Annotated in this window: 66 protein-coding genes and 1 pseudogene (1 of these 67 only partly in view); 16 read left to right on the forward strand and 51 right to left on the reverse strand. The window is 66.2% G+C overall.

The window, feature by feature from the left end; translation table 11 throughout:
• On the forward strand, positions 1-728 hold a 728-nt coding region (locus G4G93_RS30765), incomplete at its 5' end, for an IS3 family transposase (RefSeq protein ID WP_165090657.1).
• Here the strand turns inward: G4G93_RS30765 and G4G93_RS30770 are convergent.
• The 9 genes from G4G93_RS30770 to G4G93_RS30810 form a co-directional block, all read right to left on the reverse strand.
• Positions 668-3,280: a glycoside hydrolase TIM-barrel-like domain-containing protein gene (locus G4G93_RS30770; RefSeq protein ID WP_165090660.1), complete on the reverse strand. Its 2,613-nt coding sequence runs from the start codon at positions 3,278-3,280 to the stop codon at positions 668-670. The two genes, G4G93_RS30765 and G4G93_RS30770, sit on opposite strands and share 61 nt — an antisense overlap.
• A complete protein-coding gene (locus G4G93_RS30775; RefSeq protein ID WP_165090663.1) occupies positions 3,277-3,765 on the reverse strand; it encodes an NlpC/P60 family protein in 489 nt (162 codons plus the stop codon). The genes G4G93_RS30770 and G4G93_RS30775 overlap by 4 nt, the downstream gene beginning before the upstream one ends.
• Positions 3,743-4,630 carry a DUF2163 domain-containing protein gene (locus tag G4G93_RS30780; protein WP_165090665.1) on the reverse strand — a complete coding sequence of 296 codons (888 nt, stop codon included), beginning with the start codon at positions 4,628-4,630 and terminating at the stop codon, positions 3,743-3,745. Before G4G93_RS30780 ends, G4G93_RS30775 begins: the two co-directional genes overlap by 23 nt.
• Positions 4,631-4,634: 4 nt before the next feature.
• Positions 4,635-5,270, reverse strand: coding sequence for a DUF2460 domain-containing protein (locus G4G93_RS30785; RefSeq protein ID WP_165090667.1), 636 nt, complete (start codon positions 5,268-5,270; stop codon positions 4,635-4,637).
• Between the two features lie 294 nt (positions 5,271-5,564).
• The gene (locus G4G93_RS30790) at positions 5,565-6,551 is read right to left on the reverse strand and encodes a hypothetical protein (protein WP_165090669.1); all 987 of its coding nucleotides are present in this window, start codon (positions 6,549-6,551) and stop codon (positions 5,565-5,567) included.
• A gap of 231 nt (positions 6,552-6,782) precedes the next feature.
• Entirely contained in the window at positions 6,783-9,179 is a 2,397-nt protein-coding gene (locus tag G4G93_RS30795; protein ID WP_165090670.1) for a hypothetical protein, read from the reverse strand.
• Complete coding sequence (locus G4G93_RS30800) at positions 9,176-9,355, reverse strand: hypothetical protein (protein WP_165090672.1); 180 nt, start codon at positions 9,353-9,355, stop codon at positions 9,176-9,178. The genes G4G93_RS30795 and G4G93_RS30800 overlap by 4 nt, the downstream gene beginning before the upstream one ends.
• Positions 9,352-9,744 carry a gene transfer agent family protein gene (locus tag G4G93_RS30805; RefSeq protein ID WP_246737133.1) on the reverse strand — a complete coding sequence of 131 codons (393 nt, stop codon included), beginning with the start codon at positions 9,742-9,744 and terminating at the stop codon, positions 9,352-9,354. Before G4G93_RS30805 ends, G4G93_RS30800 begins: the two co-directional genes overlap by 4 nt.
• Positions 9,744-10,190, reverse strand: coding sequence for a phage tail tube protein (locus G4G93_RS30810; RefSeq protein WP_165090674.1), 447 nt, complete (start codon positions 10,188-10,190; stop codon positions 9,744-9,746). The genes G4G93_RS30805 and G4G93_RS30810 overlap by 1 nt, the downstream gene beginning before the upstream one ends.
• 114 nt (positions 10,191-10,304) lie before the next feature.
• Here G4G93_RS30810 and G4G93_RS30815 point away from each other — a divergent pair, with 114 nt between their 5' ends.
• Positions 10,305-10,907 carry a DUF433 domain-containing protein gene (locus G4G93_RS30815; RefSeq protein ID WP_165090677.1) on the forward strand — a complete coding sequence of 201 codons (603 nt, stop codon included), beginning with the start codon at positions 10,305-10,307 and terminating at the stop codon, positions 10,905-10,907.
• On the forward strand, positions 10,908-11,360 hold the full coding sequence (locus G4G93_RS30820; protein ID WP_165090679.1) for a PIN domain-containing protein: 453 nt from the start codon (positions 10,908-10,910) through the stop codon (positions 11,358-11,360).
• A gap of 32 nt (positions 11,361-11,392) precedes the next feature.
• Here G4G93_RS30820 and G4G93_RS30825 read toward each other — a convergent pair whose 3' ends face one another.
• The 7 genes from G4G93_RS30825 to G4G93_RS30855 all read right to left on the reverse strand — a co-directional run bounded on the left by G4G93_RS30825 (position 11,393) and on the right by G4G93_RS30855 (position 14,205).
• Entirely contained in the window at positions 11,393-11,794 is a 402-nt protein-coding gene (locus tag G4G93_RS30825; protein ID WP_165090682.1) for a DUF3168 domain-containing protein, read from the reverse strand.
• A complete protein-coding gene (locus G4G93_RS30830) occupies positions 11,791-12,351 on the reverse strand; it encodes a hypothetical protein (protein WP_165090685.1) in 561 nt (186 codons plus the stop codon). Before G4G93_RS30830 ends, G4G93_RS30825 begins: the two co-directional genes overlap by 4 nt.
• Entirely contained in the window at positions 12,348-12,677 is a 330-nt protein-coding gene (locus G4G93_RS30835) for a BrnA antitoxin family protein (protein WP_165090687.1), read from the reverse strand. The genes G4G93_RS30830 and G4G93_RS30835 overlap by 4 nt, the downstream gene beginning before the upstream one ends.
• Positions 12,640-12,909: a BrnT family toxin gene (locus G4G93_RS30840; RefSeq protein ID WP_165090690.1), complete on the reverse strand. Its 270-nt coding sequence runs from the start codon at positions 12,907-12,909 to the stop codon at positions 12,640-12,642. The genes G4G93_RS30835 and G4G93_RS30840 overlap by 38 nt, the downstream gene beginning before the upstream one ends.
• A gap of 86 nt (positions 12,910-12,995) precedes the next feature.
• The gene (locus G4G93_RS30845; protein WP_165090693.1) at positions 12,996-13,331 is read right to left on the reverse strand and encodes a head-tail adaptor protein; all 336 of its coding nucleotides are present in this window, start codon (positions 13,329-13,331) and stop codon (positions 12,996-12,998) included.
• A gap of 2 nt (positions 13,332-13,333) precedes the next feature.
• Positions 13,334-13,930 carry a head-tail connector protein gene (locus G4G93_RS30850; RefSeq protein ID WP_165090695.1) on the reverse strand — a complete coding sequence of 199 codons (597 nt, stop codon included), beginning with the start codon at positions 13,928-13,930 and terminating at the stop codon, positions 13,334-13,336.
• The gene (locus G4G93_RS30855; protein WP_165090698.1) at positions 13,930-14,205 is read right to left on the reverse strand and encodes a hypothetical protein; all 276 of its coding nucleotides are present in this window, start codon (positions 14,203-14,205) and stop codon (positions 13,930-13,932) included. Before G4G93_RS30855 ends, G4G93_RS30850 begins: the two co-directional genes overlap by 1 nt.
• Before the next feature lie 429 nt (positions 14,206-14,634).
• Here G4G93_RS30855 and G4G93_RS30860 point away from each other — a divergent pair, with 429 nt between their 5' ends.
• Positions 14,635-14,841 carry a hypothetical protein gene (locus tag G4G93_RS30860; protein WP_165090701.1) on the forward strand — a complete coding sequence of 69 codons (207 nt, stop codon included), beginning with the start codon at positions 14,635-14,637 and terminating at the stop codon, positions 14,839-14,841.
• 12 nt (positions 14,842-14,853) lie between these two features.
• On the opposite strand, the gene G4G93_RS30865 is transcribed toward G4G93_RS30860, so the two are convergent.
• The 7 genes from G4G93_RS30865 to G4G93_RS30895 form a co-directional block, all read right to left on the reverse strand.
• A complete protein-coding gene (locus G4G93_RS30865; RefSeq protein WP_165090703.1) occupies positions 14,854-16,107 on the reverse strand; it encodes a phage major capsid protein in 1,254 nt (417 codons plus the stop codon).
• A gap of 70 nt (positions 16,108-16,177) precedes the next feature.
• On the reverse strand, positions 16,178-16,888 hold the full coding sequence (locus tag G4G93_RS30870) for a head maturation protease, ClpP-related (RefSeq protein ID WP_165090706.1): 711 nt from the start codon (positions 16,886-16,888) through the stop codon (positions 16,178-16,180).
• Positions 16,860-18,140, reverse strand: coding sequence for a phage portal protein (locus G4G93_RS30875; RefSeq protein ID WP_165090708.1), 1,281 nt, complete (start codon positions 18,138-18,140; stop codon positions 16,860-16,862). The genes G4G93_RS30870 and G4G93_RS30875 overlap by 29 nt, the downstream gene beginning before the upstream one ends.
• Before the next feature lie 476 nt (positions 18,141-18,616).
• Positions 18,617-18,796 carry a hypothetical protein gene (locus tag G4G93_RS30880; RefSeq protein ID WP_165090710.1) on the reverse strand — a complete coding sequence of 60 codons (180 nt, stop codon included), beginning with the start codon at positions 18,794-18,796 and terminating at the stop codon, positions 18,617-18,619.
• Between the two features lie 242 nt (positions 18,797-19,038).
• Positions 19,039-20,784 carry a terminase large subunit gene (locus G4G93_RS30885; RefSeq protein ID WP_165090713.1) on the reverse strand — a complete coding sequence of 582 codons (1,746 nt, stop codon included), beginning with the start codon at positions 20,782-20,784 and terminating at the stop codon, positions 19,039-19,041.
• 6 nt (positions 20,785-20,790) lie between these two features.
• The gene (locus tag G4G93_RS30890) at positions 20,791-21,249 is read right to left on the reverse strand and encodes a phage terminase small subunit P27 family (RefSeq protein WP_165090716.1); all 459 of its coding nucleotides are present in this window, start codon (positions 21,247-21,249) and stop codon (positions 20,791-20,793) included.
• Positions 21,250-21,357: 108 nt separating this feature from the next.
• Positions 21,358-21,705 (reverse strand): HNH endonuclease, encoded by a 348-nt coding sequence (locus G4G93_RS30895; RefSeq protein WP_165090718.1) that lies wholly within the window; start codon positions 21,703-21,705, stop codon positions 21,358-21,360.
• A gap of 113 nt (positions 21,706-21,818) precedes the next feature.
• Between G4G93_RS30895 and G4G93_RS30900 the strand changes: the two genes are divergently transcribed.
• Together G4G93_RS30900 and G4G93_RS30905 are read left to right on the forward strand one after the other, a co-directional pair.
• Entirely contained in the window at positions 21,819-22,115 is a 297-nt protein-coding gene (locus G4G93_RS30900) for a type II toxin-antitoxin system RelE/ParE family toxin (RefSeq protein ID WP_165090721.1), read from the forward strand.
• A gap of 3 nt (positions 22,116-22,118) precedes the next feature.
• A complete protein-coding gene (locus G4G93_RS30905) occupies positions 22,119-22,406 on the forward strand; it encodes an addiction module antidote protein (protein ID WP_165090723.1) in 288 nt (95 codons plus the stop codon).
• 4 nt (positions 22,407-22,410) lie between these two features.
• Here G4G93_RS30905 and G4G93_RS30910 read toward each other — a convergent pair whose 3' ends face one another.
• The 14 genes from G4G93_RS30910 to G4G93_RS36525 form a co-directional block, all read right to left on the reverse strand.
• Positions 22,411-22,593, reverse strand: coding sequence for a hypothetical protein (locus G4G93_RS30910; RefSeq protein ID WP_165090725.1), 183 nt, complete (start codon positions 22,591-22,593; stop codon positions 22,411-22,413).
• Complete coding sequence (locus G4G93_RS30915) at positions 22,586-22,843, reverse strand: hypothetical protein (protein WP_165090727.1); 258 nt, start codon at positions 22,841-22,843, stop codon at positions 22,586-22,588. Before G4G93_RS30915 ends, G4G93_RS30910 begins: the two co-directional genes overlap by 8 nt.
• Complete coding sequence (locus tag G4G93_RS30920; protein ID WP_165090729.1) at positions 22,821-23,702, reverse strand: recombinase family protein; 882 nt, start codon at positions 23,700-23,702, stop codon at positions 22,821-22,823. Before G4G93_RS30920 ends, G4G93_RS30915 begins: the two co-directional genes overlap by 23 nt.
• Positions 23,703-23,781: 79 nt before the next feature.
• Positions 23,782-24,072, reverse strand: a complete 291-nt coding sequence (locus G4G93_RS30925; protein WP_165090731.1) for a hypothetical protein — start codon at positions 24,070-24,072, stop codon at positions 23,782-23,784.
• Between the two features lie 129 nt (positions 24,073-24,201).
• Positions 24,202-24,600, reverse strand: a complete 399-nt coding sequence (locus G4G93_RS30930) for a cupin domain-containing protein (protein WP_165090733.1) — start codon at positions 24,598-24,600, stop codon at positions 24,202-24,204.
• A gap of 34 nt (positions 24,601-24,634) precedes the next feature.
• Entirely contained in the window at positions 24,635-25,390 is a 756-nt protein-coding gene (locus G4G93_RS30935; protein ID WP_165090735.1) for a glucose 1-dehydrogenase, read from the reverse strand.
• A gap of 136 nt (positions 25,391-25,526) precedes the next feature.
• Positions 25,527-26,441 (reverse strand): LysR family transcriptional regulator, encoded by a 915-nt coding sequence (locus tag G4G93_RS30940; protein WP_165090737.1) that lies wholly within the window; start codon positions 26,439-26,441, stop codon positions 25,527-25,529.
• Positions 26,442-26,550: 109 nt separating this feature from the next.
• Entirely contained in the window at positions 26,551-27,390 is an 840-nt protein-coding gene (locus tag G4G93_RS30945; protein WP_165090739.1) for a hypothetical protein, read from the reverse strand.
• An 87-nt stretch (positions 27,391-27,477) separates the two neighbouring features.
• The gene (locus G4G93_RS30950) at positions 27,478-27,888 is read right to left on the reverse strand and encodes a hypothetical protein (RefSeq protein WP_165090742.1); all 411 of its coding nucleotides are present in this window, start codon (positions 27,886-27,888) and stop codon (positions 27,478-27,480) included.
• Between the two features lie 513 nt (positions 27,889-28,401).
• The gene (locus G4G93_RS30955; protein ID WP_165090744.1) at positions 28,402-29,850 is read right to left on the reverse strand and encodes an ATP-binding protein; all 1,449 of its coding nucleotides are present in this window, start codon (positions 29,848-29,850) and stop codon (positions 28,402-28,404) included.
• Positions 29,851-30,201: 351 nt separating this feature from the next.
• Positions 30,202-31,164 carry a helix-turn-helix domain-containing protein gene (locus G4G93_RS30960; protein WP_165090746.1) on the reverse strand — a complete coding sequence of 321 codons (963 nt, stop codon included), beginning with the start codon at positions 31,162-31,164 and terminating at the stop codon, positions 30,202-30,204.
• Positions 31,165-31,548: 384 nt separating this feature from the next.
• Positions 31,549-31,743 carry a hypothetical protein gene (locus G4G93_RS30965; RefSeq protein ID WP_165090749.1) on the reverse strand — a complete coding sequence of 65 codons (195 nt, stop codon included), beginning with the start codon at positions 31,741-31,743 and terminating at the stop codon, positions 31,549-31,551.
• Positions 31,743-31,886 (reverse strand): hypothetical protein, encoded by a 144-nt coding sequence (locus G4G93_RS30970; RefSeq protein ID WP_165090752.1) that lies wholly within the window; start codon positions 31,884-31,886, stop codon positions 31,743-31,745. Before G4G93_RS30970 ends, G4G93_RS30965 begins: the two co-directional genes overlap by 1 nt.
• Positions 31,883-32,551: a hypothetical protein gene (locus G4G93_RS36525; RefSeq protein WP_165090755.1), complete on the reverse strand. Its 669-nt coding sequence runs from the start codon at positions 32,549-32,551 to the stop codon at positions 31,883-31,885. The genes G4G93_RS30970 and G4G93_RS36525 overlap by 4 nt, the downstream gene beginning before the upstream one ends.
• A 362-nt stretch (positions 32,552-32,913) precedes the next feature.
• Between G4G93_RS36525 and G4G93_RS30980 the strand changes: the two genes are divergently transcribed.
• From G4G93_RS30980 to G4G93_RS31000, 5 genes are all read left to right on the forward strand, one after another.
• Entirely contained in the window at positions 32,914-33,486 is a 573-nt protein-coding gene (locus G4G93_RS30980; protein ID WP_165090758.1) for a helix-turn-helix domain-containing protein, read from the forward strand.
• Positions 33,487-33,684: 198 nt separating this feature from the next.
• Entirely contained in the window at positions 33,685-34,014 is a 330-nt protein-coding gene (locus G4G93_RS30985) for a hypothetical protein (RefSeq protein WP_165090760.1), read from the forward strand.
• The gene (locus tag G4G93_RS30990) at positions 34,011-34,241 is read left to right on the forward strand and encodes a hypothetical protein (RefSeq protein WP_165090763.1); all 231 of its coding nucleotides are present in this window, start codon (positions 34,011-34,013) and stop codon (positions 34,239-34,241) included. Before G4G93_RS30985 ends, G4G93_RS30990 begins: the two co-directional genes overlap by 4 nt.
• Positions 34,238-34,633 carry a helix-turn-helix transcriptional regulator gene (locus G4G93_RS30995; RefSeq protein WP_312892302.1) on the forward strand — a complete coding sequence of 132 codons (396 nt, stop codon included), beginning with the start codon at positions 34,238-34,240 and terminating at the stop codon, positions 34,631-34,633. Before G4G93_RS30990 ends, G4G93_RS30995 begins: the two co-directional genes overlap by 4 nt.
• Positions 34,634-34,651: 18 nt before the next feature.
• The gene (locus G4G93_RS31000) at positions 34,652-34,912 is read left to right on the forward strand and encodes a hypothetical protein (RefSeq protein WP_165090765.1); all 261 of its coding nucleotides are present in this window, start codon (positions 34,652-34,654) and stop codon (positions 34,910-34,912) included.
• Here G4G93_RS31000 and G4G93_RS31005 read toward each other — a convergent pair.
• From G4G93_RS31005 to G4G93_RS31035, 8 genes and pseudogenes are all read right to left on the reverse strand, one after another.
• Positions 34,876-36,186, reverse strand: coding sequence for an integrase (locus G4G93_RS31005; RefSeq protein WP_165090767.1), 1,311 nt, complete (start codon positions 36,184-36,186; stop codon positions 34,876-34,878). The genes G4G93_RS31000 and G4G93_RS31005 overlap by 37 nt on opposite strands.
• Positions 36,187-36,516: 330 nt before the next feature.
• Complete coding sequence (locus G4G93_RS31010; RefSeq protein WP_246737142.1) at positions 36,517-37,821, reverse strand: hypothetical protein; 1,305 nt, start codon at positions 37,819-37,821, stop codon at positions 36,517-36,519.
• Between the two features lie 168 nt (positions 37,822-37,989).
• Positions 37,990-38,355, reverse strand: a pseudogene (locus G4G93_RS36265) (hypothetical protein); the annotation flags it as partial.
• Positions 38,352-39,437 carry an ATP-binding protein gene (locus G4G93_RS31015; protein ID WP_165090770.1) on the reverse strand — a complete coding sequence of 362 codons (1,086 nt, stop codon included), beginning with the start codon at positions 39,435-39,437 and terminating at the stop codon, positions 38,352-38,354. The gene G4G93_RS31015 and the pseudogene G4G93_RS36265, both read right to left, overlap by 4 nt.
• Positions 39,430-41,718, reverse strand: a complete 2,289-nt coding sequence (locus tag G4G93_RS31020) for a Mu transposase C-terminal domain-containing protein (protein WP_165090773.1) — start codon at positions 41,716-41,718, stop codon at positions 39,430-39,432. Before G4G93_RS31020 ends, G4G93_RS31015 begins: the two co-directional genes overlap by 8 nt.
• Positions 41,715-42,410, reverse strand: coding sequence for a hypothetical protein (locus G4G93_RS31025; protein ID WP_165090776.1), 696 nt, complete (start codon positions 42,408-42,410; stop codon positions 41,715-41,717). The genes G4G93_RS31020 and G4G93_RS31025 overlap by 4 nt, the downstream gene beginning before the upstream one ends.
• Positions 42,411-42,704: 294 nt before the next feature.
• Positions 42,705-43,070: a hypothetical protein gene (locus G4G93_RS31030; RefSeq protein WP_165090778.1), complete on the reverse strand. Its 366-nt coding sequence runs from the start codon at positions 43,068-43,070 to the stop codon at positions 42,705-42,707.
• A gap of 809 nt (positions 43,071-43,879) precedes the next feature.
• A complete protein-coding gene (locus G4G93_RS31035) occupies positions 43,880-44,770 on the reverse strand; it encodes a 3'-5' exonuclease (RefSeq protein WP_165090781.1) in 891 nt (296 codons plus the stop codon).
• Positions 44,771-44,882: 112 nt separating this feature from the next.
• Here G4G93_RS31035 and G4G93_RS31040 point away from each other — a divergent pair, with 112 nt between their 5' ends.
• From G4G93_RS31040 to G4G93_RS31050, 3 genes are all read left to right on the forward strand, one after another.
• Complete coding sequence (locus G4G93_RS31040) at positions 44,883-45,119, forward strand: helix-turn-helix transcriptional regulator (RefSeq protein WP_165090783.1); 237 nt, start codon at positions 44,883-44,885, stop codon at positions 45,117-45,119.
• A gap of 328 nt (positions 45,120-45,447) precedes the next feature.
• Positions 45,448-46,128 (forward strand): GAF domain-containing protein, encoded by a 681-nt coding sequence (locus tag G4G93_RS31045; RefSeq protein WP_165090786.1) that lies wholly within the window; start codon positions 45,448-45,450, stop codon positions 46,126-46,128.
• A 34-nt stretch (positions 46,129-46,162) separates the two neighbouring features.
• A complete protein-coding gene (locus G4G93_RS31050; protein ID WP_165090789.1) occupies positions 46,163-46,999 on the forward strand; it encodes a hypothetical protein in 837 nt (278 codons plus the stop codon).
• Positions 47,000-47,137: 138 nt separating this feature from the next.
• Here G4G93_RS31050 and G4G93_RS31055 read toward each other — a convergent pair whose 3' ends face one another.
• From G4G93_RS31055 to G4G93_RS31080, 6 genes are all read right to left on the reverse strand, one after another.
• On the reverse strand, positions 47,138-48,457 hold the full coding sequence (locus G4G93_RS31055) for an argonaute/piwi family protein (protein WP_165090791.1): 1,320 nt from the start codon (positions 48,455-48,457) through the stop codon (positions 47,138-47,140).
• A gap of 158 nt (positions 48,458-48,615) precedes the next feature.
• On the reverse strand, positions 48,616-49,923 hold the full coding sequence (locus tag G4G93_RS31060) for a DUF4365 domain-containing protein (RefSeq protein ID WP_165090794.1): 1,308 nt from the start codon (positions 49,921-49,923) through the stop codon (positions 48,616-48,618).
• Between the two features lie 271 nt (positions 49,924-50,194).
• On the reverse strand, positions 50,195-50,398 hold the full coding sequence (locus tag G4G93_RS31065; RefSeq protein WP_165090797.1) for a CsbD family protein: 204 nt from the start codon (positions 50,396-50,398) through the stop codon (positions 50,195-50,197).
• A 37-nt stretch (positions 50,399-50,435) separates the two neighbouring features.
• The gene (locus G4G93_RS31070) at positions 50,436-50,612 is read right to left on the reverse strand and encodes a DUF1328 domain-containing protein (protein ID WP_165090800.1); all 177 of its coding nucleotides are present in this window, start codon (positions 50,610-50,612) and stop codon (positions 50,436-50,438) included.
• 34 nt (positions 50,613-50,646) lie between these two features.
• Complete coding sequence (locus G4G93_RS31075; RefSeq protein ID WP_165090802.1) at positions 50,647-50,889, reverse strand: hypothetical protein; 243 nt, start codon at positions 50,887-50,889, stop codon at positions 50,647-50,649.
• A 193-nt stretch (positions 50,890-51,082) separates the two neighbouring features.
• The gene (locus G4G93_RS31080) at positions 51,083-51,664 is read right to left on the reverse strand and encodes a tyrosine-type recombinase/integrase (protein WP_165090805.1); all 582 of its coding nucleotides are present in this window, start codon (positions 51,662-51,664) and stop codon (positions 51,083-51,085) included.
• Positions 51,665-52,097: 433 nt separating this feature from the next.
• Here G4G93_RS31080 and G4G93_RS31085 point away from each other — a divergent pair, with 433 nt between their 5' ends.
• Entirely contained in the window at positions 52,098-52,700 is a 603-nt protein-coding gene (locus G4G93_RS31085; protein WP_165090807.1) for a hypothetical protein, read from the forward strand.
• Positions 52,701-53,140: 440 nt separating this feature from the next.
• Positions 53,141-53,865 carry the 5' portion of a hypothetical protein gene (locus G4G93_RS31090; RefSeq protein ID WP_165090809.1) on the forward strand. The gene runs 397 nt beyond the window's last position, so only the first 725 of its 1,122 coding nucleotides appear in the window; the start codon lies at positions 53,141-53,143; its stop codon lies off the right edge, out of view.

Genomic DNA, 53,865 nt, shown 5'->3' on the forward strand with positions numbered 1-53,865 from the left:
GCTCGCGCCAGACCTACGGCTCGCCGCGGGTCCAGGCGGAGTTGCGCGACCAAGGCGAGGCCCACAGCCGCAAGCGCATTGCCCGGCTGATGCGACAGGCGGGTCTCGTCGGGGCGTGCCATCGCCGCGGTGGGCCCGTAACGACACGGCGCAACCAAGAGGCCCGGCCGGCCCCGGACCTCGTCGACCGCAGCTTTGCGGCTGATGAGCCCAACCGGCTGTGGGTCGCGGACATCACTTACATCCCGACGCGTGCCGGGTTCCTCTACCTGGTGATCGTGCTCGACGCGTTCAGCCGTCGGGTCGTCGGCTGGTCGATGGCCGATCATCTTCGAACTGAACTAGTACTGGACGCGCTCGAGATCGCGGTTGGCCAGAGAAAACCGCGAGACGTGATCCACCACTCGGATCAGGGCTCGCAATATACGTCGCTAGCCTTCGGCAGCCGCTGCCGCGAGGCGGGTGTGCGACCCTCGATGGGCTCGGTCGGGGATGCTTACGACAACGCCATGGCCGAGAGCTTCTTCTCGACCCTGGAATGCGAACTCCTCGCCCGCCGGCGCTTCCAGTCCCGGCCTGAGGCCCGCACGGCCCTCTTCAGCGACCTCGAGGGCTTCTACAACCCGGTGCGGCGACACTCCGCCCTGGGTTACCGCTCACCCCTCGTCTACGAACAGGAGCATCGCCCAAAACCCGCAACCGAGACCCTGCTCAGCCAAGCCCCATAGCCGTCCACAGAAACGGGGCAATCCCAGTCGGCGGTGAGGGACGCCGCCGGCGCTCGCGCCAGCGGCGCGAAGACCAGGCGCCCGGCCGACTCCGCCGCGTCGAAGAAGAAGCACGTGCGCAGCGGTTCGAGGCTGGCGCGCGGCGTCTGGACTTCGGTGACGGCGTAGCCCTCCACCAGGCCATGGAGTTGGCCGACATCGATCGGCACGCCGAGGCCGCCGCATAGCTCGGCCACCACGTCGGCGATCGGCGCCAGGCCGAGGCGCCCGTTGATCCAATGGCCGAGGCGGTAGTTGGGCCCGTCGCTCCAGACGGCCGCCTGGCGCGGGAAGTCCGGATAGGGCCGGGCATCCCAGGTCCAGACGAACAGCCGCTCCGGATCGACCATCCGGCCGCCATAGACCGACGAGACCGGGTTGCCGGTGTCCCCCTGCCAGTAGGCCAAGGTGGCTTCCAGGTAGGCCCGTTGCGCCGCCGGATCGCGCCGTCCGTTCGAGTAGTAGGGCAGGAAGCTTTCCGAGGACTTCGGGTCCACGAAGACGTTCGGTTGGTTCATGCCCTTGTCGATCGCGGCGCAGCCGATTTCGATGAAGCGGACCGGTTTGCTCTGCGGCACCCACCCCGTCGCGGAAGCCTGGCGCACCCCGCCCGGCCGGTGGCGATGCGGGTTCGACCACCAGGCGCGCAGGTCCTTGAGGCGGAACACCCAGTGCTCGCCATAGGCCGTATCGGCGATCGGGACCCGGTTCTGTGCGTCGCGATCGGCAGGCGTCGGATAGTACCAGTCGAACAGCTCGCCGGCGGCCACGTTGCCGGCGAGGTATCCCGGATCGTAGGGCGAGGGCGCGCCGGAGGTGAACGTGCTGCCCTTGGCGTCGAGATGGTCGAACCCGTCGCGCCAATCGGCGAGCGGCATGTAATTGTCGATCCCGACGAAGTCGATAATCGGGCTCGACCACAGCGGATCCAGGTGGAAATACACGTCGTTCGAGCCGTCGGCCGGACGATGGTTGGCGTATTCCGTCCAGTCGGCTGAGTAGCCGAGCTTCGTGCCGCTCCCCAGGATCGCGCGCGCGTCGGCCGCAAGAGCCACGAGTTGCGCCACTGCCGGGTAGGTCGAGGCGTCCGACCGCACGGTGGTGAGCCCGATCATCTCGGAGCCGATCAGGAAGGTATCGACCCCGCCCGCGGCTTGCGCGAGCCGCGCGCAATGCAGGATGAACCGGCGGAACGAGAATTCCGCCTTGGCGCTGGTGACCGTCTTGCCGTTCCACGCCAGGTCCGCAGGCGCCACGGTGCCGAAGAACGCCGCGACCTGATCCGCCGCGGCCGAGGTCTTGTCGGGGCTGCCCGGCCGGCCGGGGGCCGGGTGGCAGGTCATGCGCCCGCGCCAGGGGAACGCCGCCTGCTCCGCCGCCCCGTAGGGATCGGGCAGGCCGTTGCCGGCCGGGATGTCCATCATCACGAACGGGTAGAGCGTGACGCTGTAGCCCCGCTCCTTCAGCGCCCCGATGAGCTGCACCACCGACAGGTCGGACGGCGCGCCGCCGAGGAGCGGCGTCCCGGCGGCGCCGCCGCTGACGATGGCAGCCGCCGCCCGGTCGACCCCGCCGGCGAGCCATTCCGGCTTGGTGGTCTTGGCTGCCGTCTCGGCCTTCGGGACGATGCGGCAGGCCGACAGCCGCAGGTCGGTGCCGTGCCAGGCGACCACCAGCGAGACGTGCCGGCAGGACGGCGCCTCGACCGCGAGCTGATCCAGGGCTTTCAGCGCATCGACCCCGCCCGACACCGTGTTCTGCCCGGCGATCCCGCCGAAGGTCGAGGCGTTGACCGGCACCGTGGCATAGGTGAACTCGCCCATGCTCGGGATCATCGTGACCGCCGTCACCAGCTCCTCGAGGCGCGGCCGGCCGGAGGCGTTGGGCGGGCGCCGGATCACCTCGGCGGTGATGACCGGGACCCGGTTGCCGAAGCCGGCCAGCGGCAGATCCTCGAACACGATGTAAGCGAGGCCGCGATAGGCCGGGGCGCTGTCGGCGCCCTCGACCGCGGCAATCTTCGGGTCGGGCCCCTGCGCCTCGTCGCCGAGATAGACCCGGGCACCGTAGGCCGCGAGGTTGATCGGCTTGCCGTCCGCATAGACCTGCCCCACGGCGACGATCGGACCTTCGCACAGGGCAATCGCCACGCTGACGCTGTAGGCATAGGTGACGTTGAAGGCCTTTTGTCCGCCGCCGCCCTTGCCGCCGGAGGACTTCACCTTCTCGACTTTCTGCACCTCCTTGAGCTTGGTCGCCCAGATGATCTGTCCGCCGATGCGGACGCAGCCGAAGACGCGCGCGATGGTGGCGCCTTCGGTCGAGGCGGTGACGTGGAGGTCCGACAGGCGCGGGCCGAGATTGACCTGTGTCTTCGGCTTGGACCCGAACATGGCGCGGTCGAGGGCGCTGCCGCTCGCGGCGCCGACGATCTGGCCGATCGCGCCGCCGATCGGGCCGCCGAGGGCCGTGCCGACCGCCTGGCCGACATAGGACAGGACGAGCGTGCTCATCGCGGGGACTCCGGCAAGGGCTCGGGCAGGGACTCGGGCAAGGGTTCGGGAAAGCGGAAGGCGTAGGCGATGCGCCGGGTCCAGCCCGGCGGGATCCAGGTTTCGACCACCGCATGGCCGTCATAGGCGTGGATCATCACGGACGGGGCGACCAGGATCCCGCAATGCTTGGCCGGGAGACGGTCGCGCCAGCGGAACAGCAGCACGTCGCCGGACTCGGCCGCGCCCGGTTCGAGCGGCACCAGGTGCCGGGCGGCGGCATCCCGCAACGTCTCGGCACCCCGGTCCTCGGCCCAGCTCGGGGTGTAGGGCGGCGGCACCTCCGGCTCGGCGCCGTACAGCTCGGCATAGACGCCGCGCAGCAGGCCGAGGCAGTCGCAGCCCACACCGCGCAGGCTCGCCTGGTGGTGGTAGGGCGTACCGAGCCAGGTTCTCGCCAGCGCGACGATGCGCGCGCGGGTGTCAGCCGAGGCGGCCTCCGTCATTATCGGCTCCCTGGACGGCGTAGGCCACGGCGTAGTCGTTGCCCGGCAAGTCCGGGAAGCCGCGGAAGTTGACGACGTTGGCGAACTTGTCCCGGCAGCTCGCCAAGGACTTGTCGCAGCCGGCGACGACCTGGAACGCGTCGCCGGCGACGATCGGCGCCGGCATCGGCTCCCACAGGTCGAGGCTAGCAAGCCCGCCGGCGAGGCCGTGCGCCCGCACCTCGACCGCGGCGCCCGCGTTGGCCCCGGAGGTCCAGACCAGCCGGCCGGCCTCGAACCAGCGGCTCGCATAGGCGGAAAGGCCGGAGGCGATCAGGCTGCGGGCGCTCCTCACCGTCGCGACCGTGCCGGCGCCGCGGATCGCGGCGGCCCCGGCGTCGATCCCGCAGCGGGCATCGCCGAGGAGCGCGTCGCAGGAGCGTTGGTAGACCCGACCACGGGGCTGGTTGAGCCGATCGGCGAGGCCGCGCACCTCCGCCGTGAAGGCGGTGGGCCCGCGCGAGACCTCGCCGATCGTGCCGGAGAGGATCAGCACCCGATCGGCCGGGCTCGCCCAATCGACCCGCCAGACCGCGACCGCGGCGCCGTCGAACAGGCCCCGCGCCAGCTCGCTTTCGGCCAAGCGCCCGCTCGTGAGGGCGCCGACGATCTCGAGGCTGTCGGCCGACAGGCCGGTGCCCTGCTCGACGGCGGTGCCGGTGGCGCCGCTCTCGGCCGAGCAGGTCACGCCGTCGACGGTCAGGTCCTCGTCATGGTCGGTGAAGCCGAGGCGCAGGCCGTCGGAGCGGGTGACGATCCAGCACTGGCACAGGGTGGTGACCCCGCTCGCGAGGCGAGCAGTGAGGGAGGGAGAGAGGATCTTCATGGCGCTACCGGCGGATCTCGATGACCGGGATGTCGGCGACGAGGCCGGCGCGCAGGGCCTGATGGTCGATCTCGATGCGATCGGTGGCGAAGCGCACCGGCACGTCGAACAGGAAGCCCGCAGTGACGACCGCGCCCGCGGCGGGCGCCGCCGTCAGGGTGACGCGGCCGGTGGCGGCGTCGAGGGTGAAGGCGCTGCCCGCGAGCGCGACGCCGCCGACCGCGATCGTGACCGACCCGGCGACCGGCTTGGTGATCGGGCGGGCGTAAGGCGCGAAGGCGGCGCCGTAGGTCTTGGTGAGCGGGAACACCCGGGTGGTGCCGTCGCCGGTGCCGAGGCGCTGGTCGGTGGGCGCGGGGGTCTGACCGGGAGCCGCGGAGCTGTGGTCGAAGGTGTCGCGCCAGCGAAAGCCGTAGAGCGGCCCGCGACGCTCCTCGAAGAAGGCGAGGAGCGTCGCGACGTCCTCGGCCGAGCGCAGGGCGGGCCCGGCATTGTAGCGGCGACGGGAGTGGCGCCAGAGGCTGTTTCTCTCCTCGTCGCCGGAGCCCAGCGTGACGATCTCGGTGCGCCGCTCCGGGCCGCCGCGGGAACCGTAGGACAGGGCGAGGGGAAAGCGCACCTCGTGGAAGGGGGACGTCATGATAAGGATGCTCCCCTGCTAGCTCGACGGTGTGAGGGGCGGCTTTCGACCCGTTGCAGACCCTCGGAAGGTCCGCTTCCCGATAGGTTGGTGGACTGTGATCCGTTGCTGGGTTGGTCGGGAATGCGATGATTGGCTTTCAAATGGGAGTCGGCAGAAGCAGATACCGCCGTTGCGCCCACTCACGATCTTAGACCGACCTGGGGCGAGGCCGCTTCATAGTTTTTTAGTGAACGAAGACCCTCAAACTAAGAAAGTATAAAGCGGCCGCTCGCGCAACGCGCCATTCTAATATCAATTGCAACTCATCTGATCTTGGGTGCGTGGTTTTCTAATAAGGTGAAGGCCGTCCGAGGCCATCAGGATTGATTCTCCGCGAACTGGTATCGGAGAGCTAACATAATTTCTTAGTTTTTCTTTCTGCAATCGTGTCGATGACGGTGGAATATCAAAGGGCTTATCTTTCGGTCTGGTCCTCATAGCCCCGGAAGCGATAGGCTCTATTATCTTCCCATCATACCCCCTTGAAATTTTGATTTCAAATGCGTTCCAGTAGCTTTGGACAAGTACAGTGTCGCCAGATGGTCCTACGGCAGCGTTTGTGAGAAAATCCCATTTCTCCAAAGTAGCCAACAGAGTAGAGTGTCCGTCGTCAGTGCGAATGTAAATACGTCCATTATTACCGATTAAAACAGCTTTCAATTCAGCTAGATCCGCAATACCGCCGACATTTATCAAGTCAGGCATGTTGTCCAAGCGAAGTTGTGAAGCTCTCAGGTCGTTATCTATCAAATACAAACCGCTCGGATCCAATAACATAAAGCCAGACATTCTGGGAATGAAATTGGCAGGACCCGGAGATTTCAGATTAAAGTCGCCTTTTCGAATAAGTATCTTGAATTCAACCTCACCGGGCTCGATAACGAACACACCTTTTAAGCCAACGCCGATGATCCGTCCGGTATTAGGATCGCGTTCAAAGCTGTCATGAATGTAATTCGACGGAAATTCACCGGGGAAAGGCACGAACGAGTCATGATCGTCGATGGTCCATGCGCCATTTCTGAGCCACGAATAAATGACTGGTCTGCGAATACCGGGAAGCATTACAAAACCGGAAATCATTCGAAAAGACTGGCCGTGATCTTGTTCTGTCGGATGACCATTGCGCACTGGCACCGTACAAGGGCCTGCTTTCTCCGGAACGCCAGCGTTCGCGCCCTGCACAATGCAAAGCGCGAGAAAGAGAGCATAGGTCCAACGTTGTTCTGAGTGCAACATCAAAGCCACGCTCCTCGCTTACACTATGGGTTTTCCAGCCAAGCCGATATCAACATATCGTTATCATTTTGCATTTCGACACCCTGATTTCGATCAGATGGCCAGTTTTCGAGACCTTCGCAGGGTCTGCGTTCGCTTGAAGGCGGAATGTCCGCTTCCCAACGAATAGTCAGAGTCCGCTCCCCACCCAAAGCAGACCACGACGCGATCAAGCCAGGCGCTTCTGCCTCGTCAAAGACCACGCGTACCCCGCTGCACCGCCCGCGCCAGGGCCGCCGTGAGCTGCGCCTCGGCCCGCAGGAAGCTCGGCGCGTCCGGGCTCTGCACCGTGAAAGTGACCTGAACCGGCCGCGCGGGCGGGCTCCGGCCGGAGCCGCTCCCCGCATCCTCGGCCCTGGCCGCGCCGCCCGCCCCCGGTCCCGTCGCGCCACCCGGGAGTACCCGCTCGCCGATCGCCGCGAGGCTGCGCCCGGCCCAGCCGCCCTGGGCGAGGCGGCGCACACCGCCGCGGTTGATCTGCTCCAGGAGGCCGGCATGGGCCGAGGCCGCCCGGGCGTTGACCACGAACTCGCCATTGGAGAGCAGGGCCGGCACCGAGTCCGAGGTGCCCGAGCCGGGGCCCCGCACCGGCCCGCCGCCGGCGAGCCAGAGCGCGCCGTCGGCATCGACCACGTCGCCTCCGGTGCCGGTGTTGCGGGTGAACAGGTCCTTGATGAGGCTCGAGACCGTGCCGGTGATCCCGCCGACGGCGTTGGAGCCGGCACTCGCCGCGGGCGCCGTGCCGAGGAGGCCCGCGAGCGGGCCCTGGCCGGTGAACACCGCCTGCAGCGTCGCCCGGGCGATCTGCTTCTCCAGGCTGCGCAGCACCTCGCCGAAGCTCTTGCCCTCCAGGATCGCGTCCGCGAAGGCGTCCGAGAGCGCCTGGCCGAAATGCCGGGCGGTCTCGGCGAGCTGGCGCTCGGCCTGCTCGAGGTCGGCGAGCTTGTCCTTGTAGGTGGCCGCGGCGGTGGCGGCCGCCCGGATGCGCGCGGTCTGCGCGTCGGTCAGCGTCACGCCCTTGGCCTTCGCCACCTCCTCGGCCTTGGCCAGCTCGATCGCGGTGCGCTTCTCGGCGTTGGAGAGGTGGTAGGCCTCCATCTCCGCCTTGAGGGCGGCGGTGGATTTCTCCAGCCCCCCGATCAGCGTCTCGATCGGGTCCTGGGCCTCCGTGGTCCCGCTGCGGCCCGCGCGCCCGGGAGAGGCCGGGAGCGCGTTCGACCGGTCGCCCCGCGGCACGATGCTGACTGCGAGCGGCTTGCCCTCGGCCGCCTCCCGCGCCTTGCGCCGGTCCTCGTCCGTCAGGTCGACCACGCCCGTGCCGGTGCCGCCCCAGTTGCCGGAAAGCCCCATGGCCGTCAGGCCCTCGAACAGCCGGTCCCAGCCCGACCAGTTGCCGAGCGCCGTGACCGCCTCGCCCACCTGCTTGAGGTAGCCGTAGAGGCTCAGCACCGCCGCGGAGGCCCGGTTGACCGAGGCGATCCATTCCGACCAGGCGAGGAGCTGGCGGTTCTGGTAGTCGGCGATGTCCTTCTGCAGCGGCGCCAGCGCCTCGGCCAGCACGGCGCGGGATTTCTCCAGCTCGGCATTCACCCGCCGGGCGACCTCGATCTCTTCGGGCGAGACGATGCGCTCGCCCCCGGCGGCCCGCATCCCGTCGAGGCTGCGCCGCATCGCCTCGATCACGGCGCCGCCTTCGCGCAGCTTCGCCTCGAACTCGCCCCCGAACATCGTCTTGCCGAGGTCGAAGGCGGCGAGCTGGCGGTTGGCGGCGAGCAGCTCCTGCACCAGGTCGAGCATCACGCGGATGCGCTGCTCCTGGTCGCCCGCCGCGTCGTAGCGGGTGAGGGCCCCGGCGCCGAGGTTGCCGGCCGCGACGTGGTCGGCCAGCGCGCTGCGGATCGGGCTCGTCGCCGCGGCAACGTCGCGCCCGAGGGTCACCGTGGCGGCCTCGCGGGCCCGCAGCAGCATCGCCTCGAGGGTCTTGGCCTCGGTGCTCAGCTCACGCGCCTGGCCGAGCCAGGCCTGGAACATCGTGGTGCCGACACCGGCCGCGCCGGCCTTGGCGGCGAGGTCGAGGAGGCCCTCCATCCGCTCCGAGGCCGCCGAGGCGGCGCGGTCGGCGAGCTTGAGGAGCGTCACCAGGGCGACCACCCCGGCGAGCGCGCTCACCCCGGCGGCCCCGGCCGGGGTCGCCATCACGCTCGCCATCGTCTGCGCCATGGTGGTGCGCAGGAGTGCCAGCTTGAACTGCGCCGCCGCGGTGCCGGCAGCAAGCGAGGTGGTGATGGCCGCGCTCGCCACGTTGGTCTGGCCGGCGGCGCGGGCAACGGCGCCCGCGATGGCGACGGCGCTGCCCTCGGTGTCGTTGGCGGCCTTCAGGCCGGCGGCGGTCATCGCCGCATAATCGTCGCCCACCGCCCGGGCGACCTTGGCGACCGCCTGGCCGTAGCCGCCTTGCGCCTGCGCGCCCTTGTTGAGCGCTGCCGAGACCAGCCCGACATTGGCGACCACCGAGGCCGCGAGGTCGGTCAGGCCGGCCTTGGCGGAGGAGACGTCGGTGGCGAAGCGGATCTTCAGCGGCTCGCTCATCCCGGCGCCCTCTCGCGTTCGGCGTTTCTGTGCTCGGCAAGCGCCGTCAGGAACGCGTCCAGGCTCGGCGCCGGCGTTTCCTCCTCGCCGCCGTGGAAGCGGCGGAAGCCCTCCAGCATCGCCAGCATCTCCGGCAGGGTGAGCGCATCGACCTCCCGGGGCGTCAGACCCATCATGCCGCCGGCGCGGTACCAGACGGAGAGGTCGCCGGGGCGTCGCTCCTCTCCGTCACCCCGTTTCCCTCCGGCTCCACACCGGCCACCGCGGCCGAGAGCAGGTCGGCGGCGAGCTGGAGGTGGGTGGCCAGCGGCTGCTGGTCGAAGTTGAAGCGCATCAGCGCCTCGGCCCCGGCCAGGTCCTCGCCGCCGCCGATCAGCCCGAGGCGGATCGTCTCGCGCAGGTCGGCGGCGTAGAAGCGGTGGCCGGCCAGCCTGAGCTGGATCTCGCCGATGCCGGCGGTGCAGATCCGCTCCAGCTCGCCGATGCAGCCCAGGGTGAGCTGCAGCTTGCGCCGGCTGCCGCCGAAGGCGGCGTAGATTGCGGTGCGGGAGGTGTCGGGGCCCATCAGCTCGCCGCCGTCCAGGCCAGCGGGCCTTCGCCGCGCAGCTGGCCGCTGAACTTCGCCACGCCGTTATCCTGCGAGGAGAGCTTCAGGTTCTCGAACCACACCGCGCCGTCCCAGCGCCCGCCGCCGGCCGCCGCGACCTTGGCGACCAGGACCTGGACGTAGGTCGGCAGGTCGGCGGTCGCGGCGGCCTGGAGGGTGCGGAAGCCCTTGGCGTCGGCGATGCCGGAGAACGAGGTGTTCCAGGCCCGGGCCTTGAGGAAGGAGCGCCGGCTCGGCACCTGGTCGGGCGTGTCGGCCTCCGGCACGGTGGCGTCGTCGAACTCGTTGACCCACTCGATCTCCTTGGTGGTGATCATCGCCACGAAGTCGGGGGTGGTGTCGGCGGCAGAGTCCTTGAGCAGGACGCGAAGGTCCTTGCCGCCGAAGGGGACGGTCTGGGTCATCGGGTTCTCTCCGGTGAAGAGGGGCTCCGCCGGCAACGACCCTCAGGGCGGTGGCCGACGGAGCTTGCGTCGGTGCTAATGCGACCCTATCTGAGAGGTCGTATTGGATGTCTCATGAGCAGCCCTGAGATCTACCCGCTCCCGAAGGCCGCCTTCGTTCTGCGCGAGCCCGTCCGGGAGGTTCGTCGGACCGTCGAGCGCAAGCACGTCGATTGCCAGCTGATCTCCTACGGCGGCCGCAAGGTCCGCGCGCTGGATCACAAGACGCTGGTCTTCCTCAGCTGGGCCCGGGACCACCGGGACGACCTGAATGCGGCGCTCTGGGGCAAGCTCTACGCGGCCCTGCGCCAGCACGAGGAATTGCCCACCCACCTCGAGGCCGGCGTCTTCCGCGCCTCGCTGGACGAGGCGGCGCAGCAGGTCGACGACCGCCTGCAGGCCTTGCGGGACCTGGAGGCGTCCGTCGAGCATGACGCCAAGGGCGACATCGTCCTCAAGGGTACGCAGGTCGAGGTCCATCGTCTCGCCGCGCTCCTGGACGGTGAGATGTCGATCGAGGACGTGCTCCGGGACTATCCCAGCCTGAGCCGGGACCAGGTTGCCTTCGCCGAGGCCTATGCCGCCGCCCATCCCAAGGCGGGGCGCCCTTATCCGAAGCTGACGGCAAAGGCGGCTCTCGCGCAGGCGGACCTGAGCGCATTGGACCTCGACGATTAGGTGCTGACCTACCTCCTCGACACCGACGTCCTCAGCAAGCGGAGCGGCCCGAACGGCAAGGCCATCCGCCGCTGGCTCGCGGATATCGACGACAACACGCTGGCGATCAGCGCCATCACGATCTTCGAGATTGCCCGGGGCGTGCAGAAGAAGCGGGATGCCGGCGATGCGGCCGTGGCCGCGACGCTTCAGGCGGCCCTGGATGCGCTCAAGGAGGGCTTTGCCGGCCGGATCCTGTCCGTCGATGGCGATGTCGCGGAAACCTGGGGCAGGCTCGCCGGCCCGGATCGTCCGCAATGGATGGATCGGGGTCAAGTCGCCACCGCGATGCTGCACGGTCTCGTTCTCGTGACCTGCAACGCGAAGGACACGAAGGGCCGGGGCGTTGCCGTGATCAGCCCCGACCGCGAGACTCCGGGCCGTTGGGCGCCCGACGGGACCGAAATCCGGTGATCCGCCCCCGTCCGGTCGCGTGAGGGCCGCGGCTACGCATCCAGCATCACGGCGGCGACGTCGAAGAACGCCGCCTTCACGGTGAGCGGGCTGATCACGTCGCCGGCCTGGCGCACGCTGATCCGGTCGCAGAACCCGCCCTCGGCCGGCTCGAACCCCTCGAGCGCCCGCATGCCCGCCCGGGCCAGGCTCCAGGCCTGGTCGCGGTCGAAGGCCGCCGACTCGATGAAGATCCGCAGCCGCAGGTCCCAGGCCGGCAGGCCGCCCACCTCGAGGCGCGTGGCGTTGAGCGGCCCGGCGAAGATCCAGGGCAGGTCCGGCTCGCCATCCGCCGGCACGTCGTCGTAGATCTTCCCGCCCACCACCGCGCTCACCGCCGGCGTCGCCCGCAGGCGCTCCAGCACCGTGTCGCGCAAGGTCAGCTCCGGCGTCATGTCAGGCCCTCGCGGTTGGCCGCCTCGTTGATCAGGGCATCCGCCGCCAGGCCGCGCTCGGCCATGACCTCGTTGACCGAGGGCCAGAAATACGGCTGCGGCTTCGTGCCGGGATGGGTGCGGCGGGCGCGCCGGTTGGCATCCGCCATCCGGTAGCGCCGGCCGGTGCGCGGGTTGACCGCCAGCGCCCCGTCCGAGTCGCGGGGGCGGAAGTAGGCCGCATCCGCCACCCGCTCGCCGCGGATCCCGGGGCGGGTGCCGTGCTCGACCAGGAAGGCGTAATCCATCTCGCGCGGGTCGCGCGGGTTGACCGCGCTCGCCTGCACGCCCCAGACGCCGTCGACCTCGGTGGCCTCGATGCCGGAAAAGAGCCGCCCGGTATCCTGCGGGACGCGGGCGCGGGCGCGCTCCACGATGTCCTCGGCCGCCTGCCGGTCGAGGGCGCGGCTGCGCAGGGCGAGGTGCAGGCCCATCCGGGTCAGGCCTGTGACCAGGGCATCGACCCCGGACACGGCCGCGTAGCCGAGCCGGGCGAGGCTGACGAGCTCGCCGATCACCGGCCGGGCTGCTCCAAGGCCTCGCGCAGAATGGCGTTGATCCGGGCCTGCCAGCCCGATCCCGTTGCCCGGAAGCCCTCGATCACGTCCGCGTCGAGCCGCAATGTCACCTGCCGCTTCGGATTGTCGAGCCTGGGACGGCCCCGGCCGCGGCTGACGAGGCGGCCCGCCTCGTGCCGGTCTGCCGTTCCCACATCGACCTCCGACAGATCCGGCAGGTCGTCGTATTCCTCCGCCTGCGTCCCGTGAGCGTCCAGCGCCGCGAGATCGACAAGTCCCGTCTTCTCGTCAAAGAAGGGAGGCGTATTTCTTTTGCTCGCGCTCATTGGCTTTCCGCATCGTGAAGACCCTGCGCCGATCGTCGCGCTCGGTCCATCCCACCACGACCATCCGCCCGCGCAGCCGGCCGATGGTAATAAAGCGCCGCTCGCCGTAATCGCGCCGCGTGTCCTCGAACGTGTAGGTCCCGCCTTCGAACACCTCGTCGGCCGACGCGAAATCGAGGCCGCGTTCGGCCAGGGTCTTGTCTCGCTTCGCGGGATCGAACGGCTCGATCATGTGATTTTTCGTAGTGCCAAGAATTAGCCGCGTCAAGGAATTATGGCACTACAATAAATGGGAAGGAGGCGAAACGGCTCATGCGATCACGTCGAGGCCGCCCGGCGGCGCGAGACGCTGAGCGAGAGCCAGCCGGAGCGATGCGCGATCGGCACCGACTCGATCGCGAAGTCGTGGCCGGCGATCGTCACCCGGTCGGCCACGGTGAGGCCGCGGGTGCGGGCGGTCTCGCGCACGATCAGGGTGCCGTCGATCCCGTCCGTCACCGCCCCGGCCTCGACCAGGCGCCGGCCGGTGAGGGGGCGCCAAGCGCCCCAGGCCCGGAACAGGTCGGCATAGTCGCCCGGCACCTGACGGCCGCCGCGGGTGACGAGGGTGCGGCGCCGGAAGGTGACGCGCTTGTCGAGCTGGCCCGGATCCATGGTCAGGCCTCCGAGGGCTGGTAGCGGGCGAGCAGACGGGCGATGGTCGGGTTGTCGGTGAGGGTGGCCAGCTGCTTGGCCCCGCGGTTGTCGAACAGGTCGGCGGCGATCAGCAGGATCGCCGCCTGGATCGGCTGGGGCACGTCGGCGGGTGTGCCGTAGCCGGCACGGAAGCGGATGCGCCAGGCCGCCGGGTCCGGATCGGTGGTCGGCCAGCGCGTGCCGGGCGAGGGCAGCAGGGCGAGGCTGCCGCGGCGGTTCGGCGACAGGCTGCGCCAGGTGGCGACCGGCAGGTAGGCGCCGCCGGACAGCGCCTCGACCGAGAGGACTGCCGCTACCGGCGGCAGGTCGAGGAGGAAGCCGGGCGCCGCGCCGAACCCGCACGGGCCCGGTGCGGGCGCCGTCGCCTCCCAGGTCTGGGCGAGGAGGGCGTGGCGCAGCACGCCGTGCCAGCCGTCGAGGTGCTCCTCGGCCGCGGCGAGGGCCGCCGTGACCGCCTCCGCCTCCTCGGTGTCGGGCTCGAGCTTGAGATGGGCGAGCGCCCGCGCGAGCCCGACGACGCGGCCGGCCGGCGGCACCAGCCGGGCGTAGCTGAGCATCACGGCGCCGCGGCCGCGAGCTGCGCCGCCAGGGCCTCGACCTGATGGCGCAGGGCGTCGCGATCGGCCTCGGCCTCGGCGAGCCGCGCGGTGAGGTCCTGGACCTGCGCCCGCAGGTCCTTCGCCGCCCGCTCGGCCGCCTCGGCCCGGGGCGGCGCCTCGGCGAGGCCCGCCGCCTTCCAAGCCTCGCCGATCGCGTCCGGCACCGTGACGATCTCGCCGGCGTGGTAGGAGAAGCTGTCGCCGGCCATGCCGGTGAGCATCCGGACTTGCATGAGTATGCCTCCGCGGCTTTACAGCGTGCTGGCGTTGGTCGTGAATCGGTGACGATGAGGATTTGGCTTCGTAAGCAAGGGACGACCGTGAGCCTGCTCTTGGTCCTCGCCGGCAGCCCTCCGGGTCTCGCGACCGAGATCCCTCGGCCGAGTGTTGTTGACCCAAAGGAGTCAACATCCCGATTTGTTCAGCTCTTCGATGAGACCTGCTTTCAGCACCGGCAATCACTCGAGCGCCTTCGAGAACTCGCGACTGCTCGCGGCTGGCCTGAATTGTTTGGGCCTTTTCCCTACCGTATCAATGAGGGTGACCCGAGAACGGTACTCGCCATCTGGGGCGTTTGGGCAGGTGGCGTACCCCACCAAGTCTCGCTCAACGTGTACGACGGCACAGCGCCCGCAGTGACGTGCAGTGTGATCTCTGCCGTCATGGACAAGGCGATGCTTCCTGACCGCATGATGACCATGCTTGGTCTCAAGCTTCACAAGAGGATGAAGACGGAGGATAATGATGTCACGCTTCTCAAAAATGAGGAGCATGGTCTGCGCATTGCATGCTTTACCGTCTTGCCTGAGCTAGCTCTGATCGGGAGTTGCTCTCTTGCGACTGTGTTGCAGCCAGAAACAACTCCCTAGGAACGCAGGAGCCTAGCTCGCCGGGTGCTGGAACGCCTTGATGGCGTCGTTGCTGGCATCGATCAGGTTGCCGTCGTGGCGCGACCAGGCCAGGAACGCCACCTGGCCCTTCTCGAGGTACTTGCTGTCGGCGAAGCGAAACAGCGTCACAGCCATCACGTCGCGGATCAGGTACTTCTTGAAGTCGCCGAACAGCAGCGAGCGGGCCGAGGCGCCCATCGGCGCCATGTGCTGGTTGACCGTGTAGCCGTAGCCCAGGATGTCGGAGGGGTCGCCGCCGGTGACGCCCGGGCGCCAGAGCGGCCGGCCCTGGCCGTCCTTCAGCTTCTTGAGCGCCTTGAGCGTCGTGTCGTGGAACATCCAGCGGCCGGAGGTCCGGTAGGCCGGATCGACCGCGTGCTCGAGGTCGACGAGGTCGTCGTAGGTGACCGCCGCGGTCTGGCCCGCGGCCCCGGCCTTGCCGGTGGCCGCCGCCGTGACCACGCCGCGGGGCTGGCCGGCACCGGTGCCGGTCGTGAAGTGCCGGTTGGTGATGCGGGCGATGCGGGTGGCGAGCGCCACGTTGATGTAGGGCTCGATGTCGATGCGCGCGTCCTGAAGCAGCTCGAGGGGCACCACCACGGTCTTCGAGCTGTACTTGTAGGCGCCGATGCTCACCGTGCCGAAGGCGATGTCCTGGCCGCTCGCCGCCAGGCTCTCGCCGACGATCTCGCCCTCCTGGCCGGTCTCGTCCACGGTGGCATAGTCGATCGCGTTGCCGCCGTCGGTCTGGATCACGGTGGCGACCGCCCGCATCCCGCCGAAGGCCGCCATGCGCTCGAGCATGGTCTCGGCGAAGTCGCGCGGGACCAGGTAGCCGCCGGCCGCGCCGGTGCCGACGGACTGGGCGCCGTAGACGCGCTGCGCCTCGTCACGGCGCGCCTTGACGTGGGCGCGCTGGTCGTCGGTCAGCGCCTCGGCCCCGCCACGGGCCCAGGCGGAGAAGATCGCCTTCTCGGCCCGGATCGTGGCGGCGTTCTCGTCCACCGAGCGGCCGTTCTTCTCCGAGAGCACCCGGCCGCGCTGCTCGAGGCTGTCCTCGATGGTGAGCACCCGCTCGACCCGCTCGATCTGCTCGTCCAGGCGGTCGATCGCGGCGTAGATCGCGTCGACCTGGTCCTTCACCTCCGGGGTCCAGTCCTTGCCGGTCTTGGCGTCGAGGAGGGTGCGGGCCTCGCGGGCTTTTGCCGTGCGCTCCTCGCGCAGGGCCTGGATCGACTGCGTCATGGTGGGGCTCCGAAAACGAGAAAGCCGCCCGGGTGGGCGGCTGGCAGGGAAGGGGACGGGCGAGGGCGGATCAGGCGGCGCGCTCGTAGAGGGCGAGGCGCGCGGCGTAGCGGCCGTGCTCGGCCGCGGCTGCCGCGAAGGTGTCGGGCGGGCGGTGGGCGAGGGCCGCGGGCGGGTTGCGGTAGGCGGCGAGGTTGAAGGCGTTGCCGATCGCCGCCGTCTCGGCCTTCCGGTCGGCCAGCCCGGCGGCGATCGCCTCCTCGGCCTCGAACCAGGTCTCGGCTTTCATCAGCGCCAGGACCTCGTCCTGCGGCTTGCCGGTGCGCCGGACGTAATCGGCCGCGATGGCGAGCCCGACCTTGTCGAGGAGATCGGCCGAGCCGCGCAGGTCGTCGGCGGTGCCGAGCGCCAGGGACCAGGGCTCGTGGATCATCACGAAGGCGCCGGGCGCGATCGCGATCTCGTCGGCGGCCAGCATCAGGAACGAGGCGGCGGAAGCCGCGAGCCCGTCGACATGGGCGACGACCTTCGCCGGGTGCTGCTCCAGGGCGGTCTTCATCGCGCGGGCGCCGAAGACGTCGCCGCCCGGCGAGTTGATCCGCAGGTGGAGCGTGCCGGCGGTGACGCCCTGGAGGTCGCGCACGAAAGCCTGCGGATCGACCCCGTAGGCCTCGCCGATCGCGTCGTAGACGTAGAGCGTCGCGCTCTCGCCCTCGGCGGCCCGGACCAGGCGGTGGCCGGCGCCGCGGTTGCTATTCAGGAGCTGGATCAGGCGGTGCATCGGCGGGTTCCGGCTTGGTGGTCGGGGCCTTCCAGGCGGCGAGGCCGTCGCCGTCGGGGCGGGCGCGGTCGTTCTGCTTGCGGCGCACCTCGTTGGGGGTCATCCAGCCCGGGCCGGACGAGCCGCCGAGCGCCAGGCGGTAGGCCTTGAACCGGCTCTCGATGTTGCCGCGCACCAGCACGTCGCGGTCGAACTCGCCGAGGAAGCGGGGCGGGGTGCGCCCCGGCCGGACCGGCCGGCCGCGGCCGTAGAGCTTGTGGTTGACCTCGTCCTCGATCGCCACGAGGTGCGGATCGAGGGTGTAGGTGACGAAGCCGATGCCGAGCGCCTCGATGCCCGAGCCCCAGCTGGTCTCGTCCATGCCGAGCAGGAAGCGCGGCACGCCGAAGATGCGGGCGATGTCCTCGATCTGGAACCGGCGGGTGTCGAGGAGCTGGGCATCCTGCGCCGAGATCGGGATGCGGTTGTAGGTGCCGCCCTGGTCGAGGACGGCGGGGCCGGCATGGCGGCCGGACTTGCCGAAGGTGCGGCGCCAGAAGCCGCGCAGCTCGTCCTTGTCGCCCTTGTAGACCTGCGGATACGAGATGTAGCCCGAGGGCGCGGCGTCGTTCTCGAAGTAGCTTTGCGCGAACCGGTCCGCCTCGATGCCGAGCCCGACGGCGGCGCTCATGGCGCGGATCGGGGTCATGGCGGTGACCCCGTCCCACTCGGCCGAGCCGGGGACGTGCAGCACGTCGTCCTGGTCGACCACGATGGCGGTGCCGGTGTCGAGGGTGAGGCGGTAGCGCAGACGGTCGCCGGCGAGGCTCACCGCCACGCGCTCGAACGGGATCGGCCAGAGGGCGACGGGATCGCCGGAGGCCTTGCGCTCGATCCAGGTCACGGCGTTGCCGCGCAGGAGCATCTGGGCGAGCGTGGTGCGCAGCCACAGCGTGCGGCTGAGCCGCGGGTTGGGGCGGATGCGCAGCAGGTCGGCGGCGGGGTGGTCGAGGCTCGGCTCGCGGTCGCCGTCGTCCAGCTCGCGGTAGGTCTTGAGCGGCAGCATCGCGGCCGCGAAGGCGATGATCGACACGCAGCGATAGACCGCGGCGTGTCGCATCGCGGTGGCGGGCGAGACCGTGCCGGCGAGCCCGCCGGGGAGGAGGGCGTTCCAGGCCTCCGCGTCGGAGGAGAGGACGGTGGTCGCGGCCGAGACAGGGGTCTCCACGCGTGGCCGGGCGGCCGCGCGGGGTGAGCGGCGCCAGAAGGGCATCAGGGGCTCCGGAAGTCAGGATAGTAGGCCGGCGATTGGATGCCGGTTACGGCTGGAAACCCGGCATGAGGCACACCGGCCCCTCTCGCACTATGCGAGATGCAACCATGACGGATGAAAGCGCAGAGACCTGGAACCAGTCTAGCAGACGATCATTGGCCCAGCAGTCACACCAGCCTGCCGCTCCAAAGCCGCTCGGCTGGCGTCACAGGCGGGTCGGGTCTCCGGACGGAGAAAACGCCCCGGCCCGCCTTAGTATGGTCTAACCCTTCCGTAAGGATTGCTCGCCAGTGGATGGGATGCAAAACCTTCGTCGTCTCGCCTTCCCGATCACCCTTTCGGAGAGACTGGCGGGCGGGGTCTCTTCAGAGGGAACACCCCGGCCCGCTACCATCCCGTGAGAGCCGTTAGACCTGAACGAAAGCGAGCATCAGCAATGGATGGGAGGTGGACGCTTCCCGGGCGGGGTACGTCTGCTATGATGGTCTATGCACGAAGGCGAAACCGAACTCGATATGGTCAGGCGGCACGTGGAGAACGGTGCCCGGCACATCGCGAAGCAACGCGCCATCATCGCTCACCTGCGCCGGAAGGGCCTGCCGACTGATGAAGCAGCGGCGCTCCTCATCACCTTCGAGGACCTTCAGCGTCAGCATCAGGACCATCTTGCGCGGATTGAAGCGCGCGGAAGAGAGGGGTCCGCTCAGGGTCGAGGCTGTATGAAGACACGAAGGCCGTAGAAGGATCTTCTCCTCATCCATCCCGGGCGGCGGCCGCATGGACATCATAGCGGAAGTCGATTGCCAACCCGGTTCCCTGGATAGCGGCAGTGCAGAAGATTGTTCTAAGATCTCGGGGCGTGCCTAAGTTTTCACACACCCTCGGTCGAAAGCAGCTCTCACAGCTCCACGAACCCGCGGCCAATCCCAGCCTCCTCGCCTGCCATACAGCGGGCCAGCGCCATCATATGCGCCACCGGTCCGTCGATCTTGTTCTCCGGCCGCTGCTTCGTCGGGTAGACGTTGTCCTTGCGGTCGGGCTTGGCCACCACGTTCGACAGCATCCAGGTGAAGACCGGGTCGCCGTTATGGGCGATCGCCCGCGCCCGGATCAGGGCCTCCATCTGCTTCATCGGCTCGGAGAAGTTCAGCACCAGCGGTCGCACCTCGATGCACGGCAGGCCCGCCTCCATCAGCGCCGTCACCAGCATCGTCGCCTGGTGCGGGTCGTAGGCGACCTCCTCGACCTGGTGCTCGCCCACGAGCCCGCCGCGGCGCTGGCCGTCCGCGCCCTCGGGCCCGAGGATCGCGTCCATGATCGCACCGTAATCGATCATGTCGCCGTCGGTCTGCACCAGCCAGGGCGGGACGGCGTCGCGCCAGCCCCGGTAATGCTCGTTCTCGCCGGCCTCGATCGTCGCTTCCGGCAGGAAGTAGAGGCCGAAGCGGGCATACTGGTATCCCTCCGCCCGCAAGCCGGCGGCCGTCGCGCCCTCGCAGTGGGCCAGCTCGAACAGCACCTCGGCCGCCGCGATGTCGACCTTGCTGGCGAGGTCGAGCCCGATCCGGCACGGCTCGCCGCGGAAATCGGCCAGCGTCAGGCCCGGCCGGGCGCTCTCGATCCAGCGCTGCACGTTGAAGAAGGCGTCCCGTGCCTGCACCCAGATGTTGAGGTGCTTGGTCTTGAACACCCCGGCCTTGCGGGCGTTCGCCCTTGCCGCGCGCTGGCGCGTCACCAGGTACTCGCCCGAGACCGAGACGTCGAAATTCGGGTTGGCCTTGCGGAGCGCCGCTTCCGAGGTCCAGTCGTCCTGCGGGTCGACCGTGTAGATCAGGGCGAACAGCTCGGGATCCTCGAGCACGCCCTCGAGCACCTTCTGCGCCTCCTGCTGGAGCGCGTAGCAGGGACCGGCGAGGTTGTCGCCGGCCGTCGTGATGATGATCAGCAGGGGCTGCTCGCGGGCGCCCATGCCGGTCTCCATGGTGTCGACCTGCTCGTCGGTGGCGTGCTCGTGGTACTCGTCGTGGATCGAGCAGGACGGCGAGGCGCCGTCGCCGGGCGTGCCGATCATCGGCTCGAAGCGCGAGCCGTTGCCGAGGATGTGCAGGTTCTTGGCGCCGACCGCGATCCCGAAGTGGGAGAGCAGGGCCGGGGTTTTTTGCGCCATCAGCTTGGCCGGCCGAAACACCTCCCAGGCCTGCTTCTCCGAGGTGGCGCCGGAATAGACCTCCGACCCGTACTCGCCGTCGGCGGCGAACAGATAGAGCGCGATGCCGGCCGCCCAGGTGCTCTTGGCGTTCTTGCGCGGGATCAGCAGGAACAGCTTGCGGTAGCGGCGCAGGCCATCGGCCTTGCGCAGCCAGCCGAACGGCACCGCGGTCATGAACAGCTGCCAGGGCTCGAGGCGCAGGCGCTCGGCCTTGCGCGCCCACTTGCCCTTGGTGTGCGGCAGGAGTTGCACGAACCGGCACACCTTCTCGGCCTTCCCCGGCTCGAACCGGTAGGGGAAGCCCGGCTCGTCCTGGCGGGCGAGGTCGTCGAGGTGGCGCTGGCAGGCCAGGCGGATCCATTTGCAGGCCGGGATCCGGCCGGCGACGACATCCCGGGCGTAGCCGTTCGCCTGGTCCACGAACGGGTGCGCCATCGCTCCTCACAGGTCGGCGAACGGGTTTCCGTCCGGCGGGGTGGTGGCCGACACCTTGGACCGCGCCGCCGGCGAGAGGCCGAACTCGGCCAGCAGCGCCTGGGCATGGCGCATCGCCTCGTTGCGCATCCCGACCTCGGGCCGGGCCCGGTGCATGGTGGCGCCGGTGGTGCTCGCCGTCTGGTAGACCCGCCCCAGATCCTCGATGACCGCGGTGCAGACCTCGATCTCCTCGAGCCGCGAGGCGAGCAGCGCCAGCATCGCCACGTCGTCCGGCGAGGCGATCCGCATCCGGTCGGTGATCGCCGCGAGCTGGCCGAAGATCTCGGCCGCCCGCTCGCTCAGCCAGTCCGGCGCCTCGCTCTCCCCCTCGGACGCGACCGGCGTCTCTGGGTTCATCCGGCACGGCTGCGCGGTGCCGGCGAGCTGCTTCAGCGCATCGGGCTTGCGCTTACGCCCCGCCACCCCGACCTCCCCAGAAATCCCCTCCAAACCGCACGCACATTTTCCTGATTAAACAACCGGTCCGGGCGGTGGGGGCTTTGGGACTTTGGACCCGGGGGGTGGGGTTGCTCATGGGACGGCGGCGCGCTCCTCGCGCTGGATTTCGCGGTCGTGGCAACGTTTGCAGACGCTCTCGTGGTTGGCCGGATCGATGAACAGCGCCCAGTCGCCCCGGTGCGGGCGACGATGGTTCACCACCGTGGCCGGGACGACCGCGCCGCGGGCCTGGTGACGCTCGCAGAGCGGCTCACGGGCGAGCTGGGCCTCGCGCGCAGCCGCCCAGGCCGCGAGGCCGTACCAGGCCCGCCAGGGGCTCGTGCGGCGCCGCTGCGCGTCATAGGTCCGGCGGCTCTCCCGGCGAGCCTCCTCGACCGGGCGGCTCCCCCGGGGGCGGTGCTGGGGCGGACGGGTCGGCATGGGTCAGCCCCTCCAGCCGCCGGCAGGCGACGTCGTCGTGAGCGGGATCGGGAGCGACCGGGCTACATCCCACCGAGCCTTGCCGGTTCGTAGCCTTAAAGCTACAAAACACCATGCCGACGATCCGCCAGTCAAAGGTCTTCGCCGCCTGGTTCGAGGGTCTGCGCGATCTCCAGGCGCAGGCACGGATCACGGCCCGCATCCGGCGGTTGTCCCTGGGCAATCCCGGCGACGTGAAGCCGGTCGGCGAGGTCGAGGGCGTGAGCGAGATGCGGATCGACCACGGCCCGGGCTACCGGGTCTATTTCGCCCAGCGCGGCGCCACGATCGTTATCCTGCTGTGCGGCGGCGACAAGTCCAGCCAGGCCCGGGACATCGCCACCGCCAAGCAGCTCGCACGGGAGGAGTGAGCCATGCCCCTGGAAACCACGCCCTGGGACGTCACCGAGTTCCTGACCGACGAGGCGGCGATCGCCGCCTACATCGAGGCCGTGATGGAGGACGGGGACCCCGCCCTGGTGGCCGCCGCCATCGGCGACATCGCCCGGGCCCGCGGCATGACGCAGATCGCGCAGGAGACCGGCCGCTCGCGCGAGAGCCTGTACCGGGCGCTCTCGGAGCGCGGCAACCCGGAGTTGGCGACGCTGATGGGCGTGCTGAAGGCGCTCGGCCTCAAGCTCTCGGTCAAGCCCGCCACCTGATCCATCATCCAGTCGGCGGCGCAGCCCGAGACGCCGCCAGGGCCGCCCGCACCCGCGCCATCTCCTCGTCGATCGCCCGGGCCCGCGCGGCCCAGCCCTCGAAGCTGTCGGCATAGTCGAGCGCGGCCCGCAGCCCGGCGAGCTGCGCGAGGCGGGCCTCGAGGGCGGTGGTGGAGGTCTCAGCCATTCACGCGGGTCCAGGTGCGAGGGCAGGCGGTGCAGGCCACCCGCTCGCGCAGGCGGCCGCGGGTGAGGGAGGCGCCGACCGTCCGGGCGGTCTGGCCGCTGCCGGGGATCGGCCGGCCATGCGCATCGAGGGCGTCGTGCTGGCGCGGGCACAGGCAGGGCAGGGCGCGCCGGCGCAGCAATGCGGCGGGATCGTCGGCGCACATCAGCGCGCCCGCAGAGCAGACGTCATGGATCGGCGGGCCCTTCATTCGCGCGCTCGGTGATGATCGCCGCATGGGCGCCGGGGCAGAGCACGTGCTGCTCCTGCCCCGACCAGCGAAACAGGTATTCCGACAGGCCGCGATACTTCGGGTTGTCGAGCAGGTAGCCGACCCGCGCCTGGTGCCAGCGCCCGCCGCTCGGGCCGGGCACGCCGTCGGCGTTCAGTCCCGCGGCGATCGCGGCCTGCGTCAGTCCGCGGGCCCGCTTGCGAAAGATCCGCCGGACGATCCGGGCCTGCGCCGGGTCGACCTGGAGCTGTCCCTCGCCGTCGCGCCGGTAGCCGAACGGCACCCGCCCGCCGGCATAGCCGCCCCGGCCGGCCTTGGCGGCGCGCCCGCCGGCGGTGCGGTCGCGGATGGCGTAGCGCTCCGACTCGGCCATGCCGGCGAGGATGGCGAAGAGGGTGCGGCCCATCGGGGTCGCGGTGTCGATCGGCTCGGTGACGGAGCGGATCACCACGCCGTAGCGCTCGGCCAGCTCGGACACGGTGGTGACCGCGTAGCGGATCTCGCGGGCGAGCCGGTCGAAGCGGTAGACCAGCAGCACCGCGAAGGCCCGGGCCTCGGCAAGGGCCAGGACCTCGCCGAAGCCCGGCCGCTCGGAGGGCCGCGTGGCGCCCGAGACGCCCGGATCGGCGATGACCGCGACCAGCTCGTAGCCCTGCGACAGGGCGAAGGCGCGGACCGCCTTGTCCTGCCCCTCGAGGCCGTGGCCGCTGGTCGCCTGCTCCTCGGTCGAGACCCGCGCGTATGCAACCGCCCGTATGGTGGTCTCGGCCTGCGCCGCGGCCGCGGCCTTGGTGCGCGCACGCAGCCGGCCGACGCGCCGGGAGCCGACCGACGCCATCAAGCCTCTGATATAATTGAGTTTTATCGGATATCAGAATTGTGGCGCCACGCCACAAACCGATACTCTTGAGTATGCATTATCGCGGCCTCATGAGCCGGCGGCGACGGGCCTCGACCGGCACCACACGCCCATCCATCCGCACCACGCCGAGGCGGATCGGCCCCCGCGGCGCCGGCCCGCCCGAGGCCCCGAGCGCGGCTTGCGAGCGGGCGAGCAACTCCAGCTCGCGGGCGGCCCGGCGCAGGTCACCGACCAGGGCGTGCTTCTCGGCGTGGAACCGCTCGGGATCGCGGTGGCAGGGCGCGAGGCGGGCGAGGCGATCGGCGAAGGTGGTGAGCTGCTGCGCCTCCACGCGGGGATCGAGCACAACCACCTCCAGAAACGCAAAACGCCCGCCAGGCGGTCAGCCTGCGGGCGCATGTCTTCGAACCTGGGCATGATGCCGCGTTCACTGCGGCAGTGCAAGCCTGTCGACCGCCTTGCCACCGGGAACGGCTCAGGCGCCTCGGTACTGCTCGTCCGTGACGGGCTCCAGCCACGTCACCGCGATGCCGTCCAGCCGCTCCTGGATCGCGATATGCGCCAGGGCCGTCGTCGCCGTCGCGCCGTGCCAGTGCTTTTCCCCCGGCTCGAACCAGACGACGTCACCGGCCGAGATTTCCTCGATCGGGCCGCCCGCGCGCTGCACCAGGTCCCGGCCGAAGGTGACGATCAGGGTCTGGCCGAGCGGGTGGGTATGCCAGGCCGTCCGGGCGCCGGGCTCGAAGGTCACGTGCGCCCCGGCGACCCGCGCCGGGTCCGGCGCCGTGAAGAGCGGGTCGACCCGCACGGTGCCAGTGAACCAGTCCGACGGCCCCCGGCCGGACGGCTGCGATCCGCTGCGCCTGATGTCCATTCTGCTCACTCCTCCGTTGCGCTGCGTTCGGCCCTCAGAGGGACCAGCCGCCATCGACCGAGATCGCAGCACCGGTCACGAAGGCTCCGAGGTCCGAGCTCATCCACAGGACGGCTTCCGCGATCTCCTCGGGCTTGCCCAGGCGCCCGACCGGCTCCAGGTCGATCGCCTTCTGGATGTCGCCGTCGGTAAACCGGTCCATCATCGGCGTCTCGATATTGCCGGGGAGGACGGCGTTCACCCGGATATGCGCCTTCGCATAGTCGAGGGCGGCGGATCGGGTGAGACCGATGAGGGCGTGCTTGGACGCAGCGTAGCTCGCACCGCCTGCGACACCCCGAATGCCCGCGCCGGACGAGGTGTTGACGACGACCCCACCGCCCTGCCGCAGCATCTGCGCGATCTCGTGCTTCATGCACACGAACGTCCCGCGCAGGTTGATGTCGAGGATCCGGTCCCATTCGTCGAGGGCGATCTCATGGACGGGCGCTGCCGTGTTCTCGACGCCGGCATTGTTGAAGGCGCAATCGAGGCGGCCGAACCGCGCGACGGTGCGCGCCACTGCGCCCCCCACCTCTTCCGGCTGGGACACGTCGCAGCGGATCGCCAGCACCTCGCCGCCGGCCGTTTCGATCTCGGCTCGCAGCCGGTCCAGCGGCGCCTCCGCCCGGTCCGTGACGGCGACGCACGCGCCCTCGGCCGCGAAGGCGAGGGCGGTCGCGCGGCCGATGCCGCTGGCGGCGCCGGTGACGAAGGCGACCTTTCCGCTGAACCGGGATCTCTGGGGCATGGTGATCGTCCGCCTGGGCTGGAGGCGAGCGGTCGGCTCGCCGGTCCGTCCGACGTAGTGGCTGCACACCATCCCGATCAGCCGCCCGGCCCTCAACGGAACGATGAGCCCGGCTCATCGCCGGGCCGACGAGCCCCTACTGGCCGAGAGGCCGCACCTCGCGGATCAGGTCGATGAGCAGGCGCAGGCCCGTCGGCAGCTGGCGGCGTCCGGGATAGTAGAGATAGAAGCCGGGGCCCATCGGGGCCCATTCCGCGAGCACGATCCGCAGCGTCCCGGCGGCGACCGACGGTGCGACACAGGGCTCCGGGAGATAGGCCAGTCCGCCGCCTGCCGCCGCGAGGGAGAGCGCGAACTGCGTGTTGTCGAGCGTAACGGTGCCGGGCACGTCGAGCGCGAGCGGCGCGCCGCCTCGCTCGAACTCCCATCGGTAGAGGCTCTCGTCGCCGAGGCGAATACGCAGGCAGCGATGGGCCGATAGCGCGTGCGGATGGTCGGGCGTGCCGTGCTGGTCCAGGTAGGCGGGCGCGCCGACCACGACCCAGCGCAGGTCGGCCGACAGGCGTTGCGCGATCATGTCCTGGGGCACGGTGCCGCCGTACCGGATGCCCGCATCGGCCCCTGCCTCCACCACGTCGAGCAGGGCGTTGGACACCCGGACGTCGATCTCGACCCGCGGATGGCGGGCGTGGAAGAGGGGGAGGACCGGGGCGAGCAGGAGCGTGCTCGCATGTTCGAGCACGTTAAGGCGTATCCGCCCGGCGGCGTCGCCCGGCTCCCGGTGCCGGTTGAGCACGTCGAGCGCGGAGCCGATCGCCAGGAAGGGCGCGTCCAGCACGGCGAGAAGGTCTTCGCCGGCCGAGGTCAGGGTCACGCTCCGGCTGGTGCGGTTGATCAGGCGAACCCCGAACCGGGCCTCCATCTGCCGAAGGGCATGGCTCAGCGCGGAGGCGCTGACGCCGAGTTCCAGGCCCGCACGCCGGAAGCTGCGATGGCGCGCGATGGCGAGAAAGCTGGCGAGGTCGGTGAGGTCGGTCCGCGTGATCGGCATGAGGTGAAGAGGTGCGGCGGCGGGCCAGGAAGGCAATCCGCACCGTCCGGGCCGAGGCGCCCATTCTCCGTCGCGCGCTACGAAGTCCAGCCGGTCAGGCTCGGCTCTATCACCGCCGCGCACCCCGCCTGCGAGCGAGCGCCGCCTGCGCCTGCCGCTCCGCCGCCTGCCGCTTCCAGGCCGGCTGCCAGCGCAGCGCCCCGTCCGGGTCGGCGCCGACCGCGTAAGCCTGTCCTGCCGGCACCAGGCACCCCGCCGCATCCGTGGCCTCGCCCGGCGCGGCCGGCGCCGCGGGTGAGCCGACGATCCGGCCCGTCTCGCGCCCCTGGCCCGATTGCTGCGCCAGCCAGTCCGCCGCCACGTCCTCGAGGAGATCGCGAAACCGCTGCGCCACCCCGGCCACCGCCGCCCGCCCGTCGCCGCGGCCGAGCCCGCGGGCGAGGCCGGCGAAATCCCGCCCCTCGGCCAGGACCTGGTGCAGGAACCGCGTCCCCACCGTGCCGATCGCTTCGCGCAGCTTGTCCAGCAGCCCCTCGACCAGCCGGCCGTCATCGATGGCGAGCAGGATCGCCAGCTCGTGCGCCACGGTGTGGTCGACCCGGTTGCCGCCCTCCGGCGAGCCCGAGCCGCGCGGGCCGGCCCGGCGCTCGAACACCTCGGCGATGACGCGCCCGACGAGGTAGGCCTCCCGGCTGATCCGGCCGTGGCTGGCCTCGCGCTCCAGGAGATCGGTGCAGCGGTTGACCGTGACGTGGACCCGCTCGGGCTCGGCGAGGGGATCGCACGCCGGATCCGGCCAGGGATCCGCGACGGCGGCGACGGCGGAGCGCACGCCCTCCGACGGAAGCGGCCGAGCCAGACCGCCCGGCGTCACCGCCCGGCCGCCATCGTAGCGATCCCGGGCCGCGTAGAGCGGCGTCCGGAGGATGAGGCGGTCGGCGGAGTCCATCGGTGTCCACCCCTTGAAACAAACGGGCAACACCTGCGTCATGTCCCGCCGTGACACGGGCAATGCGCCACGCGGTCGCAGACTGGATCAGGGCGACGGCTCCACCCGGACGGGCGCCAGCCCCCCATCCCGCACCAAAGCCGCCCCTCCGGCGGCGGCCCGCTCGAAGTTGAGCATCACCGTGATCGTCTCGATGGCCTCCACGACGCGCCGCAACCCCGTGCGATACGACCATCCCCGGCGGTGATGGCACACCTGCCGGAAGCTCTCGGCATGGGCCTCGCAATAGATCCAGGCCTTGAGATACTGCCGCGTCTCGTAATCCTTGATGTAGAGATCGGGCCAGCGGATCGCCTTGTTGGTGCTGTGGATCGCCACTCGTGCTTGGTGATCGGTCGCGGCCCCTCGCTCGGTGTAGACCAGCCACAGCTTCACCTCATCGGGGGTGAGGGGAGTGACGTCGATCGCGCCGATGATGTGGGGAGTAGGGGCGGGCATGGGTCAGGCGGCGAGCACCAGCGAGGATGTAGGCGGGAGCGCACTCAACAACCCGCACGGGCGACCCGGGTCTAGTCGACCCAGCGCGCCATCACACCGAAGGTTCAATAACATGCGTACCAAGCCGACCGGCAGGCGAGTTCGCCTCCGTGACCACGCTGTCCCCATGGACCAATGCTCGGGCATACTGGTGGGACGATCACCAGCCGGTACATGCACCTGCGGTATTGGTTGCGGCGGCGGATTGGGTGGCAGGCAGACTGGCAGGTTGCCGTGAACTCGTCCGCCCTGGTGCTGAAACGCCACTATCGCCACCAAGCGAGAGCGCTCCCTCGGTGCCGTTTAAACGGACTGCCTAGCGGACCCACAGAGCCCGCCCCGCGCCCTTGAGAGTCAAAACAGGATCAAGAACGAATTTACCGTCACATCGGCATAAGCGATTGTTATATAATGATTTTTCTGCATCGCGCACCAGCTTGGCCGGTCAGAAATCAAAACCGGATCAAAACCGGATCAAGCCCAAAATGGGACATATCCAGCGCGCGGGCTGTCAGGGTCCGAGAGCTTGATGAGCCCCTCCCTAGCCGCTTCACGGATAATTCGCGACACTTGAGCCGCATTCTGATCCGCGATACCAAGCCGCTCTCTCAACGAACTATTAGTCAGCTTGCCGCCAGTTAAAAACTTAAGTGCAGCATGTTGATAGCACGCTCGAATTCTTTCCGCTCCAGTCATTTCGGCAAACGATCTATGGGCATAAAGAATTACCTTCGTATTATCTCCGTCAATACGAAAATCAGGCGGTGGCAGCTGGAATATTTCTGCTGCATTTATAACTTTGTCGACGCCGCTCCCCTGCTTTTCACAAATCCGCATCCGGCGCATGAGGGATGCCAGGGCTTCATTTCTTGACCGCGGCGGAAGATCTATAAATCTTATAGGCTCTATGAGAGGAATTCCAGGATTCGTTATCTCAATGCGGTCTGTAAATATTTCTACCGTAGGTCCGGCGCCAGTAATCGTGAGATCTTGATGGATTAGAGCGTTTGCGACAAGCTCTCGTATGGCGATATCAGGATACATTGCTCTTTCTTCTCGGAATGCTTGCCCAATATACTCATTTTTTGGCAATAATCCTGAGATATAAGATATTATACCCTTAAATCCATTTGCATATCCAAGCTGCCCGTCCCTTCTATTGGTAATGGCGTCTGCTCTGCTGTTGCCATTGTAGACAACAACACGCACGGCCTTACGGCCAAGGCGCTCAAATTGGCTTAAATCTTTTGCGAACAATATCGCGCCCAGGTTCAAAATGTTCCAATTTCCGCCGACGTCAGCGGCTATAAGCTTGTCATGCGCAAGCCGATCGAATATTCCCGCTCTATTATCCGGCAAAGGAAATTTGGTCAGATCGAAATACGACGGATAATCAATCAGATCTAAAACTTGGTCACTACTAACATACTCGGCCGCAATACCGCCTTCCCAGGCAAACGGCTGGAGCTTCGTCCAAAGCGCCTTCTGTTTATCAGAATGATCGGCAAGTCTCGGGGTGGCACTTCCGATGCGAATATAAGCTGTTCTATCAAATTCGACGGGGGCCGTCGTTGCGGCAGGGATTTCAAGAACGACGACACGCCCTTGCGGGTGCTCTATAGATTTAAATTGAAAATCAACACTCGGACGAATTCTCTGCGCGAGCCAAAATTCCAGAGGCTGGCGCTGATGAGCCTCTTTGCTTGGTTCAAATTGTGCGCCAACGACGTCATGCGAGTCATCAGCAATTCCCCACAACATGTATGCCATGTGCTTGTCAGCCAATCGTGCGCTGTTAGATAGCGCCGAAATCCGAACACCCATTGCATTTGGATCGATATTATTTTCTTTGAATTCAACCCATGTAGTCTCGGCAGGAAGCTTTCGCAAATCATCAACTAGAGCGATCGAACGCTCCGTCATAATATGACCCTTCAAATGATCTGATTTTATTTGCGTCATGATATACCGTTCGACCCCTCCGACTCCTCCGACTCCTCCTGATGTCGCACATACCCTTGCTCTCTAAACCAGTCCATCACGGCGTATCGGATGGCCTCTCGTCGTGACGGCGTCGGGTTGGGTCGTCCTGCGATCCAGGCATCGAGGGGCGCGAGCTGCTCCGGTTGCAGGCGGACCTGCACAGGCGTGCCCTGCCCATTAGGGGCCGGACCGCGACGCTTCTTTGGTAGCACGGTTTCTTGCGTACCCATAAAATCATGGGCCCAGGAAACAGCCCGACGGGAAGGTAGAAGCTCCCGCCACGCATCCCCTTCACACCCGCACCTCCGGCGGCACCGCCGCCGGAAACCACCACCCCTCAGCCTTCGCCGTATCCGAGCGCACCGGCGCCGGCACCGGCCGGCCGTGCTGGCGCAGGTGGCGGCTCCAGGCCTCCCAGCCCGGCGAGCCCACCGGCACGAACACCGACCGTGACACCGTCGCAACCGGGGAGGGCGCAACCGGCGCGTGGTTGCGAAACACCCCATTGCGCAACCAGGAATGCAGGTATTTCGGGGTCCCGGCCGGATGCGCCCGGCAATGCGCCGCATAGGCGCCGGCCGCGGCGATCGCCTGGGCCTGCTCGGCTGGGCTCAACGCCGCGAACAGCCGCCGCGCCTCGGCCTGGTTCGCCCAGGCCCGGCCGCGCTCCGGGTAGGCGGCGAGCAGGGCGGGGAAGCGATCCGCCTCGGCCGACGGCGGGTCTTTCCCCGAAATCGGATTCGGCCCGTCCGCAGGCCCCCCGGTCACGGGGGGTTGGGGGGTTCCCCTTCTGACGGTTCCTATGACGGATTCCTTTAGAGGGGTGACAGCAGTGTCACCCTCGGGGGTGACAACGCTGTCACCCTCCCCGGTGACAGGCTGACACCCCTCATCCGGATCGTGGGGTGTCACGCTGTCACCCCTCGCGGGTGCCTCGGGCGGCGAGGCGGCACCCGTGTCACCCCTCGGCGGCACCACACCCGGCAGGTGCAGCAGGTAGTGGTTGGCCCGCTGCCGCCCGGTCCGCGGGCACATCCCCTTGCGGATCGTGATCAGCCCGAGGTCGGACAGCTCCTTGAGCTTGCGCTGCACCGTGCGCTCGCTCTGGCTCGCATCCTCGGCCAGCGACCGGATCGTCGGGAAGGCGAGGCCGGTGCGGGCGTCGACGTAGTTGGCGAGCACCATCGCCACCAGCTTGGCGCCGGCATCCTCGATGCGCTGGGAAATGACGTAGGCGATAGCCTGCACGCTCATGGCGGGAAACCGGCAAAGGGGGAGCGTTGCGCCGCGAATCCTGTCCGGATCCGGGCGCGCAAAGACCCGACGCCGCGCGAGCAGGGGCGCGCAGCGGACGGGCGGCGAATCGGGGGAGGGCTCTTCCGGCAAGGCTCCGCCCTGCGCCGAAACGGCTCGCGCCGCGGCGGGACGGGGGCGCACGCCCGCGCGCTCCCCGAAGGGAGGCGCGGCACGGGCACGGTCAGGAAGAGCGGGGAGGGTCGGGCAGGGGCGGGCCGCGGATGGGTGGCAGGCGGAGCGCACGGGCTCGGCCGCCACCTGGGCGATCAGGCGGGCGCAGGGGAGACCGGAAGGGAGTCGGAGTCCGGGTGCGAGCCGTGCGGGAGAGGCCGCACCGCACGGTCATGGCCGGAACAGGTCGCGTTGCGCCGGCTCGCGGCGCGCCGGGGCTTTGGACGGGCGAGTGTCCGGCGGCGTGTCACGCCGCGGCACGTGATCGGCGCAGAACCAGCGCCCGGCCTCGCTCCGGACGGTCGCCAGGGCGCCGCACAGGCAGGTCACGATGATCGACGGGGAGGCGGGCCGGCGCGGGGCCATCAGCGCCGGCCCTCCGGCGGACGGCGGGCCGCCTGGTTGCAGGCCTTCGCCGCCGCGGCCGCAAGGGCGCCGGCCTTCACCAGCCAGGCCCCGAGGAGCGCGAAGCCGATCCGGCGCCAGCCATCATGCGGAGGCCGGGTCACGGCGCGCCCTCCGCCGCCCGGCCGAACCACCAGCCGCGCCGCGGCGCCTCCGCCTCGCGCCGGTCCAGCTCGGCCCGCAGGGTGGCGAGCTGCGCCATCAGGCGCGCCTGGTCCGCCTCGTTGGCCGCCAGGTCCAGCCAGTCCGGCGGGTCGCGCAGGAGTGCCGCCAGGAATTCCGGGCCGTAGACGCAGATCATCAGGACCAGCGTGCGCCCGTTCGGCAAATTCTCCCGCGCCAGCCATTTGGTCACGGTGTCGAGCGGCACGTTCAGGTCGGCGGCGACGCAGGCCGCCGTCTTGGCCGGGTAGCGGGCCTTGAGCCAGCGCACCATGCCGGCGGCGTCGATCTGGCGCTCCCAGAGCGACCAGCTTTGCGGCCAGGTTTGGCCTTTGCTTTCGGAAGAATGTCCCACGGCGATCTCCGACGCTGTCTGCGTCGAGGCCGCATCCGGATCGGGTCCGGCAGGCGGGGAGGCGCCATGGGGGGAGAGAGAAGCGAGGAAGGCCGGGAGATCGGGCAGGCACTCCACGATCCCGGCCGGAACCGCGGTGGCGCGGGCGACCGCACCGCCGACGGCCGCCGCAGCGACCCGGCGGACCTTCTGGCAAGCCGCCACGCCGAGAATGGCGGCGTGCAGTTCGAGGCAGGTGAGGGAGTCGGACATCTCAGTCCCTGGCACCAAGCATCGGTTCCGAAAGGCGACGCGCGGCAGCCTCAGCGAAGTCATTGGCTGTGACCGCGCCTTTCGACAGCTCGTTGAGTGCTCGCATACGCGCCGGACGCGGGATGCGGCTGCCGCCTCTCCACTTATCGACAGCGTGGATCGAGCATGTCTGACCCCTTGGAAGGCGCGCGCTCACGCCATCCGCAACCTGCTGAAGGCTCAAGCCCTCGCGACGCATCCAATCTGCAAGCTTCATGGTCACCTGCCTTAACCATAACCACCCATTTTGGGCGGATATGTCAAGCGACCAGATCACGAATTGGGAGGGGACGACGGTTCGCGCCTGCACCATGGTTCGACCCATGGGCAACAACCTCAAGACACTACGAGAGCGCCGCGGCTGGACGGTAGAAGCCGCCGCGAACGCCATGGGCCTATCCAAGAGCGGGTACGAGAAGATCGAGAACGGCGATCGTCGACTCACCCTGGAGCGTATCAGCCGGGCCGCCCAGATATATCAGGTGCCCGAGAGTGAGGTGATTAGCTCTCGCGTAGAAACCTACGTAGTGGGGGAGGTTCTCCGTGGAGGCGTCGTAAAACTTTTTGGCGAAGACGCATCAAAGCGCGCGGTTGCCCCTTCCCCCTTCGATGCCAGCTTGGATACGGTGGCATTGTTGGTTGCGGATGGTGACGCATTGCCAGGTGTCGCAGAGGAAAGATGGTATGTTTACCACGGCCAGCGGCATGAAGGGCTGCCGGACGAGTGGGTCGGCGATCTCTGCGTGATCGCGTTGTCCCCGGCGGAAGTTGTGATCAGACGCGCGTATCACGGCCGCGAGCGTGGAACATACGATATCGTATCGCTCGGGCACGAGCCGCGGCGTGGGGTGACGATCCTTTGGTCCTCGAAGATCGAGTGGATCAAGCCTAGGTAGGACGAAGGAGCCGTCGCGCGTGGGGCGAGGGCGTTCGGCTGATCGCTTCCAGCCAATCAGCTAAAACCACCCAGAATGGGATTGACCTTCCGCCCAATATGGGTGGATCTTGCGCGCTCCATCGGTGGACACGCCATCATGACGCGCTCTCCAGCTCCCCCGCCACGCTCCTCGCCAGCGCATCTCGGAGTTTCCGGCGTGTTTGCCGATCTCCAGATCGGCGAACCCAACGAGTTGATCTACGCCCAGATCGCCCTGCCGTTCTGCAGCGCCGGCGCACTCGTGAAAGCCATGGCCGCCCTGCGCGGCCCGAGCGGCAAGCCGCCCTTCGTGCTCCTGGCCCTCGGCCCCGGCCGCGAGCGCTCCGTCCACGAGGAGGCGCGGGACGCGGCGCACGCCGCCCTCGACACCCTCGCCGGGCTCATCGCCACCGACCAGCTCGGCCCGGAGCGCAGAGCGATCGCGCAGCGCCTCAGCCATCTGGCGGATGTGGCGGCGCACCCCGCCAGCGGGAGGGAGCGGCCGTGAGCTACGACCTCGTCCGGCAGACCCACCCCGGCGCCCCTTCCGTCGTCGGCGCCCGGGTCCGCCACACCCCGACCGGCCGGCTCGGCCGCATCGCCCCGGCGGTGCCGGGCCTCGGCGCGCAGCTGCGGGTGCGGTTCGAGGGCGAGGTGCTGCCCTGCCGCGTCGATCCGGCCAGCCTCGTCTTCGCAATCGCCGCCCTCGTCACGCTGCCCGGGCGGCGGCCGTGATCCGGCGCAATCCCGACGCCCGGCGCGTCACGCCCATGGATGTGCTGGTCGGCGCCCGCGTCGCCGCCTTCCGCAAGGCGAAGGGCCTCTCCCAGACCGAGCTCGGCCAGGCGGTCGGCGTCACCTTCCAGCAGGTGCAGAAGTACGAGAAGGGGACGAACCGGATCAGCAGCGCCGCGCTGGCGATCATCGCCACCAAGCTCGAGGTGCCGGTGACGCGCCTCTACGGCGACCCGGACGCGCAGGGCGAGGACCGGATCGGGCAGCTTCTCGGCGCCCCCGGCGCCCTTGAGCTGCTGCATCTCTATGCGGCGATGCCGGAGGAGCGACGGCACGCGCTCCTCGCCTTCATTCGGCCCGCCGCGGAGCCGCATTCCGAGGCTCGCCCATGAGGGTGGGGGAGGCAGCTCGTGCCTAGGCGGCGCCCGGCCCACATGCCATCCGCGCGCTGGCGCGACCTGGTGCCCGACCCGATCACGGCGGAGCATTGGCGCGAGGCCCTGGTCTTCATGGCCTCGGTGGTCGAGAGCTACGGCGACGTCTACGCCCCGGTCCTCGAGGAGGTCGAGCGCCGCTACGAGGCCGCCCTGCATGCCGAGCGGCCCCGCGACCGCGCCCGGCGCATCCTGGAGACCTACACCCGCGACGGCGACCTGAAGGCGATCCGCTGAAGCCATTCCTGCTTCTGCGCGAGGCTCGGCCCGGTGCCGTAGCGCGGCCGGTGGTACTTGTGACCCATCAGCGCCGCCATCACCTTCTCGGGCGCCTCGACGGCGGTGAGCCGGTCCTCGAAAGTGTGGCGCAGCGAATAGAGGCTGTAGCCCGGGCCCGGCAGCAGGTCGCGCCCGCGCAGCACCTTGTTGACCAGGGCCGAGAGCTGGGGAGCCTTGTCGCGGTAGCGCGGAAACCCGTCCGGCTGCGCCCGCATCGCCAGCAGGGCCACCCCGACCAGGGGAATGTCCCGTGCCGATTGCTCGGTCTTCATCCGCCGGCTGTCCGGACGCACGCGGACATGCGGCACCGGATCGTCCAGGCGGATCGTCGCCGCCGTCAGGTTCGCGGCTTCGGAGAGCCGCAGGCCGGTTTCGGCGATCAGGTAGATCAGGCGGCGGGCCTCGTCGTTGAGCCCGTCGAGGGCGTCCTCGGCCAGGAGCCGGTCCTGCACCCAGGCGGCCGGGAAGGCGGTGCGCTGGCCCTGCACCTCGCCGCCGATCCGCATCTCGCCGAAGACCGGCCCGAGGCCGAGCCGGTGCGCCCGCTCGATGGCCTTGAACATGGTGTTGAGGTGGCCGAAATCCTTGTTGGCGGTGGCGATCTCGATCCCCTCGGCCAGGACCCGCTTCTGCCACCAGTCGCGGAAATCGAGGGCCTGCGCCCGGGTCACCTCCTCCAGCGGCCGGTCGCCGATGACGTCGACGAGGTTGGCGATGGCCCGCAGCTTCGGATTGCGCCACTTGCGCAGCTGGTCCGGGGAGAGGTCGCGGTTGGCGGCGGCCGAGAGGCGCTCGAACTCGGCAAACAGCGTCGAGAGCCGCAGCGGGGCCGGCGCCTCGCCCCCGAGCACGGCCGCAACGGCGGCGGCCTCGGCAGTGCGGGGCTGGGCCATGATGGTGCGGATGCGCGCGAGCAGCTCGTCGTCCGGCAGCTCGGCGAGGCTCGGCGCCAGGCGGTAATCGAAGCCGAAGCCGCGGGCCCGCTTGCGCGCCGCGTCGTACCGCTCCTGCGCATCCTGCGACTGGCCGGCGAGCAGCCCGTGCCAATAGGTCTCGAGGTCGGCGTTGAGCGCATCGACTACTCGCCGCGCCTTGGCGCCCCGCGGATCGTCGGCGACGCGGACCTTCGTGGTCTGGCGCACGATCACGCGCCGATCGAACGCCGCGACGGTGTCCGGCACGCGCCGCACGAGGTACCAGATGCCGTCCCGGTTGGTCAGATAATCCGCCATCCCGCTGCGCCACGTTACACAGAGCGTTGCGCAGGATGATACACGCTAACCCATGGTCAGGACAACGCGAACCATCAAATTGTAAGGGATTTCAGATGCTTGCTTGCCAAGGGCGTGACGAACACCATAGTTTGTCCAGATGGCAGGCCTATCGCATTGATATCTCACGTTTTTATTTTTCGCCTTGGCCTTTTGCGGTCAGATTTAAGACCATAAGTTGGCTCTTATCCGAGCATAAAGTAGGCCCTTTTAAAATCGGTATCTGACTCCACTCCAAAGAAAATGCCTTGGCTCGCGCCAAGGCTTGGGTTCCGGTATTTGTATAAAAGCCTAGAGGAGCGTTTTTCTTAGGTAGAAAGTTGCACCAACTTGGTCTCTTCGTATCGCCGGTTCTACACCGCGGCGATCGAGATCTTTCTTGAGCTTGAACGCGTTCGTTTCCCATTGAGCGGCGAGCTCGCAAAGGGAGACGTAGGTTCGCTCGAAGGTGTCGACTACGTCCGGTAGGACGATCAGGTTTGGGCACCGGTTCACAGGATTGATCGCTGCAACTCGAGGAAGGTATCCGCGGGCAAGGAGCCCGTCGACCACCCGCTGATGCACCCCCAATCGGATCCGGAGGGCCTGTGTGGTGTAGCCGTTGTGGTCTGGACCGCGAACTCGCTCGAGGATTTCATCGGCGTTGACCAGAATCGCGTGGAAGCCGGCCTTGTCGGGATCCACGCCGACCCAGCAAAGCTGGCGATTCAGGATCATTCTGATGATATCTGGCGTTGGGCAGTAACTGCGTTTGGTCGCACGAGGGATGTCCATGAATGGCCGTTCCGGCCGTGGACGGATGACACCCCCCTCGGAGAGCTTGACCATGAAGGCGTCGACATCGGCCTTCGCGTACCGGGCCCGGATAACCTTCTCTTCGACCATGTCGCTCTTGAAGGGCTCGATGAAGCCGTTCGTCGTCAGCATGATTGCGTAGGAGTAAGTCGTATGAAGATACTCCGCCATCGTGCGGAGACTAAAGAGCTTTGTGGCGCGTCCCAGAACCGGTGCTGCGATGGCAGCATCGAAGATCACATCCGCATTCCGGCGCGGGGCATCTGAGGGAATGACCCCCTCGGCGACCAGAATCTTGCGAAGGCGATTGGGATGCTGTCCAGCCTCAGCAGCGGCGGTTGGTAACGAGTGGGTACGACGGCGGACTACCGGGAGTCCGACGACGACATCGCCCGGTCCGAAGGGCACGACGTCGAGCGCATGTTTGAACACAAGATCCCGCAGTGGCGCGTAGCCTGGATCGACGCCAGGGCGCGTGAGGAGGTGATTCAGTATGCCGTACATGGCCCCAGGGCCCTCATGGAGCCCTCCGCGGGTGTAATGCTTGCGCATGAGTTCATCGAGGAAGCGCAACACGACCGGCTCGCCTCCGTCGATGATCTGAAAGCCAGTATCGGCCGCCTCCCTCTGTTCGCTCAGCGTTAAGTTCCCGAGCGCGACGGCAGGACCGAACAACGCCGCAGCCCCTACCGCCTCGCACGTCCGTGCGGCTGCGTACCATGGCATCTTGTCGAGCAACGGCGAAACCTCACGTCGCTCCTCGAAACGAGAAACCAGATAGGCTTCCGCGGCCGACGGCATGACCTCTTTTGTGGAATCAGCGTATTCCCCCATCCGGCCGAGGTGAGGCCAGATTACCCGCGAGAAGTCGTAGGCCTCGTTCGCGTGAACAGGACCGCCGATTTCGCGAAGGAGTATGTGGTGACGAGGGCAGGCGCGGATAGGTATCAGTTGCCAGATGGTACGTCCGTAGCATGCCTCGATTAGGGCCCACCGCGAATGCGCTGCATCTTCTGCCAGGCATCGAGGACAGACAAACGTGCGTGTGCGTCGAGACATCCTTAGTGGGAGGAGCTCTCCGCGATGCGTGACGTAACCGTTGGAACGGATCGAACTGCTGTGCGTGATCTCCGCGGAAGGGATACCCGTCAAATCGGCGAGATCGTCGAGTGCCGTCGCTGACCGGACACAATCGGGGAGAACTTCCGACCGAGATAGCGGAGGAACGTCCGAACCGAGGTTGTTTTGTGGATCACCGCCAGCCGTGAACAGAAGCCAGTGACGGCCTCGCCGGGTAAGAGCGGGACGAAGGGATGGAGCCGTGCCATAGCTCATCCTCTCTTCTTCGTCGACCGCGCGGAGGGGCGATCATCCTCCCCATCGATCCGCTTCGGCCCGTTCAGAACCCTGAACGGGTCGGTCGCCTCCCAGTCGTGCACGAGAAACGGATTATCTTCGGCCTCGACGCCTGTTTTTCGGGCATAGGCCGTGGCGAAATCGTCCAAGGTCAACGGGTCAGGCGAAGGCATATCCGTCGGAAGACGACGCAGATTGCGCTTGAGCCGGACCCTGATCGCTTCGTGGATCCGCTCGATCGCGCATCCAAGCTGATAGCCACCGGCGTGAATCGTACGCGGTGCAAGGGCATCCGCGTGGACCGCCGAGATCCCGAGCTTAGCGAGACCGGCAAGTTGCTGGACGATCTTACCGACATTGCGAGCATCGGACGCGACGGTCAGTCCCGCCAGCGGCACGAAGGCTAGCCGACGAGCAACTTGCCGCTCCCCTTCGAGAACCTGCCTGAGTTCCGGGATCCCAGACAAGATCAGTCCAATCGGCCACTCATCATCGATCATCAAACATTTGAACGTGTTGAGGATCTTTTTAATCTGAACCGAGTTGGCGGGCTGCGTGATGTGATGCGCTTCGTCGATGTGCAGGATCTTTGCACCCATAAGACGCAGCTGGCCCCGTACCATATGCGCCAGGCGCTGCTCCTGACGGGGGACGTCCTGCACCGGCATTCCCAGCTTGCGGAGGGTGTCGATCGCGAAACGATCGAGCGTGCAGGCCCCCTCCGGCTTAACCGTCACGAGGGGGCAGCGAGATCCGATGACGCCGTAATGCGGGAAGGCCGGATGCTCAAGGAAGATCCGACGCAGCATGGTACTCTTGCCAGCGCCGGATTCGCCGATCACGGCGATCCCTGAAGCTTCCTCGCTGCCGTACTCCACCCGCGAGTCTGTGTGTTCCAGAAGATGCTCGAGTAGTTCATCGACGTGGTCGGCGACTTCTTCGTGCTTTGGGTGACGAAAGTACGTCCCGCGCACCCGTTGCATGATCTCGATCCGCTGGCACTGTTCTCCGGTCGCCACGCTTCGAAAGTGATCGAGAGGACTGACGATGTCGTCACGCATCGGGCGTCTCCATGGTCCAGGCGCTGTCATCCTCGCCACTGCTGTCCCCATCCCCATCCGAGGGTGGCACGGTGGGAGGCGGCTCGGGATCAGGACGCTGTCGACGAGGTGAAGCCGACGGCTCGGTTTGCTGGATCGTCGGGCCGGTAATCGGAATGCCCTGCGCCAGCGGATCGCCGCCCGCCGGGGCATTCTTCAGCGCCCGTTCCTCGGGGATGTCGAACCCACGCAGCATCTCAGCTTCTGCCCGGGAGATTGCGTCGGCGTCGTACGTGTGCGGCGCGATAGTGAAGCGGCGCTCTGCGGCGGCCGCGATAGCCCGGATCTGCCGAAGGGCGTCAGCGATGATCGGTCGGCTCGCTGCGGCTGCGATGTCGTACCGCCGCCGCTGGTCCTCAACCACGCCCAACCACGCCTGGATCGAGGCCCCCTGAAGGCCGAAGGTTGCACAGGGAATGGTCTTCCATACGCCCGCGATCTGGATCGAAATCCAGCCGAGGTCATCGGGATCGACCCGCACGGGGAGATCGATCTCGCCCTCTTTCGCGAGAAGCGCCGCGAGGTCGACGGACTGGTAGTGCAGACCGAGGATTCGGATGCCCCTTTTGCCGAGCTTACGGTTCAGGTGGATCCCGAAGACCGCGCGCTGCTGATGCGCGCCGGGCGTCACTCGAGAGCAACCGCTCTCGCGCATCAAGCGCTGCCAACAGTCCCGAGGCGTCTCACCGTAGAGGCCCTCGTGAGGGGTATTGTGGTAGATATCGACGTCATAGAGTACGAGCGCACGAGCCAGTTCGTCGACGAAGAGGCTGGCGTTCTTGCCCGGGTCATAATCTCCCTTGTCAGTCACATTGGCGAATGTTTGACCAGTGAAGTGCTGAAGGAATTGCGTCCGGGTGGTGCCGAACGAGCGTTCCACGTGGGCGCGCTTATTTGGCTGACCGACCTGGGGTGCGACGAACACGATGCCGAGGTCGGCGAGCATTTGCCGGAATCGGTCGGAACGGAATGCGGTACCACCGTCAGTCGCGATCGAGTGCGGGACGCAAGCGTAGTCCCACGGCGTCTTGGCCCCCATAGCCGCGGCGATTGAGGTTTTATCGCTGAGCATCATCCGCAGGAGGACGGCTGCGGCCTTGGTCGTTTCGGTCGGGGTGAGTACCTCCGCTAGGGTGCATTTCGATGCGACGTCGATCGCTCGAAGAAGAATCCAGCGCTCTTTCGGCACCAGCCTCTGCTGCTCGGCCGTCATCTTCGCCCACAGGCCGCTCTCGACGGCCATATGGATCAGCGACACCTTGCAGCCGTCGATCTCGACGCGCTCGCCGATGCGAGTGACGTCGAACTTCCGCCGGACGCTACTGTTCGTACGAATGGCGTACTCAAGCCCGTGACGAGCGCGATCTCGATGGAAGCGCGGGATGCGCTTGACCCTGGCGCGGTACGTCGAGGCACCGATTTTTCGCAGCGGCGGCTGCCCCTTCACCGCACGCTGGTCATTCTCCGCGGCGAGGGCATCCTCGTAATCCTTGTAGCACCGGTCGAAAGAGTAGCGATTTTCGTCGAGATAGGCGTACACCGCCTCCATCATCATCGCGTGCTCGTCGGCGGTGAACCGGGGCTCATGATTGCCGCTATTGCAATGGCACTGTCGCACGCCCCACGCCTGGCAACCGGCCTCCTCATAGGCCAGAAGCCAGCGCTGCAAGGTCTTCGCGCCAGGCAGCGCGCGGAGGACCACCGTCCGGCCCGCGCGAACTTTCCGACGCTTGCCGGACCTGGTTAGGGACGGACGCGTCTGCGCCGCCTCCTTAGCCGCGGGTTTCTTGGCATAATCGAGCTGCATCAACTGCGGTCCGGCGCGCCTAATCGCCTCGTCGAAACCGGCCATGGTTCGATTGACCCTTTGCTCGCCTACCGGCGGAGGGTTTCGACGATCCTTGGCAGCTTCGTCCTGGTAGGCGCGCACACAGGCTTCCCTCCAGCGCACCTCCGAGAGCTCTTCAGCCGGGATCTCGTCATTGCTCTCGATGAGCGTGCGCGCGCGGGCGCGCGAGCGAGGCTCGGTGTAGAACTGGGGATCCTGACGGAAGTCTGGATGTTGCCGGGCCTCATCGAACTGTTCGAAGGTGACATGGTCGGTGAGGTCGGTGCCGACAGGCTGCAGAAGGTAACCGGTCTTAGTCAGGCCCTTGCATGTCAGTATCTGTCCGCCTCCCAGGATAATACGATCAGCCGGGTCCAATCGGTACCGAGGGACCATGAATGAGCAATCGGTCATCGCGCGTCCTCCCGGTCAGCTGCCCGGACGAGGGTGCCGCTCGTGATTCGCGCATTGCCCTGCACAATGAGCTGCCCGGACCCGATGAGCCGTACGATCGCGCGATAACCGTCACCCCCGAGGCCGGTCGCGTCCCGGAGATCGCCAATGCTTAACTCTCCAACGATATTCGACAGTACGGAGATAACCGCAGCATCAGCAGGATTCGGCGGATCGCGCCGGCAGTCGTGAAAGAGAACCGCGTTATGGACTGCGTCACGCGGTAGATCACGTTCAGATACAAGAACGATCTCGTCCGCGACTTCCGGTGAGATTCTCGTAGCGAGGTCGCTCAGAAACTCCATGAATCCTAGCTTGAGCGCGCGATCGCTCGGCTTATAAGCCAGAGCCTTCCGCGTGCCGTCCACAAATGTGACAACGAAATCGAAATAATGCCGGCGAACGACACCGTCATCGTCGCGATAGACAGCTTCTTGTTGTTCACGCACGTCGACGATGTCGCGTCGCGCAAGCAGGACGGACAACAAACGATACTCGCCAAGGCTTTCAAAGAAAATTTGCCGAGTTCCGTTGTTCTGGGCAATCAAAATACCTTGAGTAGATGCCTTCGATCTAAATTTGGTTGGCAGCCTATCTGCAATGCTCTCAGCAGGGGAGCGCCAATGATCCGACGATTGTACTGCCGCTTTCATCAGTCATATCTCCTCGAAATTATGACGCTCCACAGATGCACCCGCTGTTTGCGCAAGCGGTATAACTCTGCAAAAGCGCAAGTTGTTTATGATTGATCGTAAGTTACAATTATACGTTTGATGATCGAAGGATTCAACTCGATCTTGTAGAGGAAATAACCTCACACGAGCGGAGTCGCGACGACATCATCTAAGGCGCGGCCGTTCAACGCGACGAACCGCTCGAAGCAGTCATAGTCACTGAAGATCAGGCATTTGATCGATGCGCCTTACAATTGCGCATTTCTCCCGCGTTCAATCGTTGAGCCCGCGCTGCGTCATCAGCAGAACATCTTCTTTGCCAGCGAGTCGCATTTGCTGTTGTATTGCCATCAAATAATAATCTAGATTGCTATTTACGGCATAATCTTTGTCTTCGACGGCAATATAAATTATACGACTGTCTGTGAGATGACCTTTAAATGGAAAAAAATATCGAATGATGGAACCGTCCGTCAATTCACAATCGAATTCGAACGGGCCATCTTCCAGTTTCAGCAGAGGCAACTCGGTACCAAGATAAAGAGTGATTTCTGTTCTGCTTGCAAGACTGAGTGAACTTTCCGAATGATTGATCGCAATAACACGACTGGCATGGATTGAAGCAGCGAAACTAAGCATGTGCATATCAGGCTCCTTACGCCACGATGCGGTAGTGCGGCCGTGGATGCATCACCCCGGCTGCTATGCAGCCGGAGCGAGGTGGGAGACGCCAATAAGTCGAGGGTCATCTGCAAGGAGGGGCTTGTGAGCCGAGTCCTCTCGTGGCAGAATCCATGGATGGAGAGCCCAATGAGCCGACAACCGTCGGGCCAGTAGGATCATCCAGCAGGCTATCTTGGTATCTTGCAGGACAGTAAGATAGCCGACTTATCTCGAAAGCGTCCAAGCGCCCGCTTGGGCGCTTTCTTGCTTGTGTCACGTCATCGGGGATCCTCCGCTCACGGCGAGAATCATAGAACGCCATGTGTAAGTTTTAAAGAGACTCGCCGAAAGAATCTTTCGACAGGGATTCCGCGCGATGCTTGCCTTTTCAGCGCAGCGCAGCCAAGAACTGCGAAGATGACATCGCATCAACGTTCAACTTCGTCTACATCAGTTCTTGAGCACTAGTCGGACTTGAAGAAGGCGTTGAACGACGGCGAGAAGCGCGAAGCACTCGCAAGAGGAAAACGGCACCACGGCTAGTGCACTGACGCCTTCAAAAGGTACATCACGCAACAGAAATTCGTTCGTGGTTACAGGTGGTTAGCGAGCGACCACGTGGCTCGTTTGTCGGTGTCAGCGCACTAGGGCACTGACGCCTTCAAAACGTACATAGCTCGTTGCGATTTCCGGTGCATTTGCAAGCGGTTGGCGAGAGCGGGCGTGATGCGTTCGTCCGCGTTAGTGCACTAGGAGCGAGGTCGCGCGATCATCGGCCCCGCGCATCAAGCGCGGCAGGAGAACCGGTCGTACGGCGAAATCGGCACGATCGGTATGTCGGCTTCGTAGCGGTAGACCTCGAGCCGCAGCCAAGCGAGTTCGCTTGCAACGTCGGCTTCCGGTACGTCTTTGTACCAGCATTTCGTCTGAGATTTACTCCCGTCGTCCCACCGATAACGCCGAGATTTAAGGATATTTTTGCTCTCGTACGGTGTGCGAACGGCTTTGATACGGTATGTCGGATCGAAAGCAATCTCAAGTAAGTACTCGTAGCCAGTCCTTCCGGACTGAGGCAGCGGCCGAGACAGTATCTCGAGCGTCGCCTGGCAGTCGTCGACGGCGCGATGAGCGCTGTAGATCATACCAAAATCGGACGCAATGTAGCTGAGCTTGCTACCCATGCCCTCTGCCGCCCACGGGATTTGGGTTAATGAGCATCCCCAGGGTTTTTGCGCGAGCATCGGACAAAGATCTTCGGCAAATCTACGGTCGAACCCCGCGTTGTGCGCGATGACGAAGTCGGCCTCGTCGACGATCGCCTCGACTTGAGATCGGTCGATCATATGCCCCTCGACCATGCTGGGCTCGATCCCCGTCAGGCGCGTGATCTCGGGCAAGATCGGCCCGAACGGCTGCTGAAACGAACCATATGGCGTCCCGGCTTCGATCAGGCGGCCGTCAACAGTATAAGTGAACGGGAGCAATCCGACTTCGATGATTTCGTGGTAGTCAGGATCGAGGCCCGTGGTTTCGAGGTCGATAATGAGGCCGTGTCGGATTTCCTCGCCTGGAGCCGCGATGCCGAAGTTACGACGAGGTCTATGACGTCGGAGGACGCGATAATCACCATGCCGTTCGAGTGCGGACGCGACGATTTCAGGATCGATGTCAAGCACTTGGCTTGCTCTCCTTTGGGGAAGGACAAGCGTAAGATAAATACCTTTGGGGAAAACGATACACAGGATATCGTTTTTGATCGATCACGTTTTCGTGATCGGGAGAAGCCTCATGGATAGGCGGCTGATCAAAGCCGCACGCGCTGCGTTAGGATGGTCGCAGCCAGACCTCGCTGAGCGCGCGGGCGTGCAGCGCTTGGTCGTCGCGCGGTATGAAGCGGGAACGCAGACACCGCATCCGAAGACGATGGTACGTCTGGTCGAGGCTTTGCGTGCAGGAGGCGTCGAGGAAATCGTGCGCGAAGATGGTGCGAAAGGAATTGTTCTAACTTCGAATATCGGTAAATAACCTTTATCCGCGGACACGAAATTCGCCGTCAAAGGCCCGGCCATCCGAAGTTTTGATCTGAAATATTATGCGGTGCAACACTCGTCGCTGGCATTCGGCTATCGGTGTCTTGGGCCCACCATATCGATCTATAGCGGCACCACCCCTTTCATGTGTGCCCATGATCAGCATGGGCTGGAGCAAGGCCGGCCACTCGCGTGCCACCCCACGCGGGCACGACGCCCCCCTTGCCCCTGTCTGAGGATATGCCGAGGGGCTGGCAGGACGATGCGCGGTCTGCGACAAGAGACCGAAGTGGGGCGCGATGTGGCCCTATCGGCCACTCGTAATGCAGAACGACACACCCAGCACGACCGTCAGCGACCCCGCCCGCCTCGCAGCCCTCGATGGGCTGGCCATCCTCGACACTCCTCCCGAGCAAGGCTTCGACGACATCGTCCGTCTGGCAACTCGCCTCTGCGCGGCACCAGTCGCCCTCGTCAGCCTGGTCGCTGCAGATCGGCAATGGTTCAAGGCCCGCGTGGGCTTTCCTCAATGCGAGACCGCGCTCAATGCGTCAGTCTGCGCTCACGCCCTCGTCGAGCCCGATCTCCTCGTGATCCCCGATCTGACGTCGGACCCGCGCACGGCCCCGAACCCACTTGTTACCGGTGAGCCCTTCATCCGGTTCTATGCCGGTGCGCCGCTGCGCCTGACGGGCGGACACGTCGTCGGCTCCCTGTGCGTGATCGATACCGCCCCCCGGCCTGCGGGCCTGACGCCTGACCAGGCCGACGACTTGCGGGCGCTGGCAGGCCAGTTTTCGACCCTTCTGGATATGCGCCGCGACGTCGCGCATCGCGACAAAGTCCTCGACAACCAGCGTGCCGAGCTTCAGCAGGCACGACGTCTCGACCTCCGCGCCAAGGCAGATGGACATCGGGTTGGAGCAGTCAGCCTGGCCCTTGGGCGTTCCCCGGCCGGCACGGCCACCAGCCCCTGTCCGAGGCCGCCGTCGCCTACCACCTGATCGATAAGGCCAAGGGCCAAACGAAAGGGCCATAATGGGCGCTGCCAAGAACAACCCTACGACGATCACCACCTTCGGCCGTGGGCGCTTCGCGCCCGATCAGGTTCGGGTTTGGGAAGCCGACCAGTGCGCCGCCTTCGCCGTCGCCATCGAGCGCCTGCGCGGCTGGCCGGTCCACGCGACCTTTATTGGCGACGAGGTGGTGCGCCTCCAGGCCGAGAACGCCAGCGACCAAGTCTACGACCCGCGCGGGATCTTCGCCGCCGAGCGATTCGGCACCGCCGTGCTGATTCCGCTGACCCAGACTCGACGGGATTGGCCACCCTCGGCCTTTCAAGGCACGCGTCTGCGCTTAGGAACGCAGTGCGTTGGCGCAGAGGGACTCGCCGACCTCGGCGTCATCGTCGACGAGACACGCATCGAGGCCGCCACCGTCCAGATCGAGGCGAACACGGCCTACGCCGAGCTCGTGCCGACACGGCCTCATCCATGGCTGCCGGCGAAAACGCTTACTCGCTATTCCTGGAGCGGCTGTGTCGCCTATGCTGAAGCCCTATCGCGGATCACCGGTCTCCCGGCCATGACGATGACCCCTGTGCAGGTCGCCCAGGGCCACGACATCAGCGGGAAGCGGATCCACGCCGTCGTGCAGCATCCTGATGGGACTGTCGAAGATGTCTGGGGCCGCCAGTCCGCGGAAGCTGTAGCGCGTCGCTATGCGATGGTGCGTTGGGCACTGGACGCGCAGGCTCACCGCGCGATGATGGAGGAAGCCTACTGTGTCCGCCCAGCGGCGGCCGACGATGTCGCCGAGGCGGAGGCCCTGATCCGGCAGTACCGAATTCCAGCTCCAGCCGCCAAACGTAGCTAAGTCTATCGTCGCTTTCGAACCTATTGTCAGCGGCGCAAGCGTGTCACAAACTGCAACGCCGAGACACGACCTCGTGGTGGCCGACCATCGCGACGATCGTGACAAAAGATTCTGCCACAACGAACTTCCCGCCGCGTCTCACATATAGAACTTGTATTCGGCCCGGACCGGCATCTCAGGCCCGACGTGTTTCAGTACGTCGCTGACCATCCGCGAAAACGCGAGTGTGATCGGCACCCCGTCGGAGAATGACGCGTTGTTCACGTTCATCTTCGTCAGGGCGAGAACCTCCGTCGCCAGTTCGCGAAAGCCGCTGTCGCCGTGCTTCTCCAGGATCGTCCACGGCTCTGGGACATGCACCCCGAGGTAGGTATCGAAATACGGGGTGAACCCGTGCGTGTAGATCAGCGGATAGGTCCCCTCGATCATCGCGAAGGTCCCTCGGACCGGCGGGTACTGGCCTTTGCGGCTCAAGCGGATCTTCGTCTGATCCAGGGCGACGAGGTCAATGCTGGCGTCGCGGTTCACCGCCTCGATGCCGGCGTAGAAGCCCTCAAGCTCGTTGTACGCCCCGTGCTCGGAGCCCCAGAACCGCGAGCTCTTGTGAACCACCACGCGCTTAGGCGGCAGACGGCTGATCCGCTGATACGCGTTCAGCGTCTTTTGGATCAGGGCGTTGGCATCCTTCTCCATGAGATGGGGCGTGCGTCCCATCTCGTCGACGTCCCACTCGAACGGCTCACCGCGCAGGACCACCCCCTGTCCGAGGTAGTCGAACGCTTGCGCCACGCCAGAGCGCATGACCGGGCGGCCTTGGGCGTTCTCGGTCTGGTAAAAGGTGATGCCGATGTAGCAGGTGTCGGCTCCGAGCCCGTGACCGCGCCACGGGACGCCGCCCGCCTTGAAGTACAGGCCCGTCGCGAAGTTCCACGCACGTGTCGCCTTGTCCTGCAGGCCGGCGTTTTTCCCGATCAGCGTGTCCTCCCGGATCAGCTGAATGGGCACGCCCCATTTCATGCTGCGCGCCTTGAGCGCCCGGCGCAGGTTGAGGAACGTGCCGTCACGCAGGGTCGCGGTAGTCGATCCCTCCAGAAGAACCTGAGGCATCGCGACGAGGATCACGTCCGGGGCTGGAGCCGCCGTCGCGATGCGCTCAATGTGGTCGGTCATGAGATCGGTCGCGCGTTCTACGCGCTGCACCTCGCTCTGCAGGTCGGAAATCAGCCGAGCCTCGCGGTCCGTGAAGGTCGAGTGCCACCGCTCCGAAGACACGAGCGCCGTGGCGAAACTCGTGTCCGCATTCATCCCGACGAAGTCCGGCGTAAGCCCCTTCACCAGCGCCTCGACATAATCCTCCTCGTTGAAGGGCTCGTCTGACGTCGCTATGGCTGGAGGCCGCTGCTCGGTTTTGTCAGTTTCGATCGAGCCGCGGCACTCATCGATCCATCGCTCGCACAACTCGACGGTCGCGCGGGTGCCGACGATGCCGAATCCGTGCGCCCGTAGGGGCCGTGCTCGGCCAAGCCCGTCTTCTTGTCGACGTGCAAAAAATGCCCGGCGAACTCAAGATGCGGCTCGGCGATGTACTCAACCGTGATGTCCATGGATAGCGCTCGTTACACCTTCGTAGCCGATATGATGCGGACACTAAAATCGGCATCCGCCGTGAGCGGGACGCCGCTAACCGTGACTATCACCTGATCGTCGATGCATAGATCAAACGACGATTTGCTGCCCGACATCTGGCTCGCCCAGAACAACACGTTGCTGTAATAGGCGTTATTGAACTCCTGGGCACGCGCCCGGATCGCGAAGGAGGCCGCAGCCTTGCCTTCCCACTGTGTCGTGCCGTTCGTCGAGTAATGAAGGCCGGGATAGATCCCGACCGCCCACTGATTGCCGAAACGCTCAAACCGAGCGTTCAAAGCCAGGTGCTTGTAGAACCTGTGCTTCCCATAGGTATAGAACTTCGCGACGAGCCGCGTAGGGGCCCGCTGGCTGAAAACGTTGAACCACTTCCGGTGAATCGGCGTCTCCTCATCGACATCCCGGTTGATGAAGTACCGCCTCGGTGAACGCTGAAAGGTACAGCCGATTCGGTGGAGATGCTTGTGCAGAAGCCGGTTAAGCAGCGTGCGAAGGTGATCTTCGTTCTCCGCGCTCTGACCGAGCCAGTCTGCCAGGTCGAAATCCTCGAGCGCGCCGGGATCGACGACGTTCGCAAGGGCCGTCGTCGGCGAGGTCGGATCTGACAGCGTGATCAGCATGCCAGCCTGGTAGACGTAGGGCGGCACGAACCCCGCGCCTGTCAGTCGGTCGTGGAAATTGCGCTGCTTCTCCGGCAAGACCGGCGATATCCAGATCCGCTCCGGCAATCGTAGAACCGGGAGCAGATTGGTATAGAGCGTCTCGCCCTGATCGAAGGCGATCCGCTCGGGAGCCTGCTCGCAGATCTCGCAGAGCGCCGCATAGGCGCTCTCGTCGAACCGATCCGTCGCCTTGTCGAACAGGATCCGTAGCGGCGGCTTGAACGCGTCGGGATGATCCTTGATGTAGGCCTTGATGTCCTTCCAGTAGAGGCAATCGTCCTCAGGGTGGAAGACAATGAAGATCATCGGAACGTTAAGATTTCGCCAGTATCGAAGATCTTTGTCCGATACCGGTGCGGCAAAAGTTTCGGTATCGTCGCGAGCGATATAGCTGGCTCCCGACTTCGATTGTACCTTGACGATCTTGCCAGTACCGATGAGCCCGTCGCCATCCACTCGCGGGCGGCACAGCTCGATCTCGCCATCGATGCCGACGTCGTCCTTCTCCTGCTCGCGCCAGATGCAGCGCATGCCGTGGACGATCGCGGAGATGCGGTCTAAGCCGCGCCATTCCGAGATCTTCGATTTCGGTACGATCTTGTGCGGAGCGTTCACGCAGCGTCCTCTCCTGGGACGTTCGATCTCTGTTCTCAAGCTAATGCGTGGCAACGCGCTCGACCAGGGGGCCCGCTGCGAAATGCGAAGCTTTTTCGCAACCAGACCTTCAGCATGCGCGGATGGCGCACATCATGAGGGCATGGGGAGAGCGGGTACAGGAGCCCACGGTCAATCCGTGGATCGGATCACAATTCTCGTTCCGGTGGTCCGCACAAATAAAAAAGCCGCCCCTGTGGGGCGGCTCGCTCCGGTCAGCCTGAGTGGCGCTTCAGAGCTTGCTCTTTACCGTGTCGGCGGCACTCTTGATGCCGTCCTTGACGTCGCCGGTGGTCTTCTGAGCCTCGCCCTTCAACTCCTGGGCCTTGCCCTCGGCCTGCAGCTTCTCGTTGCCGGTCACGCTGCCGATGCCCTGCTTGACGTTGCCGACCGCCTCGTTGGCCAGACCCTTGATCTTGTCGGTGGTGCTGCTCATCGGACTGCTCCTGCGATTTGTAGGAAAGGGGATTGCGTCAGACGCGCGGGGCGCGGCCTCGCATCAGGCCGACGACGGCCGAGATCGCGAACAGGACGATCGCCACGAAGAAAATCAGCTTGGCGGCTTCCATCGCCGTGCCGGCGATCCCGCCGAAGCCGAAGAGGGCGGCGACCAACGCCACGACCAAGAAGGTAACGGCCCAGGACATCATCGATGTGAGCTCCGAGGGAGTGAGGAAACGCCAGTCAGCGGATCGCGTAGGGCGAGGCGAGCACCACCCGCACCTTGCGGGGCGAGGCGGCGTGATGGGTTGCCGGCGCGGCCTCAACCGTGGTGGGCGGAGCCTCCGGTGCGGCCAGCGCGCTGACGGGAAGTCGCAGCCCGGTATCGCCGAGATAGACCGTCGCACTCGGCTCGGCCGACGCCGCGACGGAGCCCGTAAGGGTCACGGCTGCGGCAAGCATCGCGGAGAGGAGGACGGTCTTCATGGCAGCAATCCGAAGCTTGACTGTCTGATGTGTTGAGAACGGCCAAGCTCGGATCGGTGTTCCAGAAATTTTCTAGGGGCGAGGAGGGGAACCTTGCTGGAGCCGCCCGTTCTCGCGTCTCCCAGCGACGGGGTGCGACGGGCGCAAAATCCCCCTTGCCAGACACGTCGATCACGGAGCCCGTCGTACCCACTCACCACATCCGAGAAGCAATCTCGCGCTCCTCAGCTCCAACGACGTTGGCATAAATAGCCGTCGTGGCGATATCGGCGTGACCCAGCCATCGTTGCAACAGGTTGAGCGGCACCCCAGAACGGAGTGCATGCACACCGAACCCGTGGCGCAAGCCTTTTGGAGACGCTGCAGCCCCTTCGATGCCAGCATCAAGCATGACGTCTTTGATGTAGCGCCAGGCGGTATTCCTGGCGATCCCCCAGAGACGCTCGTGCGGCGGTCCAGGTCCGTGGACGCGGAGGAGACCGTCGAGGTAGTCACTCGGGACGGGAACCTCGCGCACTATGCCTGGGCGACGCTTCTTGAGGCAGCGCAGCGCGATGATCCCTCCCTCGACATCAAGGTCGGCGCGTGTGAGATCGAGTCCTTCGGAGATCCGGCAGCCTGTCCAGACCAAGGTCAGGCAGAGCGTTTCGATTGTTGGCTGACAACGCGCTGCGGCTGCAACAAAACGGACACGCTCGGCCGGTGTCAGGTACTTGCGTTGGCCGTCTCGCGAATACAGCGAGTCGACCGCTGGAGACGCCTGGCGTTGCGTCATAGCTGGATGTCCCGACGTGGCCACGACTCGGCGGGCGACCGTGGCTGTTAAGAACGCTTTTGCCAATTCTGATCCACGCACCGCGCAGTTCCTGACGTAGCTGCTACCGCTCTCAGCGGAGCCCCTCCAGCGGCTAAGCTTGTACCCCGTGATTCGGTCTGGCCGCAAGCCTAGAAACATCGCAAATTCAGAGTCATGATCAGAATTGGCAATAGTGTTCCAGGAATTGCATGATTTTTCTGGATTTATCTGAAGCTTAGCGATTCGCTTTGGTTTTGGATTCACCTGAATCGCGGGTCGCTGCCCGATCCCGGGTGGCGTGCCTATGCCTCATGGTCCGCCGAACACTCGGATGTCTGTCGATCCCGCTCAGGCCGTGTGCATTCGCGCGCCTCTTCATATCGACCTCCCTTCCATAACGAGGCCGCTACCAATGCTCCCCGATCACTCCCCTCGCAGTGTCAGCGGCCTCCAGCACTACGACCACGTGCTGGACCTCACAGGTCGGCAATACCGCCTTACGGGGGAGGGCGTGACTGTCGGCATTGTCCTCGGGATGCTTGATACGCGGACGGGGCATCTTCCAATCGGCCTTGTCGACGGGCGGCGAGGATACTGGGAAGGGACGCTCTACTACGATGCGAACAGACGTTGCCTCGACATCGCCGACCCGGACCGCTGGGTTGCATTTGTCGGCACGTACGCTGGCGGCGGCTGGCTGCTCGATCTCGTCGGAGGACTTGGCAGCCTGGCCTTGACAATAATCGGCGCGGTTGGCTCAACGATTGCCGACATATTCAGCTTTGCCATATTTCCGGCAATGCTGTTTGGATTCGCTGGATTGCTTGTATACTGTTTGCTTGGCTACGCCGTTTTTGTGACCGTGCTGCAACTTTTGCCGTATCTGATCGGCGGCATCGTGGCCTGGCTCGGTCTCTGCGGACTGATCGCCATCGAGCGTCGCGCTCGCTGCCGCCGCGCCGGACAGGCCCTTGAAGCCCTGCTCGAGCGACAGCTCATGCCCGTTTTCGGCTAACGCCGGATCAAGTCCTTCCTGTCAGCGATGGATACGATGATAACGAGACCTCAGCTTACCCTGGGCTTGCTGGCGCTGTGCGCCCTCACAGCCAACGCCTCCGCGGCTCCAGATCTTCTACCTCTCGAACGAGGAGCTTACGCCTTCGAGACGACAGCCTGTCCTGAGCGCTCCCGCGCTGAGATCATGACGTACTGGGGTGATCGTCTCAATCAGTCCGGAGCTGATTGTAAGATCAGCGACGTTCGTAGCCAGGGGCAAAGTTACACCTATCGCGCGCAATGCAATATTGATGGAGAGCGCAAGCCGCGGGTCGAGACGGTCACACTACGGATTGCAAATCCGAAGCACTTCGTCATCACGCAGGTCGTCGACGGAAAACCTTATAGCACGGCGTACAAGTGGTGTTCCTACCGTGCGTTCGATTGATGGAGGACGTGATGAGCCTCTCACGAATTGGCGGCGCGACGCTCCTGCTCGCCGCGCTCTCAGGCTGCTACCAGGCCCGCGTCCCCGCTATCGAAAGCGGTGATGCTGTACCCTTCGGTGATATCGCGAGCTGCATAGTTCGCGATAAGCATTTGCGGTTCGATCTCACGCATCTAGAGCCTACGGCAGGTGGTGGTACGATCTACCGGCTAGGCAATGAGACACTGGCATTCAAGAAACTCAGCGACACGCTGTACCTCGCTCAACTCAATTCGTCTGGGCTGTATCGGTACGGCTATGTGATGCGCAACGGCAGCGGTCTCGAAGTTCTCGCACTACGAGACGAGATTGATGCGAATCCGAACGTGCGGGCGATTGCGCCGAACATCCTTTTCAAACCGGCATTGCACGGCTGGCAGGAGATGGTGGCTACAGGCGGCGATCTCGCAGCTTTCTTGGGTGGGGCAAAGCTCGGCATGATGCGTAGCGTCGGTGAATGTTCGATCCGCAAGGCGGTTCCGCCGGACACGCCGCTCGCGAAGGGGTTGCGGCTCTCAACGACCCGCGAGGAGGCTCTCAAGCTACCGGGTGCAGAGGCGTGCGATCTCGGCGATGTGTGTCTTCCGCTCTCACCACAGACGATCGAGCGCGTTCCTGCCGCAGAGCGAGCCGGCGTACGGATCCAAGTTGCGTTCGAGGTAGATCGTGTGAAGTCTGTGACCCTGACTGCAAAGGG

Origin of the sequence: Methylobacterium sp. DB0501 (assembly GCF_011043735.1) — a bacterium.
GTDB lineage: Bacteria > Pseudomonadota > Alphaproteobacteria > Rhizobiales > Beijerinckiaceae > Methylobacterium > Methylobacterium alsaeris.

Bases quoted from the DNA above. Each gene is read 5' to 3' on its own strand.
- G4G93_RS31050 (WP_165090789.1), top strand. From the start codon at position 46,163: ATGGGCGCTGCCAAGAACAACCCTACGACGATCACCACCTTCGGCCGT.
- G4G93_RS30780 (WP_165090665.1), bottom strand. From the start codon at position 4,630: ATGAAGATCCTCTCTCCCTCCCTCACTGCTCGCCTCGCGAGCGGGGTC.
- G4G93_RS30870 (WP_165090706.1), bottom strand. From the start codon at position 16,888: ATGCACCGCCTGATCCAGCTCCTGAATAGCAACCGCGGCGCCGGCCAC.
- G4G93_RS30775 (WP_165090663.1), bottom strand. From the start codon at position 3,765: ATGACGGAGGCCGCCTCGGCTGACACCCGCGCGCGCATCGTCGCGCTG.
- G4G93_RS30910 (WP_165090725.1), bottom strand. From the start codon at position 22,593: ATGGCTGAGACCTCCACCACCGCCCTCGAGGCCCGCCTCGCGCAGCTC.
- G4G93_RS31030 (WP_165090778.1), bottom strand. From the start codon at position 43,070: ATGCTTAGTTTCGCTGCTTCAATCCATGCCAGTCGTGTTATTGCGATC.
- G4G93_RS30905 (WP_165090723.1), top strand. From the start codon at position 22,119: ATGCCCCTGGAAACCACGCCCTGGGACGTCACCGAGTTCCTGACCGAC.
- G4G93_RS30840 (WP_165090690.1), bottom strand. From the start codon at position 12,909: ATGATCGAGCCGTTCGATCCCGCGAAGCGAGACAAGACCCTGGCCGAA.
- G4G93_RS31075 (WP_165090802.1), bottom strand. From the start codon at position 50,889: ATGAAGACCGTCCTCCTCTCCGCGATGCTTGCCGCAGCCGTGACCCTT.
- G4G93_RS30875 (WP_165090708.1), bottom strand. From the start codon at position 18,140: ATGCCCTTCTGGCGCCGCTCACCCCGCGCGGCCGCCCGGCCACGCGTG.
- G4G93_RS30815 (WP_165090677.1), top strand. From the start codon at position 10,305: ATGAGCAGCCCTGAGATCTACCCGCTCCCGAAGGCCGCCTTCGTTCTG.
- G4G93_RS30860 (WP_165090701.1), top strand. From the start codon at position 14,635: ATGGACAAGGCGATGCTTCCTGACCGCATGATGACCATGCTTGGTCTC.
- G4G93_RS30885 (WP_165090713.1), bottom strand. From the start codon at position 20,784: ATGGCGCACCCGTTCGTGGACCAGGCGAACGGCTACGCCCGGGATGTC.
- G4G93_RS30795 (WP_165090670.1), bottom strand. From the start codon at position 9,179: ATGAGCGAGCCGCTGAAGATCCGCTTCGCCACCGACGTCTCCTCCGCC.
- G4G93_RS31070 (WP_165090800.1), bottom strand. From the start codon at position 50,612: ATGATGTCCTGGGCCGTTACCTTCTTGGTCGTGGCGTTGGTCGCCGCC.
- G4G93_RS30930 (WP_165090733.1), bottom strand. From the start codon at position 24,600: ATGGACATCAGGCGCAGCGGATCGCAGCCGTCCGGCCGGGGGCCGTCG.
- G4G93_RS30900 (WP_165090721.1), top strand. From the start codon at position 21,819: ATGCCGACGATCCGCCAGTCAAAGGTCTTCGCCGCCTGGTTCGAGGGT.
- G4G93_RS31040 (WP_165090783.1), top strand. From the start codon at position 44,883: ATGGATAGGCGGCTGATCAAAGCCGCACGCGCTGCGTTAGGATGGTCG.
- G4G93_RS31045 (WP_165090786.1), top strand. From the start codon at position 45,448: ATGCAGAACGACACACCCAGCACGACCGTCAGCGACCCCGCCCGCCTC.
- G4G93_RS30960 (WP_165090746.1), bottom strand. From the start codon at position 31,164: ATGAGCGTGCAGGCTATCGCCTACGTCATTTCCCAGCGCATCGAGGAT.
- G4G93_RS30855 (WP_165090698.1), bottom strand. From the start codon at position 14,205: ATGCAAGTCCGGATGCTCACCGGCATGGCCGGCGACAGCTTCTCCTAC.
- G4G93_RS30940 (WP_165090737.1), bottom strand. From the start codon at position 26,441: ATGCCGATCACGCGGACCGACCTCACCGACCTCGCCAGCTTTCTCGCC.
- G4G93_RS30895 (WP_165090718.1), bottom strand. From the start codon at position 21,705: ATGCCGACCCGTCCGCCCCAGCACCGCCCCCGGGGGAGCCGCCCGGTC.
- G4G93_RS30790 (WP_165090669.1), bottom strand. From the start codon at position 6,551: ATGTTGCACTCAGAACAACGTTGGACCTATGCTCTCTTTCTCGCGCTT.
- G4G93_RS31015 (WP_165090770.1), bottom strand. From the start codon at position 39,437: ATGCGTGACGACATCGTCAGTCCTCTCGATCACTTTCGAAGCGTGGCG.
- G4G93_RS30845 (WP_165090693.1), bottom strand. From the start codon at position 13,331: ATGGATCCGGGCCAGCTCGACAAGCGCGTCACCTTCCGGCGCCGCACC.
- G4G93_RS31025 (WP_165090776.1), bottom strand. From the start codon at position 42,410: ATGAAAGCGGCAGTACAATCGTCGGATCATTGGCGCTCCCCTGCTGAG.
- G4G93_RS30835 (WP_165090687.1), bottom strand. From the start codon at position 12,677: ATGAGCGCGAGCAAAAGAAATACGCCTCCCTTCTTTGACGAGAAGACG.
- G4G93_RS30955 (WP_165090744.1), bottom strand. From the start codon at position 29,850: ATGACGGAGCGTTCGATCGCTCTAGTTGATGATTTGCGAAAGCTTCCT.
- G4G93_RS31065 (WP_165090797.1), bottom strand. From the start codon at position 50,398: ATGAGCAGCACCACCGACAAGATCAAGGGTCTGGCCAACGAGGCGGTC.
- G4G93_RS31085 (WP_165090807.1), top strand. From the start codon at position 52,098: ATGCTCCCCGATCACTCCCCTCGCAGTGTCAGCGGCCTCCAGCACTAC.
- G4G93_RS31020 (WP_165090773.1), bottom strand. From the start codon at position 41,718: ATGACCGATTGCTCATTCATGGTCCCTCGGTACCGATTGGACCCGGCT.
- G4G93_RS30810 (WP_165090674.1), bottom strand. From the start codon at position 10,190: ATGACCCAGACCGTCCCCTTCGGCGGCAAGGACCTTCGCGTCCTGCTC.
- G4G93_RS31010 (WP_246737142.1), bottom strand. From the start codon at position 37,821: ATGCCGTCGGCCGCGGAAGCCTATCTGGTTTCTCGTTTCGAGGAGCGA.
- G4G93_RS31080 (WP_165090805.1), bottom strand. From the start codon at position 51,664: ATGACGCAACGCCAGGCGTCTCCAGCGGTCGACTCGCTGTATTCGCGA.
- G4G93_RS30920 (WP_165090729.1), bottom strand. From the start codon at position 23,702: ATGGCGTCGGTCGGCTCCCGGCGCGTCGGCCGGCTGCGTGCGCGCACC.
- G4G93_RS30915 (WP_165090727.1), bottom strand. From the start codon at position 22,843: ATGAAGGGCCCGCCGATCCATGACGTCTGCTCTGCGGGCGCGCTGATG.
- G4G93_RS30945 (WP_165090739.1), bottom strand. From the start codon at position 27,390: ATGGACTCCGCCGACCGCCTCATCCTCCGGACGCCGCTCTACGCGGCC.
- G4G93_RS30965 (WP_165090749.1), bottom strand. From the start codon at position 31,743: ATGGCCCCGCGCCGGCCCGCCTCCCCGTCGATCATCGTGACCTGCCTG.
- G4G93_RS30805 (WP_246737133.1), bottom strand. From the start codon at position 9,744: ATGGGCCCCGACACCTCCCGCACCGCAATCTACGCCGCCTTCGGCGGC.
- G4G93_RS31005 (WP_165090767.1), bottom strand. From the start codon at position 36,186: ATGGCGGATTATCTGACCAACCGGGACGGCATCTGGTACCTCGTGCGG.
- G4G93_RS30770 (WP_165090660.1), bottom strand. From the start codon at position 3,280: ATGAGCACGCTCGTCCTGTCCTATGTCGGCCAGGCGGTCGGCACGGCC.
- G4G93_RS30865 (WP_165090703.1), bottom strand. From the start codon at position 16,107: ATGACGCAGTCGATCCAGGCCCTGCGCGAGGAGCGCACGGCAAAAGCC.
- G4G93_RS30825 (WP_165090682.1), bottom strand. From the start codon at position 11,794: ATGACGCCGGAGCTGACCTTGCGCGACACGGTGCTGGAGCGCCTGCGG.
- G4G93_RS30880 (WP_165090710.1), bottom strand. From the start codon at position 18,796: ATGCTGACGCTGAAGGTCCTCGAAGGTGATGAGGAGCGCCGCTGCTTC.
- G4G93_RS30785 (WP_165090667.1), bottom strand. From the start codon at position 5,270: ATGACGTCCCCCTTCCACGAGGTGCGCTTTCCCCTCGCCCTGTCCTAC.
- G4G93_RS30980 (WP_165090758.1), top strand. From the start codon at position 32,914: ATGGGCAACAACCTCAAGACACTACGAGAGCGCCGCGGCTGGACGGTA.
- G4G93_RS30950 (WP_165090742.1), bottom strand. From the start codon at position 27,888: ATGCCCGCCCCTACTCCCCACATCATCGGCGCGATCGACGTCACTCCC.
- G4G93_RS30935 (WP_165090735.1), bottom strand. From the start codon at position 25,390: ATGCCCCAGAGATCCCGGTTCAGCGGAAAGGTCGCCTTCGTCACCGGC.
- G4G93_RS36525 (WP_165090755.1), bottom strand. From the start codon at position 32,551: ATGTCCGACTCCCTCACCTGCCTCGAACTGCACGCCGCCATTCTCGGC.
- G4G93_RS30800 (WP_165090672.1), bottom strand. From the start codon at position 9,355: ATGATGGGTCTGACGCCCCGGGAGGTCGATGCGCTCACCCTGCCGGAG.
- G4G93_RS30850 (WP_165090695.1), bottom strand. From the start codon at position 13,930: ATGCTCAGCTACGCCCGGCTGGTGCCGCCGGCCGGCCGCGTCGTCGGG.